Source organism: Microlunatus sp. M237 (assembly GCF_056896895.1).
The window spans coordinates 167,418-223,687 of the sequence record NZ_JBXHBL010000004.1 but is presented as its reverse complement, the minus strand read 5'-3'; the positions used below and the strand labels follow the sequence as shown (position 1 = coordinate 223,687).

General features: G+C 69.8%; 50 protein-coding genes, 3 tRNA genes, 1 pseudogene and 1 riboswitch (2 of these 55 cut by a window edge). Of the genes and pseudogenes, 24 read left to right on the top strand and 30 right to left on the bottom strand.

Going from position 1 to position 56,270, the window contains the following annotated elements; all coding sequences use genetic code 11:
• Positions 1-1,134: the 3' portion of a hypothetical protein gene (locus AC1XX3_RS16900; RefSeq protein ID WP_483322338.1), read on the top strand. 1,251 nt of this gene lie to the left of the window's left edge; 1,134 of the gene's 2,385 nt are visible here — the last part of the coding sequence; its start codon lies off the left edge, out of view; the stop codon is at positions 1,132-1,134.
• A gap of 126 nt (positions 1,135-1,260) precedes the next feature.
• Here the strand turns inward: AC1XX3_RS16900 and AC1XX3_RS16895 are convergent.
• The 3 genes from AC1XX3_RS16895 to AC1XX3_RS16885 all read right to left on the bottom strand — a co-directional run bounded on the left by AC1XX3_RS16895 (position 1,261) and on the right by AC1XX3_RS16885 (position 3,493).
• Positions 1,261-1,333: transfer RNA gene (locus AC1XX3_RS16895), tRNA-Arg, on the bottom strand.
• Between the two features lie 116 nt (positions 1,334-1,449).
• The gene (locus AC1XX3_RS16890) at positions 1,450-2,256 is read right to left on the bottom strand and encodes a hypothetical protein (protein WP_483322337.1); all 807 of its coding nucleotides are present in this window, start codon (positions 2,254-2,256) and stop codon (positions 1,450-1,452) included.
• A gap of 67 nt (positions 2,257-2,323) precedes the next feature.
• Positions 2,324-3,493, bottom strand: a complete 1,170-nt coding sequence (locus AC1XX3_RS16885) for an ATP-grasp domain-containing protein (protein WP_483322336.1) — start codon at positions 3,491-3,493, stop codon at positions 2,324-2,326.
• A 386-nt stretch (positions 3,494-3,879) separates the two neighbouring features.
• On the opposite strand from AC1XX3_RS16885, the gene AC1XX3_RS16880 reads away from it, so the two are divergent.
• From AC1XX3_RS16880 to AC1XX3_RS16870, 3 genes are all read left to right on the top strand, one after another.
• Positions 3,880-5,328, top strand: coding sequence for an HTTM domain-containing protein (locus AC1XX3_RS16880; RefSeq protein WP_483322335.1), 1,449 nt, complete (start codon positions 3,880-3,882; stop codon positions 5,326-5,328).
• A 183-nt stretch (positions 5,329-5,511) separates the two neighbouring features.
• Entirely contained in the window at positions 5,512-7,575 is a 2,064-nt protein-coding gene (locus AC1XX3_RS16875) for an adenylate/guanylate cyclase domain-containing protein (RefSeq protein WP_483322334.1), read from the top strand.
• Entirely contained in the window at positions 7,568-9,028 is a 1,461-nt protein-coding gene (locus tag AC1XX3_RS16870) for a mechanosensitive ion channel domain-containing protein (RefSeq protein ID WP_483322333.1), read from the top strand. The genes AC1XX3_RS16875 and AC1XX3_RS16870 overlap by 8 nt, the downstream gene beginning before the upstream one ends.
• Here the strand turns inward: AC1XX3_RS16870 and AC1XX3_RS16865 are convergent.
• Complete coding sequence (locus AC1XX3_RS16865; protein ID WP_483322332.1) at positions 8,982-9,527, bottom strand: VOC family protein; 546 nt, start codon at positions 9,525-9,527, stop codon at positions 8,982-8,984. The two genes, AC1XX3_RS16870 and AC1XX3_RS16865, sit on opposite strands and share 47 nt — an antisense overlap.
• Before the next feature lie 209 nt (positions 9,528-9,736).
• Here AC1XX3_RS16865 and AC1XX3_RS16860 point away from each other — a divergent pair, with 209 nt between their 5' ends.
• Genes AC1XX3_RS16860 through AC1XX3_RS16850 form a run of 3 tightly spaced genes read left to right on the top strand, consistent with a single transcriptional unit; the run spans position 9,737 to position 12,370 of the window.
• Positions 9,737-10,960: an inorganic phosphate transporter gene (locus tag AC1XX3_RS16860; RefSeq protein ID WP_483322505.1), complete on the top strand. Its 1,224-nt coding sequence runs from the start codon at positions 9,737-9,739 to the stop codon at positions 10,958-10,960.
• Complete coding sequence (locus tag AC1XX3_RS16855; protein WP_483322331.1) at positions 10,960-11,190, top strand: hypothetical protein; 231 nt, start codon at positions 10,960-10,962, stop codon at positions 11,188-11,190. Before AC1XX3_RS16860 ends, AC1XX3_RS16855 begins: the two co-directional genes overlap by 1 nt.
• Before the next feature lie 28 nt (positions 11,191-11,218).
• Entirely contained in the window at positions 11,219-12,370 is a 1,152-nt protein-coding gene (locus AC1XX3_RS16850) for a glucuronyl esterase domain-containing protein (protein ID WP_483322330.1), read from the top strand.
• A gap of 33 nt (positions 12,371-12,403) precedes the next feature.
• Here the strand turns inward: AC1XX3_RS16850 and AC1XX3_RS16845 are convergent, their stop codons facing one another.
• From AC1XX3_RS16845 to AC1XX3_RS16810, 8 genes and pseudogenes are all read right to left on the bottom strand, one after another.
• The gene (locus AC1XX3_RS16845) at positions 12,404-14,059 is read right to left on the bottom strand and encodes an ATP-binding cassette domain-containing protein (RefSeq protein WP_483322504.1); all 1,656 of its coding nucleotides are present in this window, start codon (positions 14,057-14,059) and stop codon (positions 12,404-12,406) included.
• 74 nt (positions 14,060-14,133) lie between these two features.
• Positions 14,134-14,650: pseudogene (locus AC1XX3_RS16840) on the bottom strand (ABC transporter ATP-binding protein); the annotation flags it as partial.
• A gap of 6 nt (positions 14,651-14,656) precedes the next feature.
• On the bottom strand, positions 14,657-15,286 hold the full coding sequence (locus AC1XX3_RS16835) for an ECF transporter S component (RefSeq protein WP_483322328.1): 630 nt from the start codon (positions 15,284-15,286) through the stop codon (positions 14,657-14,659).
• A gap of 52 nt (positions 15,287-15,338) precedes the next feature.
• Positions 15,339-15,443, bottom strand: a riboswitch (TPP riboswitch).
• A gap of 49 nt (positions 15,444-15,492) precedes the next feature.
• The gene (locus tag AC1XX3_RS16830) at positions 15,493-16,824 is read right to left on the bottom strand and encodes an enolase C-terminal domain-like protein (protein WP_483322327.1); all 1,332 of its coding nucleotides are present in this window, start codon (positions 16,822-16,824) and stop codon (positions 15,493-15,495) included.
• Positions 16,825-16,915: 91 nt separating this feature from the next.
• Positions 16,916-18,484 (bottom strand): N-acyl-D-amino-acid deacylase family protein, encoded by a 1,569-nt coding sequence (locus tag AC1XX3_RS16825; RefSeq protein ID WP_483322326.1) that lies wholly within the window; start codon positions 18,482-18,484, stop codon positions 16,916-16,918.
• A gap of 22 nt (positions 18,485-18,506) precedes the next feature.
• A complete protein-coding gene (locus AC1XX3_RS16820) occupies positions 18,507-19,784 on the bottom strand; it encodes a type III PLP-dependent enzyme domain-containing protein (RefSeq protein ID WP_483322325.1) in 1,278 nt (425 codons plus the stop codon).
• A gap of 7 nt (positions 19,785-19,791) precedes the next feature.
• Positions 19,792-20,178, bottom strand: coding sequence for a RidA family protein (locus tag AC1XX3_RS16815; protein WP_483322324.1), 387 nt, complete (start codon positions 20,176-20,178; stop codon positions 19,792-19,794).
• 169 nt (positions 20,179-20,347) lie between these two features.
• Positions 20,348-20,438: transfer RNA gene (locus tag AC1XX3_RS16810), tRNA-Ser, on the bottom strand.
• A 212-nt stretch (positions 20,439-20,650) separates the two neighbouring features.
• On the opposite strand from AC1XX3_RS16810, the gene AC1XX3_RS16805 reads away from it, so the two are divergent.
• Positions 20,651-22,270 carry an LCP family protein gene (locus AC1XX3_RS16805; RefSeq protein WP_483322323.1) on the top strand — a complete coding sequence of 540 codons (1,620 nt, stop codon included), beginning with the start codon at positions 20,651-20,653 and terminating at the stop codon, positions 22,268-22,270.
• Here the strand turns inward: AC1XX3_RS16805 and AC1XX3_RS16800 are convergent.
• On the bottom strand, positions 22,255-23,229 hold the full coding sequence (locus AC1XX3_RS16800) for an NAD(P)/FAD-dependent oxidoreductase (protein ID WP_483322322.1): 975 nt from the start codon (positions 23,227-23,229) through the stop codon (positions 22,255-22,257). The genes AC1XX3_RS16805 and AC1XX3_RS16800 overlap by 16 nt on opposite strands.
• 70 nt (positions 23,230-23,299) lie before the next feature.
• On the opposite strand from AC1XX3_RS16800, the gene AC1XX3_RS16795 reads away from it, so the two are divergent.
• Positions 23,300-23,875, top strand: coding sequence for a helix-turn-helix domain-containing protein (locus tag AC1XX3_RS16795; RefSeq protein ID WP_483322321.1), 576 nt, complete (start codon positions 23,300-23,302; stop codon positions 23,873-23,875).
• A gap of 9 nt (positions 23,876-23,884) precedes the next feature.
• On the opposite strand, the gene AC1XX3_RS16790 is transcribed toward AC1XX3_RS16795, so the two are convergent.
• From AC1XX3_RS16790 to AC1XX3_RS16775, 4 genes are all read right to left on the bottom strand, one after another.
• Positions 23,885-24,922 carry a TRM11 family SAM-dependent methyltransferase gene (locus AC1XX3_RS16790; RefSeq protein WP_483322320.1) on the bottom strand — a complete coding sequence of 346 codons (1,038 nt, stop codon included), beginning with the start codon at positions 24,920-24,922 and terminating at the stop codon, positions 23,885-23,887.
• 28 nt (positions 24,923-24,950) lie between these two features.
• Positions 24,951-25,412, bottom strand: coding sequence for a hypothetical protein (locus AC1XX3_RS16785; protein ID WP_483322319.1), 462 nt, complete (start codon positions 25,410-25,412; stop codon positions 24,951-24,953).
• 162 nt (positions 25,413-25,574) lie between these two features.
• Entirely contained in the window at positions 25,575-26,015 is a 441-nt protein-coding gene (locus AC1XX3_RS16780) for a GNAT family N-acetyltransferase (protein ID WP_483322318.1), read from the bottom strand.
• A gap of 79 nt (positions 26,016-26,094) precedes the next feature.
• Positions 26,095-26,183, bottom strand: a tRNA-Ser gene (locus AC1XX3_RS16775).
• A gap of 75 nt (positions 26,184-26,258) precedes the next feature.
• On the opposite strand from AC1XX3_RS16775, the gene AC1XX3_RS16770 reads away from it, so the two are divergent.
• Positions 26,259-27,230: an NAD(P)H-quinone oxidoreductase gene (locus AC1XX3_RS16770; protein WP_483322317.1), complete on the top strand. Its 972-nt coding sequence runs from the start codon at positions 26,259-26,261 to the stop codon at positions 27,228-27,230.
• A gap of 12 nt (positions 27,231-27,242) precedes the next feature.
• Here AC1XX3_RS16770 and AC1XX3_RS16765 read toward each other — a convergent pair whose 3' ends face one another.
• Positions 27,243-27,701 (bottom strand): lamin tail domain-containing protein, encoded by a 459-nt coding sequence (locus AC1XX3_RS16765; protein WP_483322316.1) that lies wholly within the window; start codon positions 27,699-27,701, stop codon positions 27,243-27,245.
• A 295-nt stretch (positions 27,702-27,996) separates the two neighbouring features.
• On the opposite strand from AC1XX3_RS16765, the gene erm reads away from it, so the two are divergent.
• On the top strand, positions 27,997-28,806 hold the full coding sequence (erm, locus tag AC1XX3_RS16760) for a 23S ribosomal RNA methyltransferase Erm (protein ID WP_483322315.1): 810 nt from the start codon (positions 27,997-27,999) through the stop codon (positions 28,804-28,806).
• 69 nt (positions 28,807-28,875) lie between these two features.
• Complete coding sequence (locus tag AC1XX3_RS16755; protein WP_483322314.1) at positions 28,876-30,051, top strand: Gfo/Idh/MocA family protein; 1,176 nt, start codon at positions 28,876-28,878, stop codon at positions 30,049-30,051.
• A 7-nt stretch (positions 30,052-30,058) separates the two neighbouring features.
• On the opposite strand, the gene AC1XX3_RS16750 is transcribed toward AC1XX3_RS16755, so the two are convergent.
• Complete coding sequence (locus AC1XX3_RS16750) at positions 30,059-32,002, bottom strand: ABC transporter ATP-binding protein (protein ID WP_483322313.1); 1,944 nt, start codon at positions 32,000-32,002, stop codon at positions 30,059-30,061.
• Positions 31,995-33,905, bottom strand: coding sequence for an ABC transporter ATP-binding protein (locus AC1XX3_RS16745; protein ID WP_483322312.1), 1,911 nt, complete (start codon positions 33,903-33,905; stop codon positions 31,995-31,997). The genes AC1XX3_RS16750 and AC1XX3_RS16745 overlap by 8 nt, the downstream gene beginning before the upstream one ends.
• 170 nt (positions 33,906-34,075) lie before the next feature.
• Here AC1XX3_RS16745 and AC1XX3_RS16740 point away from each other — a divergent pair, with 170 nt between their 5' ends.
• The 5 genes from AC1XX3_RS16740 to AC1XX3_RS16720 all read left to right on the top strand — a co-directional run bounded on the left by AC1XX3_RS16740 (position 34,076) and on the right by AC1XX3_RS16720 (position 37,820).
• Complete coding sequence (locus tag AC1XX3_RS16740) at positions 34,076-35,323, top strand: MFS transporter (protein WP_483322311.1); 1,248 nt, start codon at positions 34,076-34,078, stop codon at positions 35,321-35,323.
• Between the two features lie 9 nt (positions 35,324-35,332).
• Positions 35,333-35,947, top strand: a complete 615-nt coding sequence (locus AC1XX3_RS16735; RefSeq protein WP_483322310.1) for a bacterial proteasome activator family protein — start codon at positions 35,333-35,335, stop codon at positions 35,945-35,947.
• Positions 35,948-36,030: 83 nt separating this feature from the next.
• Positions 36,031-36,219 carry a hypothetical protein gene (locus AC1XX3_RS16730; protein ID WP_483322309.1) on the top strand — a complete coding sequence of 63 codons (189 nt, stop codon included), beginning with the start codon at positions 36,031-36,033 and terminating at the stop codon, positions 36,217-36,219.
• Positions 36,220-36,527: 308 nt separating this feature from the next.
• Positions 36,528-37,118, top strand: coding sequence for a CPBP family intramembrane glutamic endopeptidase (locus tag AC1XX3_RS16725; protein ID WP_483322308.1), 591 nt, complete (start codon positions 36,528-36,530; stop codon positions 37,116-37,118).
• A 117-nt stretch (positions 37,119-37,235) separates the two neighbouring features.
• Positions 37,236-37,820, top strand: coding sequence for a WhiB family transcriptional regulator (locus tag AC1XX3_RS16720; RefSeq protein WP_483322307.1), 585 nt, complete (start codon positions 37,236-37,238; stop codon positions 37,818-37,820).
• Positions 37,821-37,852: 32 nt separating this feature from the next.
• On the opposite strand, the gene AC1XX3_RS16715 is transcribed toward AC1XX3_RS16720, so the two are convergent.
• Both AC1XX3_RS16715 and serS read right to left on the bottom strand, forming a co-directional pair.
• Positions 37,853-38,653: an HAD family hydrolase gene (locus AC1XX3_RS16715; protein WP_483322306.1), complete on the bottom strand. Its 801-nt coding sequence runs from the start codon at positions 38,651-38,653 to the stop codon at positions 37,853-37,855.
• A complete protein-coding gene (gene serS / locus AC1XX3_RS16710) occupies positions 38,650-39,924 on the bottom strand; it encodes a serine--tRNA ligase (RefSeq protein ID WP_483322305.1) in 1,275 nt (424 codons plus the stop codon). The genes AC1XX3_RS16715 and serS overlap by 4 nt, the downstream gene beginning before the upstream one ends.
• Positions 39,925-39,967: 43 nt before the next feature.
• Between serS and AC1XX3_RS16705 the strand changes: the two genes are divergently transcribed.
• Positions 39,968-41,644, top strand: coding sequence for a bifunctional phosphatase PAP2/diacylglycerol kinase family protein (locus tag AC1XX3_RS16705; RefSeq protein WP_483322304.1), 1,677 nt, complete (start codon positions 39,968-39,970; stop codon positions 41,642-41,644).
• On the opposite strand, the gene pheA is transcribed toward AC1XX3_RS16705, so the two are convergent.
• The 3 genes from pheA to AC1XX3_RS16690 form a co-directional block, all read right to left on the bottom strand.
• A complete protein-coding gene (gene pheA / locus AC1XX3_RS16700) occupies positions 41,622-42,554 on the bottom strand; it encodes a prephenate dehydratase (RefSeq protein ID WP_483322303.1) in 933 nt (310 codons plus the stop codon). The genes AC1XX3_RS16705 and pheA overlap by 23 nt on opposite strands.
• A gap of 27 nt (positions 42,555-42,581) precedes the next feature.
• Positions 42,582-43,481 (bottom strand): DUF2510 domain-containing protein, encoded by a 900-nt coding sequence (locus tag AC1XX3_RS16695; RefSeq protein ID WP_483322302.1) that lies wholly within the window; start codon positions 43,479-43,481, stop codon positions 42,582-42,584.
• A gap of 74 nt (positions 43,482-43,555) precedes the next feature.
• Complete coding sequence (locus AC1XX3_RS16690) at positions 43,556-44,023, bottom strand: DUF4188 domain-containing protein (protein WP_483322301.1); 468 nt, start codon at positions 44,021-44,023, stop codon at positions 43,556-43,558.
• Between the two features lie 87 nt (positions 44,024-44,110).
• On the opposite strand from AC1XX3_RS16690, the gene AC1XX3_RS16685 reads away from it, so the two are divergent.
• Positions 44,111-44,737 (top strand): MerR family transcriptional regulator, encoded by a 627-nt coding sequence (locus AC1XX3_RS16685; RefSeq protein ID WP_483322300.1) that lies wholly within the window; start codon positions 44,111-44,113, stop codon positions 44,735-44,737.
• Between the two features lie 4 nt (positions 44,738-44,741).
• Positions 44,742-45,767 carry an adenosine deaminase gene (locus AC1XX3_RS16680; protein WP_483322299.1) on the top strand — a complete coding sequence of 342 codons (1,026 nt, stop codon included), beginning with the start codon at positions 44,742-44,744 and terminating at the stop codon, positions 45,765-45,767.
• Here the strand turns inward: AC1XX3_RS16680 and AC1XX3_RS16675 are convergent.
• From AC1XX3_RS16675 to AC1XX3_RS16665, 3 genes are all read right to left on the bottom strand, one after another.
• Positions 45,752-48,196, bottom strand: coding sequence for a family 78 glycoside hydrolase catalytic domain (locus AC1XX3_RS16675; RefSeq protein ID WP_483322298.1), 2,445 nt, complete (start codon positions 48,194-48,196; stop codon positions 45,752-45,754). The two genes, AC1XX3_RS16680 and AC1XX3_RS16675, sit on opposite strands and share 16 nt — an antisense overlap.
• An 89-nt stretch (positions 48,197-48,285) precedes the next feature.
• A complete protein-coding gene (locus AC1XX3_RS16670; protein ID WP_483322297.1) occupies positions 48,286-48,636 on the bottom strand; it encodes an ArsR/SmtB family transcription factor in 351 nt (116 codons plus the stop codon).
• Complete coding sequence (locus AC1XX3_RS16665; RefSeq protein ID WP_483322296.1) at positions 48,633-49,094, bottom strand: SRPBCC domain-containing protein; 462 nt, start codon at positions 49,092-49,094, stop codon at positions 48,633-48,635. The genes AC1XX3_RS16670 and AC1XX3_RS16665 overlap by 4 nt, the downstream gene beginning before the upstream one ends.
• A 159-nt stretch (positions 49,095-49,253) precedes the next feature.
• Here AC1XX3_RS16665 and AC1XX3_RS16660 point away from each other — a divergent pair, with 159 nt between their 5' ends.
• The 3 genes from AC1XX3_RS16660 (at position 49,254) to AC1XX3_RS16650 (ending at position 52,984) form a co-directional block, all read left to right on the top strand.
• Entirely contained in the window at positions 49,254-50,051 is a 798-nt protein-coding gene (locus AC1XX3_RS16660; RefSeq protein ID WP_483322295.1) for an SDR family NAD(P)-dependent oxidoreductase, read from the top strand.
• An 84-nt stretch (positions 50,052-50,135) separates the two neighbouring features.
• Positions 50,136-50,834 carry an ATP-binding cassette domain-containing protein gene (locus AC1XX3_RS16655; RefSeq protein WP_483322294.1) on the top strand — a complete coding sequence of 233 codons (699 nt, stop codon included), beginning with the start codon at positions 50,136-50,138 and terminating at the stop codon, positions 50,832-50,834.
• A 2-nt stretch (positions 50,835-50,836) separates the two neighbouring features.
• A complete protein-coding gene (locus AC1XX3_RS16650; protein WP_483322293.1) occupies positions 50,837-52,984 on the top strand; it encodes a YhgE/Pip family protein in 2,148 nt (715 codons plus the stop codon).
• A 64-nt stretch (positions 52,985-53,048) separates the two neighbouring features.
• Here AC1XX3_RS16650 and mptB read toward each other — a convergent pair whose 3' ends face one another.
• Both mptB and AC1XX3_RS16640 read right to left on the bottom strand, forming a co-directional pair.
• The gene (gene mptB / locus AC1XX3_RS16645; protein ID WP_483322292.1) at positions 53,049-54,674 is read right to left on the bottom strand and encodes a polyprenol phosphomannose-dependent alpha 1,6 mannosyltransferase MptB; all 1,626 of its coding nucleotides are present in this window, start codon (positions 54,672-54,674) and stop codon (positions 53,049-53,051) included.
• The gene (locus tag AC1XX3_RS16640) at positions 54,671-55,462 is read right to left on the bottom strand and encodes a glycosyltransferase family 2 protein (protein ID WP_483322291.1); all 792 of its coding nucleotides are present in this window, start codon (positions 55,460-55,462) and stop codon (positions 54,671-54,673) included. The genes mptB and AC1XX3_RS16640 overlap by 4 nt, the downstream gene beginning before the upstream one ends.
• A 73-nt stretch (positions 55,463-55,535) precedes the next feature.
• Here AC1XX3_RS16640 and AC1XX3_RS16635 point away from each other — a divergent pair, with 73 nt between their 5' ends.
• A protein-coding gene (locus tag AC1XX3_RS16635; protein WP_483322290.1) for an arginine deiminase crosses the window boundary here: on the top strand, positions 55,536-56,270 show its 5' portion. 465 nt of this gene lie beyond the right edge of the window; 735 of the gene's 1,200 nt are visible here — the first part of the coding sequence; its start codon is at positions 55,536-55,538; its stop codon lies off the right edge, out of view.

Sequence of the window (56,270 nt, the reverse complement as noted above, 5' to 3'; positions counted from 1 at the left end):
CAGCTGCTCGACGGGGAGCCGGTTGTGCCGGCCGCTGGCGGCTGGCTGGTTCCCGCCCTCGCCGATGGTCGACCAGATGCAGTGCCCATCATCGCGATGTTGCTGGTCATCTGGCTGTTGTCCGAGACGCCACGGCTGCTCGGTTTGCTGAGCATCTTCTCCCGTCCCCTTCGCTCCGATCCGGGGGTGGTGTGGGCGTGGGGGCTGCTGGGCGGTGGCTACGCCGCCATGTGGATGCTGGCTCATCCCGGCTACAGCGAACACTACTTCTGGACTGTCACGCTGTCGCTGGCCAATGTGCTCACCGTGACCAGCGCGGTGCGGCTGCTCCCTGCGAAGCGCCGGGTTCGGACGCTGGTCGTGCCGGTCCTGGTCATCTCGATTCCGGCCCTGATCGTGGCGTACGTCATCACCACCTTCGACCGGGTGGATGTACGCGCCGCCACGGACGTCGTGATCACCGGAAGGCTCCGGCCCTATGCGCTCATGGTGGCCACCCTGGCGGGGACGCTGCTGCTGGTGTTGGTGGCTCGGATCTTCATCCGTCGGCTCTCGGTGCCGCTGCTGACCGCCGCGGTGATCTTCGCACTCGCCGGCGCACTCGTCGTCCCGTTCCAGGCAGTCCTGAACGCCCGCCCGCCGGACATGCGACCACTGCCCAAGGTCGGCGCCAGCTACCAGTACGTCTCGCCGGAGCAACAGAGGGCGGCGGTGTGGCTTCGTCGCCATTCCGCCCCGAATGCGGTGGTGGCCACCAACAGCTTCTGCTGGCCGATGGGCAAGGACACCCCCGACTGCCTGGTGAACTCCATGTGGGTCTCCGGGGTGAGCGGGCGTCGGATGGTGCTCGGCGACTGGACGTACACGTCGGCCAACATGGCCAACTACGACGGCACGAGATCGATCAACCGGATGCCGAGCCCGTGGCCGGAGCGCCGCAGTCTCAGCACCCGCGCGGTTGAGGCGCCCACCGAGGCAGTGCTCGGCCAGCTCCGCCGGGAGTATGGCGCTCGCTGGATCTTCGCCGACAAGCGATCGACCACCATCTCGCCGGAGCTGAAACGGCTCGCCACGCTGCGGTATCGCAGCGAGCACATCGAGATCTACCGGTTGCGAGACTCCTACCAGGAGTGAACAGCCGGTTCGCCGCACCCGGCCCGAGGTTCAGGCGACGAAGGGCCCGCACGGGATCTGCGGCGACGTGGCGAAGAGTGTTCCGTCGAGAGCGGGGAAGGCAGCTCTGACTAGGGCTGATATGTGCGCACCCGGTAGGATTCGAACCTACAACCTTCTGATCCGTAGTCAGATGCTCTATCCGTTAAGCTACGGGTGCTCATCGCCGGTCGAGGCGACTGGAAGAGAATACCGGACGTCCGCGGACATACGGAAATCGAGGTCGCCCGGGCGCTCGAACGCCGGGCCCACCGCGGCAGACAGTCCGTCAGCGTCTCATCGCCGCCGTAGGTCGTCGGAGGTGTTGAGCAGCCAGTCGATGATCTCGTGTGCCTCGGCGATCCGCTTGATGGCTTTTCGGGTCCGGAGCGGCTCTTCGTTGTAGTAGGGGATCTTGCCCTCCAGGGTCAGCTGGGCGAAGTACAGCTGCCGGGCGATGCGGACCAGCACGTTGTGTCCGTCGATGGTCTTCTTGTGGTCGAACGGCCGGCCGTAGACGGTGATGTTGCCCATCGGCGCGATCAGCATCTCGCGGGCGATGGTGTCGTGGTGGACGAAGCCGTCGTTGCGGATCTCGTCGATGGTCGTGGCGGTGCCCAGGACGTTCTCCATCCCCATCACCGTGAGCGAGATCTTCTGGACCGAGCCGGTCAGGTCGAGCAGCTCGATACCTTCGTTGAAAGTGGTGTAGTCAAAGAACGACCCGCTCAGGACCACGTCGAAGTCGATGTCGCCGGGCTGGTCGGCCCGGACGTACGACCCCGCGATGGAGATGTGCTGCACCTCGAACCCCAGCGGCCGGTAGTGCGTGTCGATGAAGCTGAGCACGATGTCGAGGTTGTGGTTGATGTGCACCACCCGATGCACCATCTTGGCCCGGTCGAGGCTGTTCGCCTTCTGATACCAGTAGTTCTTGATCATGTAACGCTGCAGCTCCTGGGCCTCGGCGCCAGTCTCCACGAAGACGTCCTGGAACTCGATCAGCGGATACTGGGCCCGAAAGGGGATGCTGTCGCGGTCGTGGTAGACGTGCTGCCCCGCGGGCTCGGTCGCCAGGGTTGTGTAAGGTCCGATCTTGGTCATGCTGCACTCCTCATGGTGGCGGGCACGAGCCACCCTCGCTGGTTGGACGAGGACCCACAGCGGGTCCTCAACGCTGGCTCACAACAGGCTGGGTCGGGGCGCCGATCAGTTCGGCCAGCAGAGCGTCGTCGCCGCTCACGGCGTGGAAGGCTTCCTGGCTGAAGTCGCCCTGCCCGTCCAGCAGGGATCGAGCCATCTGATCGATCGCCCAGACCGACAAGACCGTCTGCACGTAGGCGTCGACCAGGTCGTCGAGCGACAGGCCGAGCAGGTCGAATCCGGCTGCGTCGAGGGGGACCAGCCTGCTGTCGTCAAGGGTCCACGCGCCGGAAGCGTCTCTGCTCGACAGGTTGGTGGCGAAGCGGCGTGGCGCGGCGGAGCCGCTGCCCAGCGGGTCGCGCGCCCGACGGGCGTAGGCGGCCAGCGGCTCGAACCCTCGCGGTCCGCTGCAGACCAACATCCGCAGGTCGAAGGCGAACCGCCGACCCACGTCATCGGGCCGGGTGCCGAGGTGCAGGTGCTTCGGCAGGTAGTCCGCCGAGGCCTCCACGTCATCGACCAGCTCCTGCACCACGAAGCGGTCGTACGCGTGCGGCTCCGACTGGAAGGCGGTCAGTGCAGCGCGGTCGGTGATGATGTAGATGCCTTGGCCCGCGTTGCTGTACGGCACCTTGACCACCGCCCTGCCACCGAGCGCCGCCACCAGCTCGCCCACATCAGCCAGCTCGACGTCGGCGAACGTCATCGGGGTCCGGACCTCGAGGCCGGTGCCGGCGAGCGTCGAGTTGAGGCGTTCGTATGCCTTGTGCGCCACCAGCTTGTTGCGACCACCGGCGAGGCAGGCCAGGACGGGGTTGATGATCGTGGTCTGGGTCCGCAGGGGCAGACGGGTCCATGGGCGCTGGGTGACGTAGCGGAAGGCCCGCTCGACCGGGTGCCACCGGTCCCCGTCATCACGCACCTGCAGCACGCCCTCGCGGAACCGGACAGCAGCGTAGGGGTCGTCGGCGGCGAACTGGGCGACGAGCACCGGCTGCTGCAGATGGTCGGCCAGCGCGCGGGCGTAGCCGAACACCTCCATCGGGTTCTTGTCGTAGATGACGGCGGTCGCACCTGCAGCCGCCGGGTCGAAGAGCGCCCGAGCCAGGCGGAGGTAGCCACCGTGTCCGTCCCAGGACGCCAGGGTCGGCATCGACTTCTGCCCCGACGGGCAGGAGTTGGTCTCGAGGACGATCATCTGCCGACTCCGGTCGGCCCCTTTGACCAGCAGCAGATCCGAACCGGCCCACATCAACTGACGGCAATGCTGGCCGAGTAAACGGCCGAGCTGCACCGGATCGGTCAACCGATGACGACCGCAATAGCGCTCGATGATGTCGCAACGTTCGAGTGCGAAGAATCGTTCAACGTCCGCATGGGGTGGCTGCGCCAGCACTTGCGGATAAAAGGCCTCTGCACGCGAAAATGTGCCGGGATTCACCAGCGCCGCTGGTGCACCGTTTCGCAACCGCTCCATCCCTTCCAAAAAAGCTGACTGTGGCCCCGAGCGGTTTGAATCACGATCGGCGCAGACACTAGCATCGCTTCGAAATTGTCGAACAAAGGGGTGAGGCGCATGGCCAGGTGCTGACGAACAGCCTATTTTTATGGTTCGACCAAGCATTGTTCGACTTTTGGCTGGGGCAACCAGCACTGAGCGGAATCTGGCGGATCTATCTCTACGGTGGCCTGCTCGCCTTGGCCGTGTTATCCCACCGACACAGCCCGCCGTTCGGGGACTCACCCCTGCAGGCGCCCGAGGTTGTCGGCCGATCTCATCCGGACTTCTACGAGCCTCAAGGACTGATGCGCCAGGTCGGCGCGCTGGCCACCAATCGGCTGTGGTTGGCATCGATGCGGGCCATCCTCATCGTGGCCTGGGTGGCCTGTCTGGTCGGCTTCGGCGGCCGCTGGGCCGCGCTGATCGTCGCGGTGAGCGCTTGGGTCCTGCATGGGGCCATGGCAGGCGCTCTCGGAACGAACCATCGGTGGGTCATTCCGCTCGGCGTGCTCGCCGCGGCGCCCTTGGTCGACCTGAATGCGACCTGGTCGGTGGACAGCTGGTTGGCACCGGTGGTCGCGGGATATCCGTTCCCACCCGGGTCGGCCTCTGCCCTGCCGGCTGGCTTTCTGCGGCAGTTCGCGATGGTGATCGCGGTGTACACACTCTTCGCCGGAGGACTGTCCAAGCTTCGCCTCGGTGGTCTGCGATGGCTGGACGGCGAGTCGCTGCGGTATTTCGTCTCCCGCCCGCGGGTGGGCGCGTGGCCGGCCCTGAAACGCTTCCTCCACGACCACCCGCTCGCCTGCCGGGGGCTAGCGGTGGCGACGGTCGCGCTCGAGCTCGGCACTGTGGCAGCCCTCTTCGTCGATGACCTGCGGGCTCCCACCCTGGTGGCCGCGGCGCTGTTCCACCTCGGAATCTGGCTGACGATGAACCCGAACTACCTGCCCCAGACCTGGTGCTATCCACTGGCGATGGGCGGAGCAGCCGCGGCCGTTCCCGATCGCGGCGCCCTCGGCACCTGGCCGCTGATCGTGGTCTACGGATCGACACTGCTCAGTCTGGGGCTGGTATGGGTGGCCTGGCGAGGCATCGAACGCTGGCCACTCACCTGTGTCCCCATGTACGCCTTCTACCGCGGCCCCGCCGAACGGTGGTCGCACGACTCGATCCACGACGCAGCCCAGGCCGGCCTGCTCGGTGAGGAGTACGTGGCCAGCCGGCTGCCCTATCCATTGGCCTGGAGTGACGGCTGGGTCCGGCTCCAGCTGGTCACGGGCGACGGCCGAACCCGCACCTTCTGCCCACCCGGGCTGCTCCGCAAGCACTGGAACCGCTTGCTGCAGCGCGCCGCGGCGCTCCACTTCGCCAACCCCGCATCGGCAGCACCGCAGGCTTTTTTGGACAGCCATCGAATCGCCTTGCTCGATAGCCGCAACCACGATGAGCTCGACAGCAACAACGGCGTCATCCAATTCGTCTGTCGGGTGGGAGACCGTGATCAAATATTGGGTTCGCTGAGGGCCTGAAGAAGATGAGCCCAGTTCTTAAATCAACTGTGCTCGACGTCGCATCCAGTGGGTGCCCACGCGCTCGAGCCGTAACCTAGTCTTACCCCCGTGACTGTCGATCAGGGCTTACTGGACAAAGTTGGACGACCGAGATCTAAGAAACGTCGGGTGGGGCTCAGCGTCCAGTCAAAGTTGTTGACCATGCTCCTTGCTGTCAGCCTTATTTCGGCCTGCGCGGTCGGGTTGTTCGGCCTGCATTCGGGCACATCGTCGCTACGCGACGCGGTGGAGGAGAAGCTGATTGAGGTGCGGGAGTCCCGGACCCGGGAATTGACCCAGTATTTCGACACCCTGCAGAGCTCAGTGATCACGAATGCTCAGGGCTTCACCGCCATCGAGGCCGTACGGGGCTTCACCACCGGCTTCGCGACACTCAACACCGGTCCTGCTGATCCCTCCCAGGCGAAGCTGGTGAAGAAGTACTACGACGACTCCTTCGTCGGACCGTACGAGGAGCGAACCGGGATCAGGATCGACGCGGCGGCGCTGCTGCCCCGGACTGCGGCCCAACAGTATCTGCAGGCGGAATACACGGTCACGACCACGGACTTCGCCCAGAAGCTGGCCACCAACGATGCCGGCGACGGCAGCGCCTGGTCGAAGACCCACGCCAAGCATCACGGCTATTTCCGCTCGTTGGTCGCCAACTTCGGCTATCGCGATGTCTTCCTGCTCGACACCCAGGGCAACGTGGTCTACAGCGCCTACAAGGGCAACGACCTGGGCACCAATGTGCACACCGGTCCCTATCGCGGCGGCGGCCTCGAGAGCGTCTACGACGGCGCGTTACGGTCCAACGCGTTGGACAGCTTCACGCTCAGCGACTTCCAGCCCTACCAGCCGTCGTTCGATGCGCCGACCTCCTTCGCCGCGTCACCGATCTGGTCCAACGGCGACATCGAGGGCGTCTTGGTGGTGCAGCTGCCGCTGGACCGGATCAACGACATCACCACCGACGACGGCGGGTGGGTGGCCAACGGTCTCGGCACCTCCGGCGAGGTCTATCTGGTCGGCACCGACAAGCTGATGCGGTCCACGTCGCGCAAGCTGATCGAGGATCCCGCTGGTTATCAGAACGACACGGTCAAGGCGGGAACGCCACCCGAGATCGCGGCCCGAGCCGTGGCGGCCAAGAGCTCGGTGCTGATCCAGTCCGTCGAGACGCCGGCGGTGGAACAGGCACTGAGGGGACAGACCGGTCTGGTGATCGGCCCCACCTATCTGGGCGCCGAGGCTCTGACCGCGTACGCCCCGCTTCACATCGACGGGTTGGAGTGGGTGATCATCGCCAAGGTCGAGACCGCCGAGGCGTACGCTCCGTCGACCAGGTTCGCCCGCAACCTCGGGGTGCTGACCGCCGGCCTCATCCTGCTCGTATCCCTGGCATCCCTGCTGCTGGCCAGAGTGTTCACCCGCCCGCTGGCACGGCTGGTGACGGCGGTGCGCACGGTGGCAGGTGGTGACTTCACGACCCAGATCCCGGTCACCACCCGGGACGAGTTCGGCGACCTCGGGTCCGCGTTCAACGACATGAACAAGAACCTGCGAACGAAAGCGGAGCTGCTCACCGCGCAGCAGGCGGAGAACGACCGTCTGCTGCACATGCTGATGCCGCCAGGTGTTGCCGAGCGTTATCGAGGGGGTGAGGCCACCATCGCCCGCGAGCTGGCGAACGTCAGCGTGATCTTCGCCGACATCGTCGGGATCGACCGCGCCACCCAGGGGCGAAGCTCGGCAGAGGTGCTGACGCTGACCAACGCCTTGGCCCGGGCCTTTGACGACGCCGCCGAAAAGCTGGGCATCGAGCGGGTGCGCAGCATCCGGACGGGATACCTGGCCAGCTGCGGTGCGGTGGTCCCTCGGCTGGACAACGCGCGGCGGACGGTGGAGTTCGCCCGGCAGATGGAGCTCATCGTGGCGCGGTTCAACGCTCAGCACGGGCTCGACCTCGGACTGCGGGTGGGCATCGACACCGGGCCGGTGACCGCCGGACTGATCGGGAGCACGCAGGTCGTCTACGACATGTGGGGTGAGGCCGTGGACCTGGCCCACCAGGTCCGAGACCACGGCGCCCCGTCCGGAATCTTCGTGACCGAGCGCGTGTACGACCGATTGCGCGGGGAGTTCGGCTTCCAGCCGACCACCGCAGCCGGCGCCGACAGCGGCTCCACCTGGGCGCTCGACCTGGAGCCCGCCCGTGCCTGACCTCTGGCAGCAGCCGTGGCTCGCCTGGACCATCGGCATCGCGGTCGGTCTGCCGGTCGCGCTCGTGCTGCTCACCGAGCTGCACCACTGGCTGGCGCGGACGGGGAGCCGCATGGTCAAGGCCGTCGCCTTGCTGCGTACCTATGTCGTTCCCTCCCTGGCGCTGTTGCTGCTCCTCACCAAGGGAGCCGGAATCCAGTTCCAGGTGACCGGCGTGCGGCTGGTGGCGACCGTCTTCGCGTTGCTCCTGCTGTTGCTGGTCCTGTCGTCGCTGAATGTCGCGGTGTTCGGCCAGGCGAAGGCCGGATCCTGGCGTGACCGGGTCCCGTCGATCTTCATCGAGCTCGCCCGGCTCGTGATCGTGGGCGTCGGGCTGGCGATCTTGCTGGCCCAGGTGTGGGGTGCCGACGTCGGCGGTCTGTTCACCGCGCTCGGGGTGACGTCGCTGGTGATCGGACTGGCGCTCCAGTCTGCGGCGGGGTCGATCGTCTCCGGCCTGCTGCTGCTGTTCGAGCAGCCGTTCACCCTCGGTGACTACCTGCGGACCAGCACCGGGAAGATCCCGGGGGTGGAGGGGCGGGTCGTCGAGGTCAACTGGCGCTCCGTGCACCTCGACTCCGGCGGAGCCATCTGCATCGTGCCCAACGCCTTGCTGGCCCAGTCCGCTTTCGTGAACCTGAGCCGTCCTTCGATGGCGGCCACTGAGACGGTGGCGATCAAGTTCGCCAACGACGACTCGCCGGTCCAGGTGTGCGCCCTGCTGGAGCGACTGGCGGCCGAGCTGCCAGGCTCGCCTGTGGGGGCGAGACCCGTCGCCACCGTTCAGGGCGGCGGGGCGTACGAGGTTGTCCTGCGGCTGCAGAACCTTTCCGACATTGCCGGCTCGCGCAGCCTCTTCCTCAGCTGGCTCTGGTACGCGAGCCGGCGCGAAGGTCTGCACCTCGACGGTGCGGACCCGCGCGGGTGGGCGACGGCGGAGCTGACCGAACAGGCCGCACGATCGGTCTGCGCGGCCCTGTTCCTCTCGGCCGACGAGGCGGCCGAGCTGGCGTCGGAGTTCGAGCTGGTCCGCTATGGCACGGGTGAGACCGTGCAGAGCGTGGGAGAGCAGCCGGGCACGCTGGGCATCGTCGTCACCGGCACGATCCAGCTGCTTCGGGTGCTGCCCACCGGGGACAAGATCCCGGTGGGCGTGGTCGAGCGCAACGGCTATCTGCACCCCTCGGCGCTCACCGACGAAGCGGTCACGCTGGCCGGGGTGGCACTGGAGGAGACGTCGGTGCTCAACGTCCCGGTCGATTCCGTCCACGACCTGGTCAAGCGTCGGCCGTTGTTGGCCCGCGACCTCAGCCACGAGATCGACCGCCGCCGAGACCTGGCCCGCCAGCCGAGGGAGGAGCCGGAGGTCACCGCCCTCCCTGAGCCGGCGAGCGGGTCAGTCCCTCTTCGCTGACCTGCGCCGCGGCCACCAACTCGGCGACGACGAGCCGCTTCATCTGCAGCATCGCCTGCATCACCCGCGCGGCCACCTCCGGGTCAGCGTCTCGGGTCAGCTCGGCCAACACGGTGGGGACGACCTGCCAGGAGACGCCGTACTTGTCCTTGAGCCAGCCGCACTGTGACTCCTCACCGGCGTCGGCGATCAGCCCGTCCCAGTAGTGGTCGACCTCGGCCTGGTCGCGGCACGCGATCTCGAACGACACCGCCTCGCTGAAGGTGAACAACGGTCCACCGTTGACGATGCTGAACGGCTGGCCGTCCAGGGTGAAGTAGACCAGCATGGCGCTGCCCGGCTCACCCGGACCGGCCTCGGAATAGCGCACCACCTCGGTGACGGCGGAGTTGGGGAACAGCGAGCAGTAGAACTGGGCGGCTTCCTCGCCCTGGTTGTCCATCCACAGGCACGGCGTGATGGCGGGCATGGTGACCTCTTCCTCGATCCAGACGGGCACGGTGCCCGCACCAGGACAGACAGGTCGGCGCACCGGGACTCACCGGCCGGCGCACGCGTTTTCACCCGGGGCCGTGACCACCTCGTCACTGGACGGCCGGATTGACAACCATCCGGTGTCACCTATTGTTCATCTGGCCGCTTACTCCTAGCGTCAATCCTGCCGGGGTGCATCAGCACCTGGAGCCGACTCATCCAGATGGGACCGCAGTGACCCTGTTGTTCGTCGTGATCGCCGTCATCGCGGTGGCGCTCATCTTCGACTTCACCAACGGTTTCCACGACAGTGCCAACGCCATGGCCGGGCCGATCGCCACCGGGGCGCTCAAGCCGCGTACCGCCGTCATCATCGCAGCGGTGCTCAACCTGGTCGGCGCCTGCCTGTCGACCGAGGTGGCCAAGACCATCTCCAACGGGTTCTTCGACGAGTCCCTGATCACCCCCTCGATCGTGCTGGCCGGCCTGGTCGGCGCCATCGTCTGGAACCTCGTCACCTGGCTGCTGGGCCTGCCGTCCAGCTCCTCGCACGCCCTCTTCGGCGGCCTCATCGGAGCGGTCATCGTCGGGGCCGGGCTGAGCTCGGTCAACGGCTCGGTGGTCGTCTCCAAGGTGCTGCTGCCGGCCATCGCCGCACCCGTGGTCGCCGGCATCGGCGCCGCCCTGGCCACCCGCCTTGCCTACCGGATCACCCGGAAGACCCCGACCTCGCACACCGAGACGGGGTTCAAATACGGCCAGGCCTTCACCGCCTCGCTGGTGGCGCTGGCCCATGGCACCTCCGACGGGCAGAAGACGATGGGGGTCATCACCCTCGTCCTGATCGCCGCGGACATGCAGACCCCCGGCACCGGTCCGCACTGGTGGGTCATCCTGGCCGCGGGTGTCGCCATCGGCCTGGGGACGTACTCGGGGGGCTGGCGCATCATGCGGACCATGGGCAAGGGAATCGTGGAGATCGAGACTCCGCAGGGCTCGGCCGCCGGCGCCGCCGCCACCGCCACCATCCTGGCGTCCTCCCACCTCGGGTTCGGCCTCTCCACCACCCACGTGTCGACCGGCAGCATCCTCGGCTCGGGCCTGGGCCGCCGCGGTGCTGAGGTGCGCTGGGGCGTGGCCCGCAAGATGATGTACGCCTGGCTCCTCACCCTGCCCGCCGCCGGCCTGGTCGGTGGACTGGCCGCCCTGCTGGCTGACAGCGGCATCGCCGGGGTCATCGCCCTGCTCGTCCTGCTCACCGTCGCGTGCACGGTCATCTGGGTGATCTCCCGCAAGCACGCCGTCGACCACACCAACGTGACCGACAGCCACGAGGTGATGGTGCTGGCCGCCGCCAAGCCGGAGTCGTTCCTCGACGGCCCCCGGGTCGACGGGTCGGGCGATGAGCCGCTCGAGCCGGGCCAGCAGCCGATCCAGACCAAGGGAGGTGCCCGCTGATGAATGTCGACTGGGCCGCCCTGGGCACCGTCGCGGTGGTGTCCGTCGTCGCCAGCGTGGTCTTCGTGATCCTGTTGTCGTTCGGGATCCGGTTCGTCTCGGTCGCCAAGGTCGCCACCGAGGCCGGCCGCTCCTCGGCGGCCGCGATGACCATCGGGTACGTCTTCCTCGGCGTCGCGATGCTGCTGGTGCTGTTCTGTCTGTGGCTGATCGTGCCGCAGTTCCACTGACCTCGGACCCACCCGTAGGCTGACCAGCATGCCCTGGCCGGATGCCTTGCTCGCCCCCGACGGCACATCGATCAGCACCGCCGAGCAGTGGCGCGAGCATCGTGGCGCATTGTTGCGGCAGTTCGAGGACCAAATCTACGGCCCGTGGCCCGGCGCTCCGAGCACAGCCACCACTACCTTGGTCACCGGGCCGGTGCCGCTGTTCGCCGACACCGCCGAGCTGCGTGAGTGGCGGGTGGAGACCACCGGCCCCGACACCTCGTTCACCTTGACGCTCATCACCCCGACCGACAGCGAACCGGTGCCACTGTTCCTCGGCGCCACCTTCTTCGGCAACCACCGGGTGTTGGCGGACCCGCGGATCACCCGGAGCAGCGCGCCCAGCTCGCCCGCCGGACCCGGCGACACCGACCGCGGCGCCGAATCCGAGGCCTGGGACGTGGAGCGCACGCTCGCCGCCGGCTTCGCCTTCGCCTGCTTCACCAAGGACGACATCGTGCCCGACGATGCGGCGATGGCCGCCGAACCGCTGCGGACTTTCGCCGGCGGCCGGCGGACCGGCGCCATCAGCGCCTGGGCCTGGGGCTTCGCCCGCTGCCTCGACCTGCTCACCGCCCTGCCCGCGATCCGGCAGGACGCGATCGTCGCGGTCGGACATTCCCGGCTCGGAAAGGCCGCCTTGTGGGCCACCGCCAACGACGAACGGATCGCCGCTGTCATACCCAGCCAGTCCGGCTGCGGTGGCGCGGCGCCGTCGCGTACCGAACCGGCACTGGCCGCGCCGGGGCCAACCGGACGACCGACGGCCGAGACCGTCGCCGAGATCACCCGCCGCTTCCCGCACTGGTTCGCCCCGGCGTACGCCGAGCTGGCCGACCACGTGGACGACCTGAGCGTCGAGCAGCACCAGCTCGTGGCGCTCTGCGCCCCGCGTCCGGTGCTGTTGCCCAACGCCGTCGACGACGCGTGGGCCGACCCGGCCGGTCAGTTCAGCGTGCTGCGGGCCGCCGCACCGGTCTATCGGCTGCTCAGCGGGGACGGCCTGGAGCAGACCACCCAGCCCTCGGTGGGGCAGGCGACCCTTGGCCGGCTGGGTTATGCCCTGCGCGCCGGCGGGCACGCGATGACTGCCGAGGATTGGGTTCTGTGGCGGGAGTACGCCGACCGCTGGCTGCGGTGACCAGTCCGGCGCCATCGATCGGACCCAGGCACCTCACACCAGCTGGCTGAGCATCGCGGGCGCTGCCGCGAGAAGCAACGCGATCACGACACAGAGCCAGTCGCGGGCCCGCCACGGGGACGCCAGCGCGAACGTACGCCGGGTCGCACCGGCGAAGCCGCGAGCGTCCATCGACATGGCCAGCTGCTGGGCACCTCGCAGGGTGGAGACCAGCAGTGCGAACGTGAGCGACGCCGCCGAACGGACCCGGGCCGATATCGACCGTCGAGGATGGAGTCCCCGGATGGTGCGGACGTCGGTCATCTGGCGCCAGGTGTCGATCAGCTGTTGCAGCCGGAGCAGGGCCGCGGCCGCGGCCACGACGGGGCGGTGCGGCAGGTGCCCACGCTGGGCCAGCGCGTCGGCGAGTCGGCTGGGCGCGAGCGTTGCCAGCAGCAGCACTCCGGGCACGATCAGATAGACGATCCGCAGCACCTCCCGTCCCGCCACCGGCCACGCAGTGGCAGCGAAGGCACCCCGGTCGCTGAACACCAGCGTGGACCAGCCGACGGTGAGCGCGGCGAGACTGACCGGGACCAGTCGGAGCAGCACCGAGCCGACGCTGCGGACGGCCAGCGGCGCCAGCACGGCGACCAGCAGCACGGCCAGCGCGCCGACAGCCCAGTCGCGGATGAAGAACGAGCCCACCACCGCACCCAACGCGACCAGCAGCAACGCCATCGGGTTGCACCGAGCGGCGGGCGGGCTGCCGGCCTCGACCACCTCGCGGAGCAGATACGCCGCTGGCCCGAGCGGTCGCGGCTCGCCAGTGGCTGCTGCGTCGTCGAGCGACACCGTACGTCCCAGCGCATCGGCCAGCTCGGTGTCGTGGGTGGCGGCCAGCACCGCGATCCCTTCCGCCTGCAACGTGGCCGCCACCCCGACCACCGCCGCCCAGGTGTGTCGGTCCTGACCGACTGTCGGTTCGTCCAGCAGCACCAGCCGGGGCTCGTGCACCACTACCGCCGCCAACCCCATCCGGCGCTGCTCCCCCACCGACAGCTGGTACGGGTCCGCATCGCGCAATGCCCACAACCCGAGCGCCGCCAGCACCCGCTGGGCCCGGTCCCGGGCGACAGCGAGCCGGTCCGGCTGGTCGCGGTACAGCGCCTCGCTGGTGGCCAGGACCTCCGCCAGCACGCTCCGCTGGGTGATCAGGTGGTCGAGGTGTTGCGGCAGCCACGCCACCGCAGCCGCCAGCGCGGCCGAGTCGCGGACCAGCCGGTCGACGGCAGTGCCGGCCACCAGCACCCGACCGGACGCGGGCCGGACGAACCCGGCCACCGTCCGCAGCAGGGTCGACTTGCCGGACCCGCTGCGTCCCAGCAACGCGACCGCGTCGCCGGCCGCCACGGTGAGGTTGAGGTCAGCGACGAGCAGCCGCCGGTCGTCGGGTGCGGCTACGGCGAGGTCGACCAGCTCCAGCGCGACGGCCGCTGGATGGTCGTCGGGCCGCTGGCCGGTGCCGATCGTTTGACCCCAGTCCACCGGGGTCACCGCCGGTGGCGGCGCTCCCGGCACCCACAGCCCTGCCGCCAGCAGCTCGTCACCTCGCCCGGCCAGCACCTCCGCGGTCGCGCCGTCGGCCAGCACCCGACCACCGGCACCCAGCACCACGATCCGGTCGCACAGCTCCAGCCACCCCGCCATCTGGTGCTCGACGACCACCATGGTCAGGTCGTGCGCGCGGACCGCGTCAGCCACCGCCGCCCGCACCTCGGCCGCCGCTGCGTCGTCGAGCATGGCCGTCGGCTCGTCCAGCAGCAGCACCTCGGGCTCCAGCGCCAGCGTGCCGGCCAGCGCCAGCCGTTGCAGCTGGCCGCCGGAGAGCGCGGTGGACCGGCGGTCTGCGCCGTAGGGGAACCGGACCGCGGCCAGCGCTGCCGCCGCCGTGGCCCGGATCTGCTCGGCCGGACGGCCGGTGTTCTCCGGCCCGAAGGCAACGTCCCGGCCGACGTGCTCGGCCACCACGGTGTGCAGCGGGTCCTGGAGCAGCAGCCCCACCTGGCCGGCCCGCTCGCCGGGCCGCCCGTTCCCGAGCCGCACCGTACCGGTCTGCTCGCCGAGGCTGGGGTCGAGCAGCCCGGCGAGGGCGCGCAGCAGCGTCGACTTGCCGGAGCCGCTGGGTCCGACCAACAGCACCCGCTCTCCGCGAGCAAGCTGCAGGTCCACATCGCGCAGAGTGGGCTCGGCGCGGCCGTGCGGGCGCCAGCTCAGCCCACTCACATCCAGGTCAGCCATACCGACTCAGATCCGGTGACGCTCCGCATGCTCCCGGCCGACCGGGAACGGCGCCAGGACCCCGGTCCGGGTGAGCGCCCGGACCAGGCCGACGCCGAGCAGTCCGCCGACCACGGCGCCGGAGACCGTCATCGTGGCTGCATACACGCCGGCGTATCCGACGGCCCATTCGGGGAAGTACAACCGCCACTCGTACGGGCTCTCCAACAACCCGGCCAAGGCACCACCGAGGACGGCAGGCACCACGGTGAAGCGGCGGAAGGCGAACAGCAGAAAGCCCAGCTCAACGCCGAGCCCTTGGATCACGCCCGAGCCGAGGGTGGTCAGTCCCCATTGCCCGCCGAGCAGCGGCTCGACGCTGGCCGCGACGATCTCGGCCAGCAGCGCGGCGCCCGGGCGGCGGATCACCAGGGCGGCCACCACGGCGGGCAGCCACCAGAAGCCGCCGGTCAGCCCCTTCAGCGGGGGCAGGGCGACGAAGACGGCGTCGGCCAGGTTGTAGACCTGACCCCAGCCGATGAACGCGACGCCGAAGACGACGCCGATCATCACCGTGGTGATGAGGTCCACCGTTCGCCAGGCGCCGAGGCGTCCGCTGGCGAGGTGGGATGGGTGCTCACGCGTGGAGCTGGTCATGACGGTTCCTTCCCGGTCTTGCGGAAGGGGAGCCAGTGCAGCATCGCTGCACGGGCTCGAGATCCCGACTCCCTACGCCGGTATCAACCGGATCAGGTTCGAGGGTCTGCGACTCATCGCACTCTCAGCGCCTGGTGGCGCTCCCCTGTCGTCGGGAACCACTGTAGTCATGCCCGCCGGTCGCCGCCCACGGGTCTCAGCTCAGCTCACTTCGTGGCGGCGTCCTGGATCCGGCCGGAGCTGCGCAGCTGCTCCCAGCCCTCGCCGTGCGGGTACGCCCAGCGCTCGACCGACGCGGGGTGCATCTGAGCGTTGTTGCCCGGCACGGCCGGCGCCCGGTAGCGGCCGTCGACCACAGTGACCGGGGCGACGAAGTGCTCGTGCAGGTGGTCGACGAACTCGATCACCCGGTCCTGGTGGGTGGTCGACACCACGGCATAGTCGAAGAAGGAGAAGTGCACGACCAGCTCGCACAGGCCGACTCCGCCGGCGTGCGGACAGACCGGCACCCCGAATTTCGCTGCCAGCAGCAAGATGGCCAGGTTCTCGTTGGGCCCGGCGACCCGGGTCGAGTCGATCTGCACGATGTCCAGCGCCTGGGCCTGCAGCAGCTGCTTGAACATGATCCGGTTGTGCACCGCCTCTCCGGTGGCGACCCGGATCGGGGCGATCTCGGAGCGGATCCGGGCGTGACCCAAGATGTCGTCGGGGCTGGTCGGCTCCTCCACCCAATAGACGTCGTGATCGGCCAGGGCGTTGATCCACGTCGAAGCCTCGTGGACCTCCCAGATCTGGTTGGCGTCGATCGCGATCTTGATGTCGGGACCCACGGCCTCGCGGGCCAGGCTCATCCGGCGGACGTCGTCCTCGACCTTGGCACCGACCTTGAGCTTGATCAGCCCGAACCCGTCCGCCACGGCCTCCTTGGCCAGCCGGACCATTTTCTCGTCGCTGTAGCCGAGCCAGCCGGCGGAGGTGGTGTATGCGGCGTAGCCGCGCTCCTGAAGCTCGGCGATCCGCTCTTCCTTGCCCTCTTGGCCGCGGCGGAAGATCTCCAGCGCCTCGGCTTCGGTGACGGCGTCGCGCAGGTGGGAGAAGTCGATCACCTCGACCAGCTCCTCCGGGCTCATCCGAGCCAGCAGCTCCCACAGCGGATAGCCGGCCTGCTTGGCCTTGATGTCCCAGAGCGCGTTCAGCACGGCTCCGGCCGCCATGTGCGAGGCGCCCTTCTCCGGGCCGATCCAGCGGTACTGCGAGTCGTGCACAAGCATCCGCGACACCTCGCCGAGGTGACCGAGCATGGTCTCGACATCCTCGTCCGGCAGCAGGCGCAGCGCGGACTCGATCGCCGCCACCACGACCTCATTGCCCCGGCCGGCGGTGAAGACCAGGCCGTAACCGTCGGGTCCGTCATCAGTCTGCAGCCATAGATACGCGGCCGAGTAGTCGGGGTCGACATTGACGGCGTCGGATCCGTCGAGGTCGAGTGAGGTCGGAAATCGTACGTCGACGACCTGAGCACCAGTGATCTTGGTCATAGTTTCCCTTTCACAGTACGAGGAGGATACATCAGACAAATGCCGGTCCGCAGCCCCCGGTTGCCCCCAAGAGAGCGGCTTTTCATCCGACCTATGTGTCGAAACGGCGCACGCCTATCCCGCTGTGTACCCCTGAGAGCTCTCCGTCCACCAAGACCTGCTCGCCGTTGACCCAGACGTCGTCGATCCCGTCGGCCGGCCGTCGAGGGTCGTCGTAGTCGGCGCGGACCCGGACCGCGGCCGGGTCGAGCAGCACCACGTCGGCGAACGACCCGGGTCGTAGCGATCCCCGGCCGGCCAGCCCGAAGCGCTGCGCGGGCGCGGCACTGAACCGGGCCACCCCTTCGGCCCAGCTGAGGTCGCCGCGCTGTCGGGTGAACGTGTCGAGATAGCGGCTGAAGGCACCCCAGCCGCGCGGGTGGGCGGCGCGGCCCAGGTAGATGCCGTCCGATCCGCCCATATGCCGCGGATGGGCCAGGTGCTGGGCGATCTCGTCGTCGGAACGCTCCACCGGGGTCCGCATCACCACACTGACCTCCAGCCGGGATGCGGCCAGCACCCGCAGGCCCAGCTCACCGGGAGTGGTGCCGACCTGGGCCGCGGCCGCGGCCAGGGACAGCCCGTGGGCCCAGCCGAACTCGCTGGCGGCGATGTGGGCGAAGCGTACGTTCTCCGCCCAGCCGGGTCCCATGTCGGCCCGCGCCACCAGCACCGGTATCCAGCGCGCCGCCACGGCCTCACGGGCAGCCGGGTCTTCCAGCTGCGCGATGCACGCCTCGAGCCCTTGCTGGACCAGGTCTGGCGGCAGCATCAGCATTCCGAGCAGCGAGCAGCCGCGTGAGTACGGGTAGGAGTCGAACGTCAGGTCAACCCTGCTGGCCGCAGCGTCCACCAAGGTGGTGATGATCTCCGGCCGGGCGTGGAAGTGGGAGATGTGGCCGCGGACCCCGGCATCGGCACAGATGTTGACCACCTCGGCGATGCCGGCGGCCGAGTTGTCTTCGTAGCCGCCACGCATGTGAGTGACATAGACACCGTCGGCGGCGGCGACCGGTCGGCACAAAGCGGTGAGCTCCGCCGCATCGGCGAACAGCCCTGGCACGTAGTCCAGCCCGGAGGACAACCCGAGTGCGCCGTCGGCCAGCCCGGCGCCGACCAGGGCCTGCATGGCGGCCAGCTCCTCGGCGGTGGGTGGCTCGGGCCGGAGCCCCATCACCTGCTGCCGGACCACACCGGCGGGTACCAGATACCCCACATTGACGCCGGTGGTGCGGTCGTAGGTGTGCAACAGGTCCGCCACGGTGGAGCCGGTGTAGGTGGGATGCGCACCGTTGATGGCGGCGAAGTAGGCGGTGGCGAACCGGCCGTCGCCGGGGGCGTAGGAGACCCCGTCCTGGCCGGCGATCACCGTGGTGACGCCCTGGCGCAGCAGCGCGAGCGCCACCTCGTCGTCGAAGACCTGGCCGTCGGCGTGGCTGTGGGTGTCGATCATCCCGGGCTGCAGCTGTCGCCCGCCGCAATCGACCACCCGGTCACCGGGTTCGGCCGGGACCGTCCCGGCGGCGACGATCCGTCCGCCGGCCAGCGCCAGGTCACCGGGCCGGGACCCGGACTCGGCGTCGACCAGGGTGCCGCCGCGCAGCACCGTACGAGCCGTCACGGCTCCTCCTCGCGGATGGGGATCAGAAGTAGGTCAAGGCGACGTCGCTGACCCGGGGCAGCGGCACGTCGGCGGAGTCCACCATGGCGATCGCTCGCCACTTGTCGAACGCCGTACACGGGTGGGACAGGCCCAGCTTGAGCACGTCGCCGACGGCCAGGGTCGCGTCGGCGGGGATGCGGACGAAGGCATGCTGGTCGTTGAGGCTGACCACTTCGGTCCGGCTCACGTCCAGCGGTATCCCGCCGCGGGTGCCCACCACGATGGGTAGGTCAAGATCGAAGGGCAGGTCGCGCCGGCCGGCGTCGAGAATCACCAGGCCGGGCTCGGGGCGCGACAGCACCGCCGCCCAGACGTGGATGGCCGACCGCAGCTCGGGCCCCGCGCCGCGGGTGCTGGGGGTGATGGCGCGGTAGTGCAGGTCGTCGTGCACCACGTACGCGCCGGAGCGCAGCACCACGTCCACCCGCGGGTCCTCGGCCAGCGGAGCCAGCACGGCGGCGACCCGGTCGAAGTAGGCGCTGCCGCCCGCGGTGACGATCACCCGTTCGGTCTCGTACAGCGGGGCGAGCGCGGAATGCGCCCGTACCACCTCGCCGAGGAAGGCGTCGACCGCGCGTAGCCCGGCCGGGCTGGTGGAGGCATCCGGAACGGCACCCTCATAGGCGCTCACCCCGGCCAGCGACAGGGCCGGCGAGGCAGCGACCGCCTGCCCGACGGCGACCACGTCGTCGATCGAGCGGGCGCCGGTACGCCCTCCCGCGGCGCCGACCTCGACACAGACCGGGATGGGGGCGCCGGTGGCGTTGGCCGCGGTCATCCGAGCAACGCTTTCGACCGAGTCGACCCAGCCACAGAAAGCGAGCTGCGGGTCGCGGCGGAGCTCAGCGCCGATCCAGGCGATGTCGCGCGGATCGACCAGCTCGCTGGCCAGGTGGATCGACGGCACCCCGAACTGGCGGGCGGCCCGCAGCTGGGACCCGTTGGCCACCGTGATGGCGGTGCAGCCGGCCAGCAGCTGTCCCAGCCAGAGCACCGGGGCCATCGTCGTCTTGCCGTGCGGGGCGAGGGCGACCCCCCGGTCCTGGCACCAGCGGCCCATGGCGAGCAGGTTCGCCGCCACCGCCGACACGTCGACGGTCATCATCGGCGTGCCGAGGGCGGACAGCTCGAGGCCGTCCCGCTGCACGTCGGCGACCCGGACCGGATTCCCGACGGTGGCGAAGCCCTTGTATCTCCAGTCGAGCACGACCTCGCCCTGGGAGGTGAGGAAGTCCTCCAGTGGCTGCAGCGGGTTCATCGTTGGGTCAGTCAGCCTGCGGCCGCACGGCGACGACGTCGATCTCCACCAGGATGTTCATCAGCTGGGAGCCGACCGTGGTGCGGACCGGGTAGGGCTCGACCATCCGGGAGCGGTAGACGGCGTCATAGCCGGCGAAGTCCCGCTTGAGCTCCTGCAGGTGGGTGGTCACCTTGACCACGTCGGCCAGGGTCAGCCCGTCGGCGGCCAGGATGGCCTCAAGGTTGGCGAGCACCTGCGCGGTCTGCTCCTCGACCGTGTCGCCAACGACCAGTCCGGTGGCGGGGTCGGTCGGACCCATTCCCGCGGTGAACAGCAGTTCGGAGGTGGCAATGCCCTGGGAGTACGTCCCGGCGGGTGGGGGGGCCTGGTCGGTACGGACGGCGCGGCGCATGGGAAACCTTCTTCTCTGGGTCAGACGATGTCGGGATACAAACTAGTGGTCGCCGGTCAGGACCCGGCAGCCTGCCCAGCGGCGGAGACGACAGCGCGGGAAAACGAAGAAGCCCGCCCGAGCGGCGGGCTCGGACGGGCTTCGACTTCGCAGGTCGTGACCTGCAGGGCGGAGGCGGCGGGATTTGAACCCGCGAGAGGGGATGAACCCTCAACCCGCTTAGCAGGCGGGCGCCATAGACCGGACTAGGCGACGCCTCCAGCATGTGCGGGAACGCGGTGCGTACCCGTGCATGCGCGTCCGACCATGGCCGAGCGCTGAGTCAGCGTACCGATCGGAACGGGCGGGAGGCAAAGCGAGATGTTTCCCGCCACGACGGCCACGTACAGTTAGCGGCAGTCTTGCGCACGTTTGCCCGTCCGCGCGCGAGCGCCGAAGGACCGTGCGCGCGAGCGCCAATGGAGTTGCGCGCGTGAGCGCCGAAGGAGGGGACGTGCCGCAGCAGCAGCCCGAGGACTGGAGCTGGCAGCTCGACGACCCCTCGATCGCGCGGCAACGGGTGCCGAGGCGGGCCCTGCCCCCGCGGGATGACTTCCGCCGTACGGTCTGGCTGACGGTGCTCGGCACGGTGATTCCCGGTGTCGCGCTGATCGCGGCCGGCCGACGTCGCAGCGGCGCCGTCATACTCGGGTTGTTCGTGAGCGTGCTCGTCGCGTTGGCCGCCTGGGCGGTGGTGGACCTGCGCAGCCTCGCCTCGATGGCGGTCCGACCGTCGGTGCTGCAGCCGCTGGCGGTGGTGCTGGTGCTGGTCGCGCTGACCTGGGTCGGGGTGGTGATCGCCAGCCACCTGTCGCTGCGCGGCCGGGTCTCGTCGATCCAGCGGGTCACCGGGGGCGTACTGGTCGGCGTCCTGGCCTTCGCAGTGGCGGCCCCGATGGCGGTGGCGGCGCGCTACAGCTATGACCAGGCCAACCTCGTCACCACCATGTTCAAGAGCGAGAAGGACACCAAGAGCGCCACCCGGCCCACGATGAACGAACCCGACAAGGGCCAGACGCAGGACCCGTGGACGGACAAACCCCGGCTGAACATTCTGCTCCTCGGCGGTGACGCCGGCGCCACTCGGACCGGCACCCGGACCGACACGGTGATCCTGGCCAGCCTGGACACCCGCACCGGCGACACGACGTTGTTCAGCCTGCCGCGCAACACCGGTCGGATGCCGTTCCCGGCCGGGTCGCCGCTGGCGGCCCACTATCCGAACGGCTTCACCAACGGCAACGGCGACGACGCCGAGTTCTTCCTCAACGCCATGTACGACAACGTGCCCAACACCGTGCCCGCCGATGTGCTGGGCGCCACCGACAACCTCGGCGCCGACGCCCTCAAGCTCTCGGTCGGCGAGGCACTGGGGCTCACGGTCGACTATTACGTCTTGGTGAACCTCGACGGCTTCAAGCAGCTGATCAACGCGCTCGGCGGCATCATCGTCAACATCAACACCTACATCCCAGTCGGCGGCAACACCGACCGCAACATCCCCCCCGACTCCTATCTGCCGCCGGGCCCGAACCAGAAGCTCGGCGGAGAGAAGGCCCTCTGGTATGCCCGAGGCCGCTACGGCTCGGACGACTTCGCCCGGATGGACCGGCAGCGATGCGTCATCGACGCCATCATCAAGCAGGCCAACCCGGCGAACATCCTCACCCGCTACGAGGCGGTGGCGAAGGCCAGCAAGGACATCGTCCGGACCGATCTCCCGCAGGAGATGCTGCCGCTGATGGTCGACCTGAGTCTGCGGGTCAAGGACGGCAACGTGCGCAGCATCGTGTTCAAGCACGGGGTGGCGGGCTTCCTCAGCCCCAACCCCGACTTCTCAGTGATGCGGGAGCGGGTGAAGGTGGCCCTGGGCGAGGCGAAGACGGCCAAGCCGAAGTCCACAACGTCGACCTCGAGCAAGCCCAAGCCGAGCACCTCGAAGTCGCCGAGCAGCTCCTCGTCGTCGGCCACCCCGACCACCGAGAGCGAGGACGTCACCGACTCCTGCGCCTGGAAGCCCGAGGTGGCCGCCACGGCTCAGCCGGCTCGCTGACCGGCACCCACGTCGACGCTTCGTCCGTCGTCGCCCGCGAGAGCGAGCCGGATGTCGTCGGCAATCAGGTCGGCGTTGATCCCGCCCCCGGCGAACGCTCCGGCGCCGATAGCCACCGGGACGTTCGCGAACGGGGTGGCGGCGTTGCCGGCGGCCCAGACGCCAGGCACGCTGGTGCGGCCCATCGAGTCCACCGTCACCCAGGTGCCGCCCGGGCCCTCGGTCCGATCGGCCCCGAGCGTGACCAGCAGCTCGTCCAGCGGCACCGGCCGCGGCGCGGTGAAGATGGCGTCCAGCCCCACCCGGGTCCGGTCGGCCAGCTCGATCCCTTGCAGCGCTCCGTCGATGCTGACCACCCGAGCCACCGGCCTGCTCTCCACCACGATCCCCCGAGCTCGGAAAGCCGCCAGCTCTTCGTCAGCGGGCTCGAACTCGCCACCGGTGAAGTACGTCAGATCGGCCGACCACTGGCGCAGCAACTGGGCCTGGTGCACGCTTGCCGGGCCCGTGGCCAGAACCCCGATCCGCTGGTCGCGGACCTCGTATCCGTCGCAGTACGGGCAGACGACGACACCCTTGCCCCACTGCTCGGCCACCCCGTCGATCGGCGGTAGCTCGTCACGCAGGCCGGTGGCCACCAGCAGGACCCGGGTCCGCAGCCGCTCGCCGCCGTCGGTGACCACAGTGAGACCCAAGGCCTCTCGACTTGCGTCGACCGCCAGGCCCGACCGCACCACGCCGCCGTACCGTTCCACCTCCGCCCGGCCATCGCGGAGCAGATCAGCCGGCGACGATCCGTCACGCCCCAGAACCCCGTGCATATGGGCGGCGAACCGGTTGCGCGGAGCACCGGCGTCCAGCACCAGCACGCGTCGACGCGCGCGAACCAGCATCAAGGCGGCGCTCAGACCAGCACCGCCGCCGCCGACGATCACGACATCCCATTCGTTGTTATCCATGAAGCCAGGTTGCGCGGTGGCACTCATAGCAGCAAACATGTTTGCCACTACTGCAAGTCGAGGAGGAGCCATGGTCGAGCAGAACCTGTCCAAGGTGCTGAGCCTGGTGGCGCCTCGGCTGCGCGAGCTGCGGCACCGCCGCGGACGTACGCTGAGCGAGCTGGCCGAGGAGACCGGCATCTCGATCAGCACCTTGTCGCGGCTGGAGTCCGGGCAGCGCCGGCCCACGCTCGACCTGCTGCTCCCCCTGGCGATGGCCTACCACGTGCCGCTGGACGACCTGGTCGGAGCGCCGACGACCGGTGACCCGCGGATCCACCCCCGGCCCGTCCACCGCAATGGCATGATCTTCATCCCGCTCAGCCGGCACGCCCAAGGCCTGCAGGCCTTCAAGATCGTGCTGCCCGGGCGTACCGGCGGCGGTCAGCCGGAACAGGGCTCGCACGAGGGCTATGAGTGGCTCTACGTCCTGGACGGGCGCCTCCGGCTGGTGTTGGGCGACCGCGAGCTGGTGCTGGAGTCGGGCGAGGCCGCCGAGTTCGACACCCGTACCCCACATGCCGTGGTCAGTGCCGGTCCGGCCTCGGTGGAGATGCTCACGCTCTTCAGCCCGCAGGGTGAGCGGATGCACCTGCGCAACGCCTGAGGGCTGCGGCTAGCGCCCGCCCCGGGTGCGCGAGACCACGAACGCGGTCGGGGTCGCACCGCCGTAGCGCAGCACCCGCTGCTTGACGATCTTGATCCCGGGGGTGCCTGCCACCGACGCCAGCAGCAGCCGCTTGTCCTCGGTCAGCAGCACCGCCCGTCCCTTGTCGGCCAGCACCCTGGAGATCTCGGCCAGCACGGCGGGATAGAGCCGCTCATTGTCGGCGTGACTGCCCACCTGCTTGCCGAAGGGCACGTTGCTGACCACCCGCTGGATGCTGCGGGGCTCGACATCCAACCGCTCCGCCGAGGCCACCGTCAGCGTGGCTTGGCGACCGTCGAGGTTGCGCCGTGCCATCTCGATCGACGTGGCGTCGTGATCGGAGCCGATCAGGACCAGATCAGGGGTGGACCGCGCGGCCGCGACCAGCAGCGTCCCGACGCCGCAGAATGGGTCCAGCACCCGGTCCCCGGGCTGCGGCTTGGCCAGCCGGACCAGCGTCTCCGCCACCAGCGGCGCGGTGGACCACGGCCGGCGCTCCAACGGCTCGAACCGGCGGGTGAAGAACAACGGGCCGATCTGGGCCAACCAGCCGTCCAGGCCCCGCGTCAGGTTGACCACCCAGCTGCCATCAGCCACCACCCAGCCGAGCTCGCTCTCGATCCCTTGCTCCAGCCGCCGCCGCAGGGCCAGGTCGGCACTGTCGACCCGGAAGGTCAGCGGTCCTCGGTGCTGCAGGGCTGACAGCACCCCGCTCTCCTCGGAGCTTCGCAGCGGGTCACAGAAGGTCGGTGCGGTCTCGGCCGCCTCGAGGCGCAGGGCGAGAGTCGAATACAACGTGGTGGTGAACAGCTCGTGCAGCGGGCCGTCGACGCCACAGCAGACGTAACCCGGCAGCTGGCGTACGGCACCGACCGTCGACAGGGTGGCGAGCTCACCGGCCAGCAGGTCCTCGGCCCCTTCCAGGGCCCCGAGCACCAGCTCATCACGGACCGATCGGGTCAGGTCGAGCTGGGGCGACGCGTCGCCGACCGCGGGGTCAGTCATGTCGATGGCTCCTCTGGGTGCCGGGGCGTCACTCGGGCGTGCGATAGCCGCGGTCGGCATCCAGCCGCTCGCGTACGGCCGCGCTGAGCGCGCTGACCGTCGGGTCCTGGGCGCCCCGGGGAATGAGCACGTCGACCGGTTCGCCGTCCTTGACCGACACCTGCAGGCGGTCGCCGCGCAGCGTCACCCGCGAGATCGAGCTCCAGGTCAGGTCACTGGCGTCGGCGCGGTGGCGGAGGTGCAGGCCCGAGTCATCCAACGTGACAGTGGTACGCAGTCGGTTGGTCAGCACCACCGCCGCGACGAGCAGGGCGCACCCGGCGAGCAGCAGGACGGCGGCGAGGACCACCACCACGACCGGCAGGTCGAACACCTGCGAGGCCACCAGCAGCAGCGCACCGACCAGGTCAGCCACCGACGCGATGGCCAGCGCGCGGATCGGTGGCGGCGGTCCGAGGACGAAGACCTGTGGCGGGGTCGGCTGGCTCACAAGAACAACACCTTTTGCTCGGGACGGTGGCGGGCGTTCGACAGGTTATCCAAGTTGCCACTGAAGACCCTCTTTCCGTGGCTGAACTCCGCACGGCACGGGGCCAACCAGACAAGCCCTGTCAGGTCGGCGCTCGACGACGATTCGGTCACCGAACGGCCGTCAACGCGTCCTCTTGAAGTACGTGGCCGAGGCGTCGTAGCCGATGGAGTCATAGAAGGCATCGGCGCGGCGGGTCGCTACCGCGAAGTACCGCACGTCTGCTTCGGTGATCGCCCAGTCTTCAAATGACTGCATCAGTCGCCGCCCCAGTCCCGCGCCCCTGAACGTGGCGTCGACCAGCAGCTCCTCGATCCAGCCGATGTTGCCGTTGGCATGCAGGGCCGGATGGACGAGGCCGCAGATGTAGCCGGCCACGGTGCCGTCCAGGTTGTCTGCAACCAGCAGGCATTGCGTCGGGTCGGCCAGGATCACCGTGAGCGATTGGTCGAACCGTGCTTGCTCGAGGACTGCTGACCTGGCCAGCAGGCCGGCGAGGCGGAACAGCTCGGCTGCGTCGGCCGCTTTCGCGGGGCGGATCCGGGGCTGGGATTCGACGGGCACACTGTTATCTCAGCAGACGCTCGACACTGCTCGCCCGGCTTTCGCTTGAGCACCTCCGGCGTCGCGTCTCCTGCGAGGGCGGCGAGGGTGGGATTCGAACCCACGGAGCGGTTTGAGCCGCTCGGGCGCTTTCAAGGCGCCTGCACTAGTCCACTATGCGACCTCGCCATCCCGGGCTGGTCGGCCGCGGGCTCCCCAGATCCTAGCCGAACGCCGACGAGGCGGTGTGGCACGCTGACAGCCATGAAGGCGATCATCCCCACCGGTCCGGGCGGGCCCGAGGTGCTGCAGCTCAGCGACGTGGAACAGCCCGAGCCGGGACCAGGTCAGGTGCTGGTCAAGGTCCACGCCGCCGGGGTGAATCGGGCGGATCTGATGCAGCGCCAGGGGCACTACCCGCCGCCACCCAGGGCCTCCCCGATCATCGGGCTTGAGGTGTCGGGCGAGATCGCCGCGCTGGGCGCTGAGGTGTCCGGCTGGCAGGTCGGTGACCCGTGCGTCGCGCTGCTGTCCGGCGGCGGCTATGCCGAGTACGTGGCGGTGCCCGCCGGTCAGGTGGTGGTGCCGCCGGCCGGCATCGACAAGGTGATAGCCGCCGGCCTGATCGAAGTCGCCGCGACCGTGCAGTCAAACCTGGACGCGGCGAAGCTCGCCGCCGGCGAGCTCTTCCTGGTGCACGGCGGTTCGGGCGGGATCGGCTCGTTCGCCATCCAATACGCCCGGTCCCAGGGCGCAACAGTGGTGGCCACCGCCGGATCCGCGGCGAAGCTGGACTACTGCCGCTCGGTCGGCGCCGACCATGCCGTCTCCTACCGAGAGGACTGGGTCGCCGCGGTCCGCGAGCTTGCGCCGGACGGGGTCGACGTCATCCTGGACAACATGGGGGCGAAATACCTGGAGCAGCATGTCGGGTTGCTGGCCACCGCCGGACGGCTGGTGGTGATCGGGCTGCAGGGCGGTCGCAAGGCGACCCTCGACCTGGGGACGTTGCTCAGCAAGCGGGCGTCAGTGATGGCCACCTCGCTGCGCCCCCGGCCGGTGGCCGAGAAAGCGGCCATCTGCCGGCGGGTCGTCGAGACGATCTGGCCGCTGATCTCCTCCGGTGACCTGCGCCCGGCGCCAGTCACCGCGCTCCCGCTGGCCCAGGCCGCGGAGGCACACCGTCAGCTGGAGTCCGGCGACGCGTCCGGCAAGTACGTCCTCACGCTCGACTGAGCGGAGGCCGGTTCAGCAGCTGACGTAGCCCTTGGCGTCGGAGACGGTCTTCCACGAGCACTTGTCCACCTTCGCGCCGGACTTCGTCTTCAGCGTGGCGCTGTCGCCGCCGGAGTTGTTCCAGACGTGCCAGGTCTTGTTCCAATAGCGCGTGGTGGCGGTGTTCTTGCCCTTACCACTGCGGACGGTGACCGACTTGCCGGCGCCCAGCTTGAAGCTGCCGAAGGTGTAGACGTGCTTGGACTCGTCCCGCAGCGTGTAGCCGGTGAGCGTCTTGGTGCTCTTGCTGGTGTTCTTGATCACGACGTACTCGCCGTTGAGCACCTTGTTGTTGCTGGTGTCCGGGCCCTTCGGGTTCACGTACACCTTCGTGATCTGGATGGAGCTGGCAGCAGCCGCCGGAACGATCGGGGCGACGACGCCCACTGCCGTGAGGGCTGCCGCGACCGTGAGGCCGACGATTCTGCGCATACTGCTCCTTTTGTTGAACCTTGTAGGACCGAACAGTAGTAGGGCGAAGGTCGACGCCGACCCAGAACAGATAACGATTGAGCGCGCGGTCGTTGAGAGACGCGGGCAGGAAATCAGTTGCCCGGTGTCTTCGAGCCGCACTAACGTCGCCGCTGATATGAGCGCCCAGATGACCATCCGGACCCGCCGCCGGTAGCGGCGCAGGTCCTCCTCGAAGCAACTGCGCCGCCACCCGGGCAACCGCCGGGCGGAATTTCGTGCTGCCCGGCTCCCTCCTCCTCGGAATGGAGCTCCCATGAGCACACCCCACCGTCCAGGTCCGCACGAGCTGGGCCAGAACTTCCTCCGCGACCGTCAGGCCGTCCGCACCGTCGTCGACCTGGTGGCCGCCAGCGAAGGACCGGTGGTCGAGTGGGCCGCCGGGGACGGCGCCCTCACCGGTGCCCTGGCCCGGCTCGGGCGGCCGCTGGAGGCGGTCGAGATCGACTCCGCCCGCATCGCCCAGCTCCGCCGCCGGCTGCCACCGCACGTCTGCGTGACGGAAGGCGACATCCTCCGTCACGCCCCACCGCCCGGCACCGGCGTGATCGTCTGCAACGTGCCCTTCCACATCACCACCGCGGTGCTGCGTCGGCTGCTGCGGCTGCCGAGCTGGCAGAGCGCCGTGCTGATCACGCAGTGGGAGGTCGCTCGCAAACGAGCCGGGGTCGGCGGCGCCACCCAGCTCACCGCGCAGTGGTGGCCGTGGTTCACCTTCGAGCTGCGGCGACGTATTCCGGCCACCGCCTTTGCGCCCCGGCCCTCCGTCGACGCCGGTCTGCTCCTTGTTCACCGGAGACGCCAGCCGCTGGTGGAGGATCTGCAGGGTTATCAGCGTTGGGTCAAGCAGGTGTTCACCGGTCGCGGTCGCAGCCTGCCGCAGATCCTCGCCCTGGCCGGCAACGTCTCCCCCGCCGTCTTCGAGCGCTGGTGCCATCGGGCGGGTCTTGGCCCCCGGTCTCTCCCCCGTGATCTCACCGCCGCGCAGTGGGCCGCCGCCTTCCGGTTCACTGCGGAGATCCGGCATCGAACACCGGCAGCCGTACGCCCCAAACCTGATCGCTGACTTATGCGTGAATCTGCTGACTTGGACATCCTCTTGCACACATAAATGCATCCCGCCTAGAGTCGACGCGTGTCTCACACCATGAAGATCGGCATCGTCGGATTCGGCCAGCGCGCAAGCCTGTGGAAGCACGCCCACGACCCCGCGCAAGGGGTCGAGGTCACAGCGATCTGCGACACCAGCGAGCGCGGTCGCTCCGAAGCCGCCGCAGCGCTGCCGCAGGCCACGGTGACCGCCAGCCTGGACGAGCTGCTCGAGGCCGATCTCGATGCGGTAATGGTCACCACCCCCGACCACCAGCACCAGCCGGTCGCGGTCGAGGCGCTGCGACGCGGCCTGGCCGTGTTCTGCGAGAAGCCGCTGGCCACCACGATCGAGGACTGTGACGACATCCTCTCGACCGCCTATGCCACCGGCAGCAGGCTCTACGTCGGCCACAACATGCGTCACATGCCCGCCGTCACCGCGATGCGTGACCTGATCGTCGCGGGACGGATCGGCGAGGTGAAGGCGGTCTGGTGTCGTCACTTCGTCGGGCACGGCGGCGACTTCTACTTCAAGGACTGGCACGCGGACCGCCGCAACTCCACCGGACTGCTGCTGCAGAAGGGAGCGCACGACCTCGACGTCATCCACTGGCTGGCCGGCGGGTTCTCGTCCACGGTCAGCGCCATGGGCCAGCTCGCGGTGTACGGCGCCATCACCGACCGACGCGACCGGACCGGTGAGCGGATGTCGGACTGGTACAGCGTCGACAACTGGCCTCCCGCCAGCCAGACCGGTCTCAACCCGGTGGTCGACGTCGAGGACATCTCGATGATGACCATGAGCCTGGACAACGGTGTGCTGGCGTCCTACCAGCAGTGCCACTTCACCCCTGACTACTGGCGCAACTACACAGTGATCGGCACCGAAGGCCGGCTGGAGAACTTCGGCGACGGCCCCGGCGGCACGATCGGGCTCTGGACCAAGCGCCACGAGGGGTACGCGCCGCCGGACGAGACCATCACCATCGGCGGCTCCCACGTCGGCCACGGCGGCGCGGACTCGGTGATGATCCAAGAGTTCCTCCGCTTCGCCCGGGAGGGGGGCGCCACCCAGACCTCGCCGGTCGCAGCCCGCCAAGCGGTGGCGGCGGCCTTGACCGCCACCGCATCGCTGCGGGGTGACTCGTCCGCGATGCCCATCCCTGCCCTCGACGACGCGCTGGTCGACTACTTCGCGCGGGGCCAGGTCAAGGGCTGACCCGGCGTCAGGAGGTCCAGGCGCGCCAGAGGCTGGCGTATTCGCCGTTCGCCTCGACCAGCTGGTCGTGGCTGCCCAGCTCGGCGATCCGTCCGTCGATGACCACCGCGATCCGGTCGGCGTCGTGAGCGGTGTGCAGCCGGTGCGCGATGGCCACCACGGCCCGGCCCTCCAGCAATGCCGCCATCGACCCCTCCAGGTGGCGCGCCGTCCGTGGGTCGATCAGTGAGGTGGCCTCGTCCAGCACCAGGGTGTGCGGGTCCGCCACCACCAGCCGGGCCAGCGCGATCTGCTGCGCCTGCGCCGGGGTCAGGTTGAGGTTGCCGGAGCCGAGCATGGTGTCCAACCGCTGCGGCAGCCGCGCGACCCAGTCCCACGCGTCGACCGCCCGCAGCGCCTCGATGACCGTCTCGTCGGTCGAGTCCTCCCGGGCCAGCACGATGTTGTCGCGAATGCTGCCGACGAACACGTGGTGCTCCTGGGTGACCAGTGCCACCTCGGTGCGGAGCACGTCCAGCGGCAGCGCCGTCAGCTCGACCCCGCCCACCGTCACCGAGCCGGTTCGCGGACCGTTGATGCCCGACAGCAGCCGGCCCAGGGTCGACTTGCCGGAGCCGCTGGGTCCGACGATCGCCAGCCGCTCGCCCGGCTGCAGGGCAAGGTCCACCCCGTGCAGCACGTCATGGCCCTCCCGGTACGCGAACCGCAGGTCTTGGCCGACGATCTGCGTCCCCAGCGGCAGCTCCTCGCCTGCCACCCGGTCCTGCGGCACCGTGGCGATGCCGAGCAGCCGGGTGGTGGAGGCGACGCCGACCTGCAGTCGGTCCACGTTGCGGATCAGCCGGTCGAGCGGCTCCACCACAGCCTGGATGTAGAGCGTGGCCGCGGTGATCTGACCCAACGTCACCCAGCCGTTGGCATAGCCGATGCCGCCGAGGATCAAGGTCAGCACCAACGGGGTGTTGTAGGCCAGGTCGATCACCGCGAACAGCAGGTTGCGCAGTGCCATGGTGTAGCGCTCGGCCTGGCCGGACACGGCCATGTCGTCGTCGCCGCGGTCGATCCGTCCCCGCTGCAGCCCCAGCGCCTCGACCGTACGAGCGCCTTCGACGGTCTCGGTCAGCGTGGTGTTGATCTCGGAGTAGGTGCCACCTTCGGTGATGTAGCCCTTGGGCGCGCGCTTCAGATAGCGCCGGACGCTCCACACCAGCAGCGGCGCAGACAGCAGCAACGGCACGGTCAACAGCGCTGAGTTCAACAACATGGCGGCCACGGTGAGCACCGTGGTCACGGCGGCGATCAACGCCTCCGGGAGGCCGTACCGCACGCTCTCGCTCATCGTCGAGACGTCTCGGGTGACCCGGGTGACCAGGTCGCCCGAGCTGGCGCTCTCGACCTTGCCCAGTGGCAGCCCCAGCACGGTGCGGACCACGTATTCACGGGCCGAGGCCAAGATGTCCTGACCGAACACCGCGGACGCGAGCCGAGCGAAGAAGGTCAGCAGCGCCTGCGCGAGCACCACCCCGCCGACGGCCAGGGCCAGCCCGTTCAGGGTGGCCGCCAGGGTGCCGCCGGCGGCAGCCCGGTCGACCAGCGCCCCCAGCAGCCGTGGCACGACCAGCCCGGCCACCGCCGCCAGACCGTTGAGCCCCAGTACGACGATGATCAGGCCGCGACGAGACCGCATCAGGTCGCCGAGGAAGCCGATAACGGCCCGGGTGGGAGCCACCGGCAACCCGCGCTCGGGGTTGCGGGAGGCGGCGAAGTAGTCCTGGGCCCGCCGTTCCCGCAGCAGGTGCCGGCGCCGCCAGGCCGCCAGCCGCTCGCGGACCGACGCCTCGGCGGGTATCGACAGCTCGTCTGGGACGCGGGAGGTGACCGGCTCGCTACGCCAGGTCTCCGCGGAGCCGGGCAGCCGTGGGCCGCGCTCCATCGTGCTCACGTCAGACATCGACGACCTCCTCCATGCTTCGCACCACGACCCGCCGATAGTCGGCGTTGTCGCGCAGCAGCTGTTCGTGGGTGCCGGTGTCGACGATCCGGCCGTTGGCCATGAACGCCACCCGGTCGGCGTGATGCAACAGCAGCGGTGACACGCTCATCACCACCGTGGTGCGGCCGGACCGATAGTTGGCCAGCCGGCCGGCGATCATCGCCTCGGTGTGGGCGTCGACCGCCGAGGTGGGCTCCACCAGGACCAGCACCTCGGGGTCCATCGCCACCGCCCGGGCGAGCACCAGCCGCTGCCGCTGCCCTCCGGACAGCCCGCGGCCGCGCTCGTCGATGATGCCCTGCCAGCCGCCCGGCAGGGCCTCGAACACGTCCTCGGCGGCCGCCGTGTGCAGCGCCTCCTCGGCCTGTTCCCGGGTCAGCCGGCCGTGCGGGTCGACCGCTGACTGCAGCGTCCCGGCGAAGACCTGGCCGGAGGTGTCGCTGATGAGGATGTGGCGGCGGATCTCCTCGATGGCCACGTCGGCGAGATCGACGTCGCCGACCTGCACGGCCCACCGCCGGTCGGCGATGGCCTGGTCGCGCGCCACCAGCCGGGCCCGCGCCTCGGCCTGCCGCGCCCGGGCGGCCTTGGCCTCGCGGCCCTTGATGCTCTCGTCGATGTCCAGGCTGATCGGGTCGGTCTCGGTCGGCAGGTATCGGCCGAGCCGGTCGGCCAGGGCCGCCGAGTCGTCCGGCACCGCCGAGACGACCACGGTCATCAGGCCCGGGGTGGCGGTGAAGTCGGACTCGTCGTCATGCAGCGGTGAGCCGATCGGGAGCTGCAGCGGCTCAGCCGGGTCCTGCCACGGCGGCTGCTGCCCGAGGACAGCGATCGTCTTGCGCGCCGAGACGAGACCGCGGACCCACTTCTGCGCCAGCTCGAAGAAGGTCTGGATCGGCCACACCATGAACACGGCATAACCGAAGAAGCTGATCAGCTGACCGACCGTGAGCTCCCCGGCCGCGACCTGACGCGCACCCATCCAGGTGAGGGTGACCAGGAACAACCCGGCGAACAGCACCCCGGTGGCGTCCACGGCGGCCTGCCAGGAACCGGCGGCCACCCCGGCCCGGCGCACGGTCTGCGACTGGGTGGCGTAGTTCTGGGCGAACGTACGCTCGCCGCCGATCCCACGCAGGATCCGCAACCCGGCCACGATGTCGGTCGCCATCGAGGTGAGCTCCGACGACGTCGTACGTTCCACCGCCTGGCGGCGCTGCAGCGGCTTGAGCAGCGGCATGGCGGCCAACACCAGCACCGGGGCGGCGATCAGCACCACCACGCCCATCTGCACTGAAGTGGACAAGATCAGACCCGCCACGAAGAGGTAGGCCACCAGCGCGCCGACCGCGCGGCTGACCACCTCGTTGAGGGCGCCGAACTGGTCGCCGTCGGCCGAGGCGACCGACAAGATCTCGCCGGCCGGGACCCGCTGGGGCTGCACGTGGCCCATCTGCGCGGTCTTGCGGGTGACCAGCATGGTGATCCCGTACAGGGTGACCAGCCAGGCGCGCACGATCAGGGTGTGCCGCAAGACCCCGAACAGGGCGCCGACCACGATGGCCCCGAAGAGCACCAGCGCCCAGCGCAGCACCGAGTCGAGGTCGCTCGGGGTGATGCCGTCGTCGACGATGCGGCCGACCAGGTAGGGCCCGAGGGAGCCGGGCAGGAACTCCACCATCGCCACCAGCGACGCGATCAGCAGTGTTGACGTCTGCTGGCGCAGGATCCAGGTGAGGAACCGGGCGGCCGACCGAGTATCGGGGTTGGTGAAGTCGCGGGTCCGGGCGCTCTCGCGGGCGCGGACCTGCGTGGGAGAGGTCGACTGGAAATCCGGGATCACCGGAGGGAAATCGTGCATGACCGCCTCAGCCTAGGGGCTGGCACCGACAGTCCTCCAATCCTTTAACGCCCGTCCCGGTCACCGAATCCAGGGGGTAGCCGAGGGCCGTCTCACGGGGCGTGGACGCAGCGTGGAACCGGATAGTCTGTCGAAGTTCCACGTCCCCGAGTCCAGGCGGATCCCTCCTCATGCGCTCCCCACTCGGCCGCCCCCTGCCCTGGCTGGTGATGGTCGGCATCGTCCTGATCGGCTTCAACCTCCGTGGCCCGCTGGTCGCCATCGCACCGGTCCTCGACATCATCCGGGCCGACCTCGGGCTGAGCGCAGCCCAGGCCGGGTTGCTCACCAGCCTGCCGGTGCTCTGCTTCGCCCTGACCACGCCACTCGCCTCGGCGCTGGCGGCCCGTACCGGCGCCAACGTCGCGGCCACGGTGACGGTGCTGGGCGTGCTGCTCGGCACCGTGGTCCGCTCCGGTGGCCACGGTTGGATGGTGTTCGCCGGCACGGTGGTGCTCGGGGTCTTCATCACCATCGGCAACGTGGTGATGCCGGTGGTGATCCGCCGGGACTTCCCACCGGAGCGCGTCGGGATGGCCACCGGCGCCTATACCGCGGCTCTCAACATCGGCTCCGCCCTCACCACCGTCGGAACCGCTCCGCTGATCGGACGCATGGGGTGGCAGGCCGCGTTGGCGGTCTGGATGGGACTCGGTGTCCTTGCGGTGGTCGTCTGGGTGCTCGCGGTGGGCTGGCGGGAGGCCGTCGGGCGTCGCCCGGCCCACGAGGTGGCGAGCTTCGCCGCGGCCCGGAACGCCGCCACGCCGCCCGACCCACGCCGCCGTCTGACCACCATCTTGTTGGCCGCAGCGTTCGCCGGTCAGGCCTTCGGCTACTACGGTCTGACCGCCTGGTTCCCCCAGCTGCTCAGCGAGGAGGTCGGGCTCACCCGCGCCGGGGCCGGCGCCAGCTCGTCGGTCTTTCAGCTGGCCGCGGTGATCGGCGCGCTGGGCGTCCCTGCGCTCGCGCACCGCTTCTCCCCCGTGGTCGCCGCAGTGGCGATCGGAGTCTGCTGGGTCTGCGTGCCGCCCGGGCTGATCCTGGCCCCCGACGCCTGGCCGCTGTGGACCGTCGCCGGCGGCATCGCGCAGGGCGGCGGGATCACGATCTGCTTCATGCTCGTGGTCGCCCTGGCGACCAGCGGCCACCACGCCCGTCGGTTGTCGGCGGTGGTCCAGGGCAGCGGATACGCGTTCGCCGCGCTCTCGCCCACCCTCGTCGGCGGGGTTCACGAGCTGACCGGGGGGTGGACCGGGCCGCTGCTGCTGGTCGCCGGCGGCGTCACCGTATTTGCGGTCTGCAGCATCTGGGCCGCGGTCCGCACCGGCGGCACAAAGCCCGAGGTCGCAGCACCCCAATCCGTGCAGATCACGACCTAGGATGGGTCAATGACCAACCAGAGGCACGAGCAGCCAGGCGGACAGACCCCAGGGGTGGCCGGGGCCACCGAGGACGGACGCGTCTTCGTCGTCACGCCCAACGCGATGGCGGTCGAAGGTCCCGCCTCCTCTGCCTCCTCCCAGGACGCCGAAGGCGACGAGTCCTCCGAGGGTGAGCAGGGCCGGTCGGTGACCGACATGGTGGAGCAGCCGGACAAGGTGATGCGGATCGGGAACATGATCCGCCAGCTCCTTGACGAGGTGAAGTCCGCTCCGCTGGACGAGGCGAGCCGGCAACGGCTGCGCAGCATCCACCAGGCCTCCATCACCGAGCTCAAGGACGGTCTCGCGCCCGAGCTGGTGGAGGAGCTGGAGCGAATCACCCTGCCCTTCAGCGAGGACGCCACCCCGACCGACGCCGAGCTACGGATCGCGCAGGCCCAGCTGGTGGGCTGGCTGGAAGGTCTGTTCCACGGTATCCAGACCGCCCTGTTCGCCCAGCAGATGGCCGCCCGGGCCCAGCTCGAGCAGATGCGCCGGGCGCTCCCGCCGGGGATGACCCTCGAGGGTCAGGCGGCGCCGCAGCCGGGTCAGCCGCGCGGCGCCGACGGCATGTATCTCTGAGATCGCCTGCCTGCCTGCTTGGCTGGGCTGATCGGGACGGCTCGAAATCGGTTGGCCCACGGGCCCGCGGGTACGTTGACCTCATGCCCAACAACGACAAAGACACCGACACCGATAAGCCGCAGCCGCAGCCGGACAAGGTCGCCAGCCAGGGCCAGCCGTCCGAGGCCGGGTCCGGTCTCGGCGACGCGGAGACCTCCGGTGGCGGCGCCGACGCGGTGCCCGATACCCCCGACTATCTCCCGTACACCCCGCCCGAGACCCAGAAGTAGCTGACACCGCCGCCGCCGTCCCGGCTGCGATCAGTTCTTCTCCGTCGCTCTTGCGCGGCGGTGAGCTGTGGCAGCATGCCCAGGATGACTCTGCCACCGGCGTCGTCCGATCCGGATCAGGTGATCGCGGCGCAAAGCCGATGGGGCCGCGACGGTCGAGAGGTACGGCTCTTCGTCCTCCTGCTGTTCGCGGTGGGCGCTCTGTTCTACGCGCTCGGACCGCTGATCGGGAGTCTGTCGGGTGTCACGCGAGCGAACGTACCGGGTGCGGCGCTCGGGTTCGTCTCCCCGCTGATCGCCGCGGTCGTGTGGCCAGATCCGCGCGACGCAGCAGCGAGCTGTGGGCCTGGGTCCGAAAGTGGCCGCGCTGGAGCCCGTACTGGGTGGTGGCTGTCGCGGCCATGCCGATCGCGGTCTTCGGCAGCGCGGTGGCCACCGGCGAGAACGGCTTCGTCGGTCCGGGGTGGGGCGCACTCGGTTTGGCCGGGGTGTATCTGCTCAGCGCCACCGCGGAACAGATCGGCTGGACGGCCTTCTTGTTGCCGCGCCTCCTCTCGCGCTTCGGGGAGCTGGCGAGTGGCCTCATCAGCGGGTTCCTGGGGGCCCTGTGGCATGTGGTCCCATACGCGCAGGCCGGGAACTCGGCGGGCTGGATCGCGGGCCAGGTTGTCTTCACGACCGTGTTCCGCGTCCTGCTGGTGCGGTTGGCGTTGGGATCGGGCGGATCGATCTGGCTCGCGGTGATCGCGCACGCGTCGTACGACCTCGCGTGGTCACTGTCGCCGAACGCAGGCGCCGGGTACGACCCGTGGACGGTGGCGGCATTCACCGCCGTGATCGCCGCTGGACTGATCGTCACCGGCTGGGCCGGGAAGTTCCTGCGCCGCCGGACCCGGTAGTCGGGCTCGAAGTCTGCGCCAACAAATTTCCAGGGTTCTCCCTTCTGGTGGAACCGAGTCCCGCAGGCCGTCGTCCCATGCGAGGCCGGTTGAGACACGAGACCTCTGGGAGACACCATGACGACCACCATCTCCACCCACACCGCCGCTCCCGTCCAGAGCACGGTGACGGGTTGCGTGCGGTTCGCTGACTTGTTCCAGGATTCGCTGCTGGAGGAGCCGCCGACGACGAGTGCCCCGGTTCAGACCCGCCGCCGCTACGCCGTGCTGGAGCGCCAGGCCGAGGACGTCTGCATGGCCTGCCCGCTGATGACCGCCTGCCTCTATCGCGCGGTCGCCGAGCACGACGTCTCCGGCTATGTGGCCGGCACCACGGCGCGTCAGCGGACCGAGATCCGCCGTCGGCTGCAGATCACGGTCGAGCCCGAGGACTTCGACACCCTGGCCGGTGTCACCGGTCGCAATCGGCAGGTGGACCACGACGAGGTCCTCCGGCTGCGCCACGCCAACCCGCACGAGAGCCTGGAGACCCTGGCCAACCGGCTCGGGTGCTCACTCTCGACAGTCAAGCGCCACCTCCGCGCCGCCCGCAACGGCGAGCCTCGTCCGGTCCAGCCGCGGCGAGTGCCCACCACCACCGAGGTCATGGCGGCCTATGCCGCAGTCGTCGGCATGGGCGTCGCGCACACCGTCGCGGCCTGAGCATCGCGGCGGCGCCGAGGCGCCGAGACGGCTCAGAACCAGCGTCGGAGCTCCGCCACCGTGCCACCGTCGGCGAACCGTCCGGTGACCGCGTCGGCGACGCCCTTCACCTCGTCCAGGGCGTCCCCCAGGGCGACGCCCCGGCCGGCCCAGGAGAGCATCTCGATGTCGTTGCGGCCGTCACCGAGCGCCAGCACCTCGGACTGGTCAACACCGAGCTCGATGCAGACGTCACGCAGCGCGGTGGCCTTGTTCACGCCTTCGGGGGCGATGTCCAGCCAGGCGCTCCAGCCGACGAAGTAGGTCACACCGTGCAGCCCGAGGCGCTGGGCGAGCTGAACGAAGTCATGGTCGGAACGGCGGGGATCGCGCAGGATCACCCGGGTCACCGGTCGCGCTGACAGCTGCGCGGCGTCCTCGATGATCATCTCCCCGGTGAGGTCGCCGCCCGGGAAGTGATCGTTCAACCGATAGCCGACGCCGATCTCCTCCACCGCGATCAAGGTGCCCGGGGCGAACTCCTCCACCCGCGCGATCACCTCGGACGGGTCGAAGGTGATCGCCTGGACGATCTCCTGCGGCGGGTAGCGGACGGTGACCGCCCCGTTGGAGAGCACCGCGGGGCCGGGCGGCAGCTCGAGGTGGTCGAAGATCGCCTGGGTGCTGTGCCAGGCACGCCCGGTCGCCAGCACCACGCGTACGCCGGCGTCCACGACTCGGCGAACGGCCAGACGTACGTCCTCGGGCATCTTGCCGTCGTGGTCCACCACCGTGCCGTCGATGTCGAGGGCGACCAGCCGGGGCCGCCAGCCGGTCGGTGGGGTCGCGGTCATCGGATCGGGACCAGGGCCTCGCGGCCACCGAGATAAGGCCGCAGCGCCTCGGGGATCCGGACCGAGCCGTCCGGCTGCTGGTGGTTCTCCAAGATCATCACGATCATCCGGGTCATCGCGCAGAGGGTGCCGTTGAGGGTCGCCACCGGCCCGGTGCCGGACCCGTAGCGGGCGCGTACGTTCAGCCGCCGGGCCTGGAACTCGGTGCAGTTCGAGGTCGAGGTGATCTCGCGGTAGCGGTTCTGGGTCGGCAGCCAGGCGTAGCAGTCGAACTTGCGGGCCGCGCTCAGCCCGAGGTCGCCGCTGGCCAGGTCGAGGACCTGGAACGGGATCTCGAGCGCGGCGATGAACTCCTTCTCCCACTGCAGCAGCCGCTGGTGCTCCGCCTCGGCGTCGTCGGGGTGACAGAAGACGAACATCTCCACCTTGTCGAACCAGTGCACCCGGAAGATGCCTCGGGTGTCCTTGCCGTGCGAACCGGCCTCGCGGCGATAGCTCGGGCTGTAGCCGACGTAGCGCAGCGGCAGCGAGTCGACGTCAAGGATCTCCCCGGAGTGGTAGGCCGCCAGCGGCACCTCCGCGGTGCCGACGAGGTACAGATCGTCGTCGGGCAGGTGATAGACGTCCTGAGCCGCCTGGCCGAGGAAGCCGGTGCCCTCCATCGCCGACGGCTTCACCAGCGCCGGCGGGATCATCGGGATGAACCCGTTGCGGATCGAGGAGCTCATCGCGAAGTTCATCAGGGCCAGCTCGAGCTCCGCGCCCTGGCCGGTCAGGTAGTAGAACCGCGAGCCCGAGACCTTGGCCCCGCGCTCGGTGTCGATGGCGCCCAGGCGTACGCCCAGGTCCAGGTGGTCGCGGGGCACGAAGCCTTCCGCCGCGAAGTCACGCGGGGTGCCGTGGGTCTCGAGCACGACGTAGTCGTCCTCGCCGCCGAACGGCACACCGTCGGCAACGATGTTGCCGACCTGCAGCAGCAACGACTGGTAGGTCCGCTCGGCCTCGCCGGCGGCGGCGTCGGCCCGCTTCACCTGGTCGGCGAGCTCGCGGGTACGCAGCAGCAGGGCGGCGCGCTCGTCGCCCGCAGCCTGAGAGACCTGCTTGCCCAGGTCCTTCTGCTCCGCGCGCAATGTCTCGTACGCGGTGATGGCCTGGCGCCGGGACTCCTCGGCGGCGACGAGCTCGTCGACCATGGCCTCCGAGTCGCCCCGCGCCCGCTGGGAGGCACGTACACGGTCGGGGTCCTGGCGCAGCAGCTTGGCATCGATCACACGGGCAAGGGTAGCCGCCGGCAGTGGGATGATGGGCGGCACTATGGTCCGCAAACCCCCCACGCGCACGGCGATCGCCCTGACCGCGGCCCTGTTGCTGGTCTTCGTGCTCTGGACGATCTTGACCATGTGGACCCCCTGGCTCGACACCATGGACCGCTCCGCCCTGGCCCCGCGGCTGAACGAGGACGGCGCGGTGGCCGAGGTCGCGGGCGCCTTCGCCCTGCTGACCTGGCCCGGGCTGATCTATGCCTCGCTGGCCGGGGTCGCCCTGTGGGCCGCGCGGCACCGGCTACGGCAGCTGGCCATCGCGCTGGTGGTGATGAGCGTGGTCGGCTGGGGCGGGTCGGCCGCGCTCAGACTGCTGTTCCACCGCGCCCGGCCGGATCGCGCGGTCGACCTGCTGACCGCCAACGGCTATTCCTACCCGTCGGAACATATGACCGCCGTGATGGTCGGGGTGATCGCGGTCGGTGCGACGCTCGCGGTGACCCGGCGCAGCCCACCGGCGAAGCTGGCCTGGCAGGGCGGCGCCTCGGTGATCGTGCTCGCCGTCGCCTTCGACCGCTGGTTGCTCAGCGCCCACTACCTCTCAGACATCATCGGCGGCGCCCTCTTCGGCGCCCTCGCTGCGATCATCGGCCTGGTCGTCGCCGGGGTCTCCGTGCCGGCCCCGCACGAGATCGTCTCCGAGCTGGTGCGCAGGCCGGTGGCGGTCGAGCAGGGCGAGCCGCAGAAGCGGTGCGCGGTCATCTACAACCCGGCCAAGGTGACTGACTGGACCACCTTCCGTCGCCGGGTCGAATACGAGCTGACCAGTCGCGGCTGGGCCCACCCGATCTGGCTGGAGACGACGCAGCTGGACCCGGGACGCGCGATGACGGCGCACGCGGTGGCTGAGCAGGTCGACCTGGTCCTCGGCGCCGGCGGCGACGGCACCATCCGGGTCATCTGCGACGGCCTGGCCAACACCGGCATCCCGTTCGGTCTCATCCCGGCCGGCACCGGCAACCTGCTGGCCCGCAACATCGGCATCCCGCTGGACGAGGTGGCCGCCCTCGACGTGGCCTTCGATGGCGTGGACAAGCCGATCGACCTGGTACGCCTGACGGTCGACGGCGACCGGTCGGAGAACTTCGCCGTGATGGCCGGGATCGGGATCGACGCGGTCATCATGCAGGGCACGAACCAGGAGCTGAAGAAGGCCGTCGGCTCCGCGGCGTATTTCGTGTCGGCGGCGAGGAACGCCAACCATCCGGCGCTGCACGCCACCATTCAGCTCGACGACCAGCCACCGATCCGGCGCCGGGCGCACGTCATCGTGATCGGCAACGTGGGCTTTCTGCAGGCCAACATCCCGCTGATCCCAGACGCCCGGCCCGACGACGGGCTGCTCGACGTGATCGTCGCCTCCCCACGCGGGATGGCGGACTGGGTGAAGCTGACCACCCGGGTGCTCACCCGGCAGCGGCGTACCGACGACCGGTTGGACCGGCTGACCGGTCGCCGCGTCACCATCACCGTCGAAAAGCGCGACCACTACCAGCTCGACGGCGACACCGCAGGCGAGTGCAACCAGATGGTGGCCGAGGTCCAGCCCGGTGCCCTGCTGCTCCGGGTGCCGCAGCCGGGTCGGCGCGAGCTCAGCATCCGCGCCGCGGAGCTCGAGGCCGAGCGTGGTCTGGCGGGGTCTGCGCTCAGGGAGCCTGTAGCGCCGTGAACCAGGCCTCAGCCTCCGCGTAGGCCTCGTTGGAGGTGCCGAGCATGATCCTCGGCCGGACCTCGTCGGCCCGCGGATAGCTGCCGAGGAACACGACCTCGGCGCAGGTTCGGTGCAGACCCCGCATCGCCTCCGACATCCGGGCGTCGCTCAAGTGACCCTCGGCGTCCACGGAGAAGCAGTAGTCCCCCAGGGTCTTCTTGGTGGGTCGGGACTCGATCCGGCAGAGGTTGACCCCACGGCTGGCGAACTGCTCCAGGATCTCCAGCAACGCGCCGGGGTGGTCCTGGCGCATGAACAGCACCATCGATGTCTTGTCCGCCCCGGTCGGCGGGGCGACCGGCCCGGGGCGGGCGACCAGCACGAAGCGGGTGACCGCATCCGGGTTGTCGGCGATCCCCTCGGCCAGCGGGGTGAGGCCGTAGAGCCGGCCGGCGACGTCGGCGCAGATGGCGGCGTCGAAGCGGGAGCCCGGGTCCGCCACCTCGGCTGCCGCGGCGGCGGTGGAGCCGCCCTCGGTCACGATCGCGTGTGGCAGGTGGGTGGCCAGCCAGGTGCGGCACTGGGCGGCGGCGTGCGGGTGGGTGAGCACCGACCGTACGTCCGACAACGTCACGCCGGCGCGGGCGAACAGGGTGAACTGGACCGGGAGCAGCACCTCACGGGTGATCACCAGCGGCTCGCCGTACGTCAGGTTGTCCAGGGTGGCGGTCACGCCGCCCTCGACGGAGTTCTCGATCGGCACCAGTGCGGCCGAGACCTCCCCGCCGCGGACCGCGTCCAGGGCCTGGCCGACGGTGGCGTACGGGACGGGCTCGCCGCCGACCTGCGGCAGGGTCAACAACGCCTGGTGGGTGAAGGTCGCCACCGGACCGAAGTAGCCGTACGGGGTGTCAGTGACGTCGGGCACGGGCCCAGGCTAGCGGGCGGGCGGGCGTCACTTCATCGCGAGAGTGTCCAGCGCGTTGTTGAGCGCGTCCTGCGTCGCCTTGCCGGAGTCGCTGGGTCGCATGGAGTAGAAGGCCGCGTAGCCGGCATCGACCTCCAGCACCACCAGCAGGACCCGGTCGTAGCGGGTGGGCAGACCCTCGATGTCGAAGTGCAGCTGGCCGGAGTACCCGACGGCCCGGCTGCGCGGCACCCCGCTCAGCGTCTGCACCAAGGTGTCGCTGACCGTGACCGGCGCGCCGGCGTAGAACTGGCTCTGGATCGAGGCGAACAGCTTCTTCGCCGTCCCCTCGGGATCGCCGGCCACGGTGAGCTCGGCCGGCAGCAGGGCGAGACCGGCCGTCGCACCCCAGTCCGCGTCGCCCGCGTAGTTCTCGTGCACCTTGGCCGTGCAGGTCGCGGTGGAGGCGAAGCTCGCGAGGGCGGGAGCAGGGCCCTGGCATACGTACGGCGATCCGGGCAGCTCGACGCTGACCCCACCGATCCTGGCTATCCGGTTGACCGGGTCGTAGTCGACCGCCTCGGACGGCGTCGAGCTGGCCGGCGACGGAGGGGGAAGAGCCGGTCCCTGTGGAAGATCGGAGGCGCGGATCGAGATGACCACGCCGACGACGAGGATCACCAGCGCCGCCACGGCGGCCGTGATGCCGGCCGCGACAGCGAACCGCACGGTCGGCTCCTCCGGCTCCCCTGCGGTCGGTGGGGTTGGCGCCGTCTGTGTGGCGGTCGGCGCGACGGTCGACGGCTGACCGGTTGCGTCGAGCTGCTCCGCCGGGGCCGGCGCTTCGGGGTCGATGCTCAGCCACCGGGTCCAGGCCGTCCCGTCCCACCACCGGAAGGTGGCGTCCTTGCCGCTGGGGTCGCGATACCAACCGGGGGCCTGGGTCACGCCCTTACCTTAGAGCGCCTGACGTCGCAGCCGGCCCGAAAAGCGACTCATGAGGCGAGCAGTCTCGCGAGGACTCACGAGGCGAGCAGGCGGTCAGCGGCGCGATCGGAGTGTCGACCGACGGGCACGGCGCTGGTCGCCTTGGCCAGTCCGGACACCGGCATCCCGGCGTAGACCGACTCGGCCCGGGCGACCAGGAAGGTCTCGTGCCAGATCCCGACGCTGCCCGGTGCCTTACGGGCCTTGCTGTTGAACGCCGTCCATGCCGGCCGGTGCGACGCCTTCGGTTCACTGGCGTAGGCGTACAGCTTCTCGGCCGAACTCCAGTACTGCACCAGCAGCGGGCCGCCGGCGCCGATGGTCAGCCGATAGCCGAGCAGGCCCGAGTTCGGGTCACGCGACAGCTCGGCCAGCATCGGGGGCATCGCCGCGAAGACCGGCCACCACCGGTCCGGGCGCCACGGCTGGTTGATCCGCATGCCGATCAGGAACACCACCAGCTCGCCCTCGTGCTGGTGCGTCATCCGCGACAGTGGTGCCATGATGGCCGTCCTCGATATTAGAGAGTTATGATGTCTAATATTGGGGAGTAACACTATCCAATGTCAAGACCTTTCAGAAGGGCGATTGTGCGCATCTCGCAACTGGCCGAACGGGCCCAGGTTCCGGTGGCCACGGTGAAGTTCTATCTCCGCGAGGGCCTGGTGCACGAGGGCGAGCTCACCTCGGCCACCCAGGCGCGATATGACGACAGCCATGTCGCCCGGCTGCGACTGGTCCGGGCGCTGCTCGGTCCGGGAGGGCTGAGCGTCGCGGCGGCCAAGCAGGTCCTGGCCCAGATCGATGACCCGCCCAGCTCGGCACACGACCTGCTCGGCACCGCACACGCGGCCATCAGCCCGCCGATGGATCCCACCGTCGACCTCACCGAAGCGCACGCGCTGCTGCAACGCTGGGGATGGCGGGTGACGGAGAAGGACCGCCTCAACCACGTCGCTCTCGCCCGGGCCCTGAATGCGCTCGCCGACGCGGACTTCGACCTTCCGGTCGAGGCGTTGGACAGCTATGCCGAGGCCATGGCAGCCATGGCGGAACGCGAGGTGGCCGGCGTGCCGACGGACTCGCCCGGCGCCGCGGTGCGCTACGTGGTGCTCGCCACCGTGCTGGCCGAGCCGCTGCTCCTGGCGCTGCGGCGGCAGGCGCAGGTGGAGGCCTCGGGGCGGCGGTTCGGCGCCGCCGAGGGGGAGACAGACTGAGCGCATGACCGTCTCGACCGCCTTCATCGCCGGCCTGCCCAAGGCAGAGCTGCACGTTCACCACGTCGGCTCGGTCTCGCCGCAGACCCTGTCCCAGCTGGCCAGGCGGCACCCCGGCGTGGTGCCCACTGACCTGGCGGCCCTGCGCCGCTACTTCACCTTCACCGACTTCGCGCACTTTATCGACGTGTATCTCTCCGTGGTCGACCTGATCCGTACCCCAGAAGACGTACGTCTGATCACCTACGAGGTGGCCAAGGAGATGGCCGGCTTGAACATCCGCTACGCCGAGCTCACCGCGACTCCTTACACCTCGATCCGGCGCGGCATCGCGGTCGAAGGCTTCGTCGAGGCGATCGAGGACGCCCGGGTCGCCGCCGAACGCGACCACGGCATCGTGCTGCGGTGGATCTTCGACATCCCCGGCGAGCTGGGGTTGGAGGGTGCGGAGGGCACCGCCGACATCGCTTTCCGCCACGGACCCTCGACCCTGGTCGGGCTCGGACTCGGCGGACCGGAGATTGGCGTCCCGCGTCCGCAGTTCAAGCCCTACTTCGACCAGGCCCGCGCGCTCGGCCTGCACAGCGTCCCCCACGCCGGCGAGACCACGGGACCGCAGACCATCTGGGACGCGTTGGGTGAGCTGGGCGCGGAACGCATCGGTCACGGCACGTCGGCCACCCAGGACCCCCGGCTGCTCGAGCACCTGGCCGAGCACCAGATCCCGGTGGAGGTGTGCCCCACCTCCAACCTCGCCACCGGTGCGGTCGCCGACCTGGAGCAGCACCCGCTGGCTGAGATGGTCGCGGCCGGCGTACCGGTCAGCATCAACAGCGACGACCCGCCGATGTTCGCCACCGACCTGAACGCCGAGTACGCCATCGCTGCGCGGCTGCTGGACCTGGACGAGAGCGGCGTGGCCACGCTGGCCAAGGCGGCCGTGGACGCCACCTTCCTCGAGCCGGCCCAGCAGGCGACCCTGCGAGCAGAGATCGACGCGTACGTCGCCGCCGCTCAGCCGGTCGGCTGACGCATCGCCTGCGAAGCGTCGGCCAGCAGGAGCTCGTGCTCGCCGGCGGGAAGGGCGGCGCCGTCGGCCAGCACGCCGACCAGCCCGACCGGGATCACGACCCGCCCACGCAGACCCTCCGGTGCGACCCGCCAGTCCACGGCGATCTCGCCGAGCGGGGTCGGCACCCGGCCGGACGCCTGCCGCAGACCACCAAGGTCCGGGGCTATCGCGAACCGGGCGAAGCCGGGCTCGAGCGGTTCGACGCCCAGCACCTCCCGCTGGAGGAAGCTCAGCGGGGTGGTGGCGAAGCCGTGGCACAGACTGCCCGCGCCGCCGAAGGCCTCGGACCCGATCTGCAGCACGCCGGCCTCCCAGATGGTCGGTGAGCCCTGGTCCACCATCGGTCCCCAGTAGCGGCGGATGGTCTCCAGCGCGGCGCCGGATCCGGACCGACTCGCCTCGGCCCGCAGCACGTAGTGCTGCATGAAGAGATCGGCCGGCAGGATCTCGGCTCCGTGCAGTCGGGGCTGACATCCCTCCCGCAGCCGGCCGGACAGGATGGCCAGCGCCTGGGTGATCTCGGTGGCATACGGACTCCCGTCGCGCGCGCCTTCGGTGAACAACGACTCCGCCGGGCTCCAGTAATGCTCGTGCAGGCGGTCGGCCACCTCGGCCGCGCCGCGCTGCCAGCGTTCGGTGTGCTCGACGCCGACGCCGGTCCAGGCGGACAGCCGCGTCATGGTGTCGACGGCCAGCACCCACCACCAGTTGAGGCTGGCGCAGGCCTGCCCGCGCAGGGCGTGCAGCTGGTGGTCGTCGATGGACCAGTCGACGAAGTTCCAGTGTCGCTCCGGTGGCTGCAGCAGACCGTCGTCGTTGCGCCACTGCTCGACCGACTCGAGGACCGTGAGTAGGTGCGAACTCAGCCGGGCCGCGATCTCGACGTCGCCGCCGTATCGGAGCAGGTCCTCGACGATCTCGCTGAGATAGAGCTGCGTGGCGGGGAAGGTCATGTAGGCATCGGCTGCAGCGTGGTCCATCCCCGGCTGCAGACCGTTGGGCACCGACGCCGGGAGCAGGCCGTCGGGACCAGCCTCGGCCAGCCCCAGCAGCAGTGAGCGTACGGTCAGCCGGCTGTCGCCGAACGCGGCGAGCGCGACCGCGTTCTCCACCAGCAGATCGTTGAGATAGAGGGTGTTCTCGCGCCAGGGGCAGTCGACGAAGGTGTCGGTGGCACAGGCTGACAGGGTCTCGGCGCACAGACCCCAGAGGGTGTCGAGCTGCAGGTCGTCGCTACTGAAGGTGCCGCGCCCGACGAACGGGTAGCGCCGGTCAGTGGCGGTCACGGCGTGCACCGACACCGGTCCGGAGATCTGGCGGAGGCAGACCTGGACGTAGCGGAACCCCCGGTCGGCGAAGCAGGTGCCGACCTGCTGCCGGCCGGCGCGGGTGAGATAACGGTCGGCGAAGCGATAGCCCAGCGGGGTGGCCCGAACCCGGCCGGCGTCGTGGAGGTGCTCGCCGTAGGCGATGTCGATCGTCACCCCTGCGGGCGCGTCCAGGTCGAGGTGCACCCAGCCGTTCACCTCCTGGCCGAAGTCCCAGATCATCACCAGATCGTTGCCCAGCTGGTCGGGTTCGAGTCGCAGCGGCTCACCGCCCGCCTCGCCGAGCACCTGGAGCGGCAGGGACACCGGCAGCGGCACGTGTGGCTCGTCGCGCATCAGCACAGCGACGTCGTCGCGCTGCTCCGTGGGCGGTACGGCCGCGACCCGAGTGGTGGCGACGGGCAGCAGGGTCGTGCAGCGAAGCTGCGGGATGTCGCGGGGCATCAGCCGCTTCGCCAGCAGCTCCACCCCGGGGTCGTCCGCCGCTGCGGCGGTGACCGTACGAGCCGGGACCCAGTCGGGTCCGGACAGCTCAGCCGGCCGGTCGGGCCCGTCCTCGAGGTCCACCCACTCCATCGGGCCGTACTGGAAGGTGAAGACGGGTGCGTCGGTCCGCCACCCACGGATCGGGCGGGTGAGCCAGTCCGAGCCGGTGGTAAGTCCCGGCTGGTCCGACTCCACCCGGACGGCAGGGACCGCCACCGACGAGCGGAAGGTCTTCCAGCCCGGGGCCGATACGGCGATCATCACCTCGTTGCGCCCCGGCCGCAGCAGCGAACCGACCGGATGCGTGTCGTAGTAGCTGGTCCGGCGCGTTCCGCGAACCGGGCCGGCAGCGACAAAGCTGCCGTTGACCCACAGCCGATAGCTGCACTCGGCCGCGATCTGCAGGACGGCTCCCGGCACCGGCGCCTCCAGATCACATGCCGTGCCGGCCCAGAAGGCGTGGCTGGCCGCGGACGCGTCCAGATCGGGGCAGGTGATCCAGCTCGACGCCCATTCCGCAGCGGAACCCGCGGCCAAGACGGAGGCAGAGGCCGATCGCGCGATGGTGGTCATGCAGCTCCTGAGTCGAGACGGTGGTGCACGACCGTATCGGGACTGCCGTGGTGACGCCTCGGGTGGTGCCGCTCGCACCCCGGCCTCGATCAGGTCGGGCGATCGTCCGCCCGCGCCAAGCTCTCCGCGAGGTCTCGGATTCGGTGCAGCCGGGCGTCCCAGCCGCGCGCGGCGGCCGCCATCTCCTGGGAGGCCGTCTCCAGCCGGTGGTCGTCGAGCCGGAACCTGACCTCGCGCCCTGCGGTCCGCCGATGCACCAGACCCACGCGTTCCAGCACGGCGAGGTGCTTCAACACCCCCTGCCTGCTGATGGAGACTTCCGCCGCGAGCTCGGTCGCCGACGCCTCCCCCGCTTCCAGCAGCATCGTGACGAGCTGGCGCCGGGTGCCATCGGCGAGCACCTCCCACGCCTGCGGCTTGCGCCCGCCGGGCTGCGTCATGGGCGCGACTGACCGGCGACCAGGTCGGCGACGTACTGGGTCAGCTCGGCGAGCTCGCGTCGCCAACCCGCCCTGTTCTCCTCGGTGTGCTCGGCTCGCTCCGGCCCTGGCCAGGGCAGCGCCGCGAAGCCACTCTCGACCACGCGGAGCCGCGTACCGCCCTGCTCGGCAGTGAGCCGGAACTCGACCAGAGTCGAGCCCTGATCCAGGGTCATCCCGACGCGGCGGATCCAGCGGAACGCGAACCGCGCCTCAGGTTCGACCAGCTCGATCCGGATCGGGTACTCGCCGTGCCCGTGCCAGGCAACGGTCCCTTCACTGCCGGCCTCGGCCGCGAACGAGGCCTCGTCACCGAACCAGTGACGGACCTGCTCCGGGTCGGTGATCGCCCGCCACACGATGGCCGGCGCCGCCTGAATGAACACCTCACGCTCGATGCTGTCTGCTGCGTGGTCCACAGTCCTCCTTGCTCGGTCCGGCTGCGCCGAATCTAGCGCAACCCCTGGTTGCGCGAAGTGCAACAAGTGGTTGCACAAGTGCCGATCAGACTGCAACCATAGGTTGCACAACAGCTCGCCACCGGAGCGGGAGACGGTGGCACGACACAGGAGGTATCGATGCTGCTCGAGGACAAGGTCGCCATCGTCTACGGCGGCGGGGGCGCGGTCGGCGGGGCCACCGCGCGAGTGTTCGCCCGGGAAGGAGCCCACGTACACCTGGTCGGCCGCACCGCGGCGCCGTTGGAGGTCGTGGCACGCGACATCCGGGCCGCCGGCGGACGGGCCTCGACCGCCCTCGTCGACGCCTTCGAGACCGACCAGGTCCGCGAGCACGTCGAGCAGGTCACCAGGAGCGAGGGACATGTGGACATCGCCCTCAACGCCGTCGGCGTTCCACACCTCCAGGGCAGCCCGCTGGACGAGCTGTCACTGGCCGAGTTCATGCACCCGCTCGAGCGGACGCTGCGGACGACCTTCGTCACGACGAAGGCGGTCGCGGTGCCCATGCGGGCCCAGCGCAGCGGGGTGGTCCTGACCATCTCGACGCCCGGCTCCCAGCTACCCGGGCGGGGCTATCTGGGCTACGCAGCCACCTGCGGGGCGGTCGAGGCGTACTCGCGGGTCTTGGCCGGCGAGCTCGGCGGCGACGGCATCCGGGTGATCTGTCTTCGTCCGAACGCCATCCCGGAGTCCGTGACGTCGTCCCATGTGGCACAGGTCTTCGCCCCGGTCGCCGCGCGCGCCGGCACCGATCTTTCCGGCTGGCTGGCCACGATGGCGACGCAGGGCACCTTGTTGGGACGTCTACCTTCACTGTCCGACGTGGCCGAGTACGCCTGCTTCGTCGCCTCGGACCGGGCGGCGGCCATGACCGCCGCGATCGCCAACCTGACCTGCGGCACGCTGGCCGACTGACGAACCGGTCGGCTCTAAGCCCGATGGCGGCGGCCCCCGGTGGTTACCTTGGTATGGATGCCATCGGTATCAAAGGAGCCGTCCATGACCACCGCCGCGAGCCCACTTCCCGATACCGATGTCCGTAGTCGCATCATCGACGCGGTCGGACTGTCACTGACTACCCGACACCACAAGGTGTTCACCGACGTGGATCTGGCCGCGGACGAGGGCGATCTGGTCGTGGTCCACGGCCGCTCAGGCTCGGGACGCTCGGCACTGCTGCTCACCCTGGCCGGGCGGATGCGCGGCTGGACCGGCCGGTTGACCGTCGCCGGCTTCGACGGACAGACCCAGGCTCAGCAGGTCCGCTCGTCGGTCGCCGTCGCCCGGATCGACACGGTGGTGGACCTCGAGGGGCAGCTCACGGTCGCCGAGTCGATCACCGAGCGTGCCCTGACCGAGGGCATCCGGGTCGATGGCGCCCGGGCAGCGTTCGGGCACGCCGAGACGATGCTGGGGACGGCCTTCGACCAGAGTGTGCTGGTCGACGAGGTCGAGGCTGCGGACCGCACCCTCCTCTGCATCGCCTTGGCCACGCTCGCGCCGGCGCAGCTGCTGGTCCTCGACGACCTCGACCGCAACCTGGCCGTGCACGAGCAGGAGGCGGTTCTGGCCGCCCTGGCCCGGGTCACCGACACCGGCGTCACGGTGGTGACCAGCACCACCGAACCTCTCTCCATCCCGGCGAGCGCCGTCGTCGTCGACCTGACCGAGCCCCCCTCAGACCCCATGGAGAGCTGACCATGACCTTCCCCGCCGCCCGCCTCGGCGGGTTCGAACTCCGCCGCTTCCGTGGTCCGCTGCCCAAGCTCGCCCTGCTGTTCGTGCTGATCGTCCCCCTCCTCTACGGCGCCACCTACGTGACGGCCAACTGGGATCCCTATGGTCGGCTCAACCACCTGCCGGTGGCAGTGGTCAACCAGGACCGGCCCACCACCGTGCAGGGCAGGACGATCGATGCCGGCCGCGACTTCGTCGACGACCTGCACGAGAAGGCGACGTTCCAGTACCACGACGTGGACGAGGCCGAGGCCACCCGGGGGTTGGCGAACGGTGACTACTACCTCGCCATCGTGGTGCCGCCCAACTTCTCCACCAACCTGGTCAGTGGTGAGACCGACCACCCGGAGCGGGCCGAGATCACGCTGTATCGCAATGACGAGAACGGCTTCGTGATCGGCACGGTGACCGACTCCGCCCAGAACACGATCGCGCGTGCCGTGGACGAGTCCGCCGAGGAGAGCTATTTCCGGGCCGTCTTCGCCAACCTCGCCACCATCCGCGCCGGCCTGGTCGACGCCCGTAATGGAGCCGCCGAGCTCAACTCCGGGCTGGCCACCGCGCAGGACGGCGCTGCCAAGCTGGAGCGCGGCGCCAAGGCCGCGGAGCGCGGGAGCCAGCGCCTGTCCAGCGGCGCCACCGCGCTGACCTCCGGGCTGAGGACCGCCCAGACCGGCTCCGCCGACCTGGCCAACGGCCTGCGCAGGCTGGAACGCGGGTCGGCGGAGCTCACGTCCGGCGCGTCGGCGGTAGCCGCCGGCACCCAGCAGCTCGACAACCAGGTGGTGCCCGTGCTCAGCGACGTGCAGCGGGCGCTGCCCGCGGTGGAGGCCGACGCGGAGCGGGTGTCCCGCACGCTGGAGGGCATCGGCAAGAAGGCGAGTGCGCGGTCGAACTCCATCAGCACCGATCTCCGCTCTGCCGACCAGGCCCTGATCCAGCTCCGGCGGGCCTATCCAGAACTCGCGGACGAACCGATCTTCAGCACCGTGCAGCAGCAGGTCGCGACCGCCGCGGGTCGTGCCGAAGACATCGCCGACGCGGTCGATGCCGGAACCACCCAGGTGGCCGAGGTGACCGAGGTGGTCCAGTCCGGCGGCATCCTCGACAAGCGCGTCGGCGCCGCGCGGCGGAACCTGGTCCGACTCAACGACGGCGCCCAGGATGTGGCCACGGGCGCCGGCCGGCTGGAGCGCGGCATCGTCAGCGCCTCGACCGGGGCCTCCTCACTGGCCACCGGGATCGACTCCGCCTACGCCGGCTCAGCGAAGCTGACCGACGGCGCCACCGAGCTCACCAACGGGCTGGGCGACCTCCAGACCGGCGCGACCAAGCTCGACTCCGGGCTGGGCACCCTGCACGACGGGGCCGGCAAGCTGCAGCGGGGCCTGGCCACGGGAGTGAACCGCATCCCCGCGCTGAGCGCGGACCAGCAGGACCGCGCCGTCCAGGTGTTGTCCTCGCCGGCCGAGGTGAAGCTGAAGGTCGACAATCCGGCCAAATACTACGGTCGGGGTCTGGCCCCCATGTTCTTCTCCATCGCCTTATGGGTGTTCGGCATCTCGGTCTTCCTGGTGCTCCGTCCCACCACCGGACGGGCCCTGGCCGGGCGTGCGAGCGCTCTGCGGGCGGCCGTCAGCGGGTGGCTGCCCATCGGTACGCTCGCCGTCGCCGCCGGCTGGCTGATGCTCGGGGCGGTCTGGTTGTTCCTCGACCTGAACCCGGTCCATCCGTGGTTGATCGTGGCTCTGGTGGCGCTGGCCGCCGTCGCCTTCTCCGCCTTCGCCCACCTGCTGCGGACCGCGCTCGGCATGGTCGGGTCGTCGTTGCTGCTGGTGCTGCTGATCCTCCAGCTGACTTCCTCCGGCGGCACCTATCCGTCCCCCTTGTTACCGCGCTTCTTCCAAGTCGTCGCGCCCGCCATGCCGATGACGTATCTGATCGACGCGTTCCGGATCACCATCTCCGGCGGCTCGACAGACCACCTGGTGCGTGACGTTCTCATCCTCGGGTTCCTCGCGGCCATGTCCATCGGGCTGTGCGTCTTGGTGGTCCGCCGACGGCGGCGGTTCTCGATGGAGGATCTGCACCCGTCCCTGGTGGAGCCCTAGCGAAGCGCCGGGTGGCCGTGCTGGGTGAGCTCGGCCACGAGGAGGTGCATCGCCGAAGGCTGCGTCAGCGGCGGGCGGTGGAGCGCGCCGACACGGTGACCGGCTGCTGAGCCGCCGGCTGTCGCGGCGCGCGGAGGGGGAAGAGCTCCGGCCGATCCGGCTTGCGCCACCACAACACGATGGCCAGCAGCACGCCGAACTGGATCGCCGGGCTGAGCGTGTCACGGATCCGGGAGGCGGTGAAGTCCAACGCCTCGCCGAAGTCCACAGCGCGGCCGGGGACGTACGCCAGCGACAGCGGGGTGATCCGCAGCAACATGATGCGGTCGAGCTTGGTCGCGGCCAGCACGGCCAACGGCACCCAGGCGATCAGGTCGTACCAGGACAGCGTGTACATCGAGGTGACCAGCCACGCCACCGACAACACCAGCGCCGTCCGCAGCGCGATGGTCAGCGGGTCGCGGGTCGGGTCGGCATCGCGGTCCAGGCCGGGAGCGGCGGTCCACGGCAGCACCCTGGACAGCATCCAGGCGATCACCACCAACCCGAGATAGGCCACCGTGCCGACGATGATCTTGGCGGTGACCGAGGGCAGGAACAGGTCGAGGAAGCGGAACACCGGGTTCGCCCAGGACCCCACCGACACGTAGCTGCCGTTGCGCAGAACCTGGAAGAACGCAGACGGCTCCCAGACGACGTAGGCCAAGGCCATCGGCACGGCGGTGCCCAGGCAGAGCAGGAACGCCTTCTTCGGTTCGCGTCGGTACGCCCACAACATGGCCAGACCCCAGATACCGATGCTGAGCTTGGCGCAGCCGGCCAGGCCGATGCCCACCCCGGCCAGCAGCGGGCTCTTCCGCATCATCAGCAGACCCATCACCGCGAACATCACCGACAGGGCCTCGTTGTGGGCCCCCGCCACCACGGCCCAGATCAGCACCGGATTGGCGATGCTCAGCACCGCCGCCCGGGCCTGGCGCTGCCGGTCACCGTGGGCCAGCAGGACAACGCCGGCGGCGGTGATGATGAACGGCACCACCGCACACACCTGCAGCCAGAACACGATGTCATGCATGTTCTCGCCACCGAGTCGGTTGGCCATCAGCTGGGTCCAGGACGTGATCGGCCCGTAGACACTGGGGGTGTCGGTCCAGGGCCGCTCGGTCCAGGTGAGCACCGGGTCGTACTGGCCGCGGAAGACCTCCGCGGGGGTGATGTCGTACGGGTCGCGGCCGATGGCTTGCAGCCGGCCGTACGCCGCGTACATCAACACATCGGCCGAGGTGAGGGGCGGGACCGTGATGGTGGCCAGGCTGAGCGCAGTGCCGAGGGCGAAGATCCGCTTGACCCGTGGCTGCCAGCCGTCGGCGAGGGCCCGCAGCGAGATCCACAGGCCGACCGCGCCGACCAGGATGGCCAGCCAGATGAGTGCGGAGACAAGCCATTCATTGGGGACCCCGAACCTGGCCGGCAGATACCACGGGGGCAGGAACGAGTCCCGCGGGCCGAGGGTCAAGGTCACCACGGACTTGCCGAGGAAGCCGGTGAACACGGTCAGCACCGTCGCGGCGACGGTCAGCCCGAGGCCGAAGCGGTGGTCGCGGTGCCACACCGTCGGTGCGTACACCTTCGGTTTGGGCCGCGCCGGGTTGCCCCGGCTGCCGTGCCGGCGGCGAGTGGCGTGGGTCATCGGCGCAACCGCCGGACCAGACCCTGAACCGCCCCGCTGTCCTTGAGGTCCTGGATCCCAGCGCCGACCAGCCCTCGCGCCCTCAACGCCCGGGTGACGTCGCGGAGCTGCTTGGCCCGGTGCAGCTGGCCGCGCAGGTCGCTCCCGGTGGCCCGGTGGAAGAGGTCGACCGGGACCTCCTCGATCGGAAGTCCGGCCCGGAGAATATCGATGGTCATGCCCACCTCGATGCCGAAGCCGGCAGCCAGCGGGCTGGCCAGCTCGAACGCACGCCGGGTCAGGCAACGCTGCCCGGACAGCGGGGCGGTCGGAGTCCACCCGGTCAGCTCGGAGATGCCACGGGCCGCGGTGCTCATCACCAGTCCGAAGCCGCCGGCGTCCTCGCCGGTCGGCGTACGCTGCGCCGGGAGCACCCCGATGGTCATCGCCACCCGGCCACTCACCACCGGCTCGATCAGCGGAGCGGCGGCCGCCGCGCTGGCCTCGAGGTCGGCATCGAGCAGCAGCAGGGCGCGGGCCTCGGGTAGTCGGTCGCGTTGCTCCAGCACCCCCAGCGCGTTGACCGCGGAGTCGACGGCGGCGGCCTTGCCCCGGTTGCGTTTGTGCGACACCACAATGGCGCCGGCCGCACCGGCATGCTGCGCGGTGGCATCGCTGCTGCCGTCGTCGCAGACGATCACCACATCGACGCCCGGCACCGTCCGGGCGGCGGTGACCGTGGCCGCGATGCCCTGCTGCTCGTCCTTGGCGGGGATGATGCAGGCGACGCGCATCCGGGTGGAGTTCACGGGGCAAGGCTATAGCGTGCGGTCGCCGTCTGATCGTCCCGACGACGGCTACGCTCGGCGATAGTCTCCCTGCATGTCCGAGATCTCATCCGCGCCGATCGGCATCCGCTCCGAGGTCGGCCGGCTGCGTACCGTTCTGCTGCACCGACCCGGCAACGAGCTTCGACGGCTGACCCCGCGCAACAACGATGCCCTGCTCTTCGACGGCATCCCCTGGGTCGACCGGGCGCAGGACGAGCACGACGGATTCGCGGACGTATTGCGGGGGCACGGCGTCGAGGTGCTCTATCTCAGCGAGCTGCTGAGCGAGACGCTGACCGAGGCCGCCGCCCGGGCGCAGGCCATCGACCTCACCCTGAGCGGTTTGCGGCTGGGCGACCAGCTGCGGCGACTGCTGCGCGACCACCTGGCCGGGCTGGACCCGGACAGCCTGGCCGACATCTTGATGGCCGGGCTGCGCAACGACGAGGTACGCGGCAGCGGCCTGGTCGCCTCGCTGCTGGCGCCGGAGGACTTCCTGGTCGACCCGCTGCCGAACCTGCTCTTCACCCGGGACTCCAGCGTGTGGGTGCAGGATCGGGTCACCGTCACCTCGTTGGCCATGCCGGCTCGGCGGCGGGAGACGCAGCTGACCGAGCTGATCTACACCTTTCATCCGCGCTTCGCCGGGGTGGAGCGGATCCACGGCTGGGAGAAGGAGCACCTCGAGGGCGGCGACGTGATGGCGCTGGCCGACGGGGTGCTGGCGGTGGGCGTCGGCGAGCGGACCACGCCGGCCGGGGTCGAGCGATTGGCGCGGACGGCGTTC

Excerpts from the sequence above, each read along its gene's own strand:
- AC1XX3_RS16890 (WP_483322337.1), bottom strand. The coding sequence starts at position 2,256 with ATGACCAAGATCGGACCTTACACAACCCTGGCGACCGAGCCCGCGGGG.
- AC1XX3_RS16885 (WP_483322336.1), bottom strand. The coding sequence starts at position 3,493 with ATGATCGTCCTCGAGACCAACTCCTGCCCGTCGGGGCAGAAGTCGATG.
- AC1XX3_RS16875 (WP_483322334.1), top strand. The coding sequence starts at position 5,512 with ATGCTCCTTGCTGTCAGCCTTATTTCGGCCTGCGCGGTCGGGTTGTTC.
- AC1XX3_RS16855 (WP_483322331.1), top strand. The coding sequence starts at position 10,960 with ATGAATGTCGACTGGGCCGCCCTGGGCACCGTCGCGGTGGTGTCCGTC.
- AC1XX3_RS16850 (WP_483322330.1), top strand. The coding sequence starts at position 11,219 with ATGCCCTGGCCGGATGCCTTGCTCGCCCCCGACGGCACATCGATCAGC.
- AC1XX3_RS16845 (WP_483322504.1), bottom strand. The coding sequence starts at position 14,059 with ATGGCGGGGTGGCTGGAGCTGTGCGACCGGATCGTGGTGCTGGGTGCC.
- AC1XX3_RS16835 (WP_483322328.1), bottom strand. The coding sequence starts at position 15,286 with ATGACCAGCTCCACGCGTGAGCACCCATCCCACCTCGCCAGCGGACGC.
- AC1XX3_RS16830 (WP_483322327.1), bottom strand. The coding sequence starts at position 16,824 with ATGACCAAGATCACTGGTGCTCAGGTCGTCGACGTACGATTTCCGACC.
- AC1XX3_RS16820 (WP_483322325.1), bottom strand. The coding sequence starts at position 19,784 with ATGAACCCGCTGCAGCCACTGGAGGACTTCCTCACCTCCCAGGGCGAG.
- AC1XX3_RS16815 (WP_483322324.1), bottom strand. The coding sequence starts at position 20,178 with ATGCGCCGCGCCGTCCGTACCGACCAGGCCCCCCCACCCGCCGGGACG.
- AC1XX3_RS16800 (WP_483322322.1), bottom strand. The coding sequence starts at position 23,229 with ATGGATAACAACGAATGGGATGTCGTGATCGTCGGCGGCGGCGGTGCT.
- AC1XX3_RS16795 (WP_483322321.1), top strand. The coding sequence starts at position 23,300 with ATGGTCGAGCAGAACCTGTCCAAGGTGCTGAGCCTGGTGGCGCCTCGG.
- AC1XX3_RS16790 (WP_483322320.1), bottom strand. The coding sequence starts at position 24,922 with ATGACTGACCCCGCGGTCGGCGACGCGTCGCCCCAGCTCGACCTGACC.
- AC1XX3_RS16770 (WP_483322317.1), top strand. The coding sequence starts at position 26,259 with ATGAAGGCGATCATCCCCACCGGTCCGGGCGGGCCCGAGGTGCTGCAG.
- AC1XX3_RS16765 (WP_483322316.1), bottom strand. The coding sequence starts at position 27,701 with ATGCGCAGAATCGTCGGCCTCACGGTCGCGGCAGCCCTCACGGCAGTG.
- erm (WP_483322315.1), top strand. The coding sequence starts at position 27,997 with ATGAGCACACCCCACCGTCCAGGTCCGCACGAGCTGGGCCAGAACTTC.
- AC1XX3_RS16750 (WP_483322313.1), bottom strand. The coding sequence starts at position 32,002 with ATGTCTGACGTGAGCACGATGGAGCGCGGCCCACGGCTGCCCGGCTCC.
- AC1XX3_RS16745 (WP_483322312.1), bottom strand. The coding sequence starts at position 33,905 with ATGCACGATTTCCCTCCGGTGATCCCGGATTTCCAGTCGACCTCTCCC.
- AC1XX3_RS16740 (WP_483322311.1), top strand. The coding sequence starts at position 34,076 with ATGCGCTCCCCACTCGGCCGCCCCCTGCCCTGGCTGGTGATGGTCGGC.
- AC1XX3_RS16735 (WP_483322310.1), top strand. The coding sequence starts at position 35,333 with ATGACCAACCAGAGGCACGAGCAGCCAGGCGGACAGACCCCAGGGGTG.
- AC1XX3_RS16730 (WP_483322309.1), top strand. The coding sequence starts at position 36,031 with ATGCCCAACAACGACAAAGACACCGACACCGATAAGCCGCAGCCGCAG.
- AC1XX3_RS16720 (WP_483322307.1), top strand. The coding sequence starts at position 37,236 with ATGACGACCACCATCTCCACCCACACCGCCGCTCCCGTCCAGAGCACG.
- AC1XX3_RS16715 (WP_483322306.1), bottom strand. The coding sequence starts at position 38,653 with ATGACCGCGACCCCACCGACCGGCTGGCGGCCCCGGCTGGTCGCCCTC.
- AC1XX3_RS16705 (WP_483322304.1), top strand. The coding sequence starts at position 39,968 with ATGGTCCGCAAACCCCCCACGCGCACGGCGATCGCCCTGACCGCGGCC.
- AC1XX3_RS16690 (WP_483322301.1), bottom strand. The coding sequence starts at position 44,023 with ATGGCACCACTGTCGCGGATGACGCACCAGCACGAGGGCGAGCTGGTG.
- AC1XX3_RS16680 (WP_483322299.1), top strand. The coding sequence starts at position 44,742 with ATGACCGTCTCGACCGCCTTCATCGCCGGCCTGCCCAAGGCAGAGCTG.
- AC1XX3_RS16675 (WP_483322298.1), bottom strand. The coding sequence starts at position 48,196 with ATGACCACCATCGCGCGATCGGCCTCTGCCTCCGTCTTGGCCGCGGGT.
- AC1XX3_RS16670 (WP_483322297.1), bottom strand. The coding sequence starts at position 48,636 with ATGACGCAGCCCGGCGGGCGCAAGCCGCAGGCGTGGGAGGTGCTCGCC.
- AC1XX3_RS16660 (WP_483322295.1), top strand. The coding sequence starts at position 49,254 with ATGCTGCTCGAGGACAAGGTCGCCATCGTCTACGGCGGCGGGGGCGCG.
- AC1XX3_RS16655 (WP_483322294.1), top strand. The coding sequence starts at position 50,136 with ATGACCACCGCCGCGAGCCCACTTCCCGATACCGATGTCCGTAGTCGC.
- AC1XX3_RS16650 (WP_483322293.1), top strand. The coding sequence starts at position 50,837 with ATGACCTTCCCCGCCGCCCGCCTCGGCGGGTTCGAACTCCGCCGCTTC.
- mptB (WP_483322292.1), bottom strand. The coding sequence starts at position 54,674 with ATGACCCACGCCACTCGCCGCCGGCACGGCAGCCGGGGCAACCCGGCG.